This window comes from Candidatus Paracaedibacteraceae bacterium, assembly GCA_019636055.1.
Lineage (GTDB): Bacteria > Pseudomonadota > Alphaproteobacteria > Paracaedibacterales > Paracaedibacteraceae > Paracaedibacter.
In genome coordinates, this window is the sequence record JAHBYH010000005.1 from 1 (window position 1) to 41152 (window position 41152).

Here is a 41152-nt window from a genome sequence, read left to right on the forward strand (position 1 = left end):
GAGTTTCACAACCCCAGCTCATGAGTCCAAACCGACAACACACACGACTCCTGCGCACGATCAAGCAAGCTCGTCAAACGATAAAGGATTTGACACATACGAGGGCCCTGATGCTAGAGTATTTACGAGTGATTCAAAATTTAAGACTCGAAATTTTGAAAAAGGAGATGATATCTCCCTTGGTAGATTTAATAAAAAAGGAAAAAATGGAATCCTTGAAGACCCAAGTACAGGACAAAAATTACAGCCCGATAGAGCTCGCAATTCTGGGGCAGGCGGTCATGGTGGCAGTTACTGGAAACTTTTTGATAAAAAGGGAGCTCGCATTGGAACAATATCTAAGGATGGAAAATGGTTACGAGGTTAGACAATAAAAAAGAGAAATGTCGCACTGCATTAAGCTTGTTATTCTCAGACAGTTTGGCATCTGAAAATCAAGAGTTGGTTCTGTATCACCTATCTGCATACTCTAAATGGTTAAATGAAAATGAATCAGATTTGATTATAAGCCATAGTCAATTAGGGAAAAAAACAAAGAATACGGATCTGAAGAGTTATTATGCGTATGAGTCCAATTTCTTTGTATTTTTTCATTTAGTTTTTAATGAATACAAAGTATATGAATATGACTATGAAAAGGATACTATTACGCTTATAAAAACAACTGATCAACTGTATAATCTTGTTTTAAATTCCCTTAGAGAAAAAGACTTTAAAAATTTTTTCATCGATGAATTAGATATACTGATAATAGGAAATTATGATCTTACGTTCCCACTAATTAGTATGAATCAACAAATTGATAATAGAATGATCAAGCTGGTTAATTTTTCAGGTCTAAATCTTTTGATGCAAAAATGTTAGATCAGACGTTAGGTTTAGCTTAATTCATAACCCCAGCTCATGAGTCCAGACCGACAACCCACGCAACCCCTGCGCACGATCAAGCAAGTTCATCCAACGATAAAGGATTTGACACATACGATGGTCCGGATGCTAGAGTATTTACGAGTGATCGAAAAGATAACTGCAGCAAGGGTGAAAGTCCAATTTGGAAAGGCTTTAAACCATATAGGGGTGCCGTTAAAACTAACGGTCTTAGCGGGAAAAGTAAAGAGTACTACCAGTGGGATTTTACTCATAATGATATTGAGGTTTATGACTCTAACTTTAACCATCGAGGAAGCATGGATCCTGTGACGGGCAATATTTACAAACCTGCAAAACCAAGAAAGATAGATAAATAAAGATGAGTCAACGTATATTAGATCTACACGAGTTCTTTGACAAATATCCATTCAAAAATCAGAGAAACGATTTTTGTTGTCAGGATATTTATCAACAACTCCTAGAACAAGAAGTAGCTCTTTACTATAATGATACATTAAGATCGTTTGGAATAAAAATTTTAGATGGCGGGACATCATACCAACAAATAACATACTGCCCTTGGTGTGGTAACAAATTACCAAAAGACGTAAGGGATAAATTCTTTGACATCATTTACGATGAATTAAACCTCGATGGTCCTGATGACCCTAAACTCCCAGAAGAATTTAAAAGTCGTGAATGGTGGGTAAAACGAGGGTTGTAATTCTTACGTCGCTCCCAAACCTCGCAATAGTATTGTAGCCAACCCCCTTAAACCGATGAAGGCAGGATCCGCTCGGAAGAACTCGCCCGCATCTCAAGCATGGGACAAGGGGCCGCGATCCTCTTCGCTACCCTGTTCAAGAGCGACATCGGTCAAGCCCAAGGGGCAGCATCCAACGCAATTGAGAACAACTTTATCTTTGCCTTAATGCCGATTATCACAGGGGCGATGAAGCTCTATGATATTCTGACGACGATTGATGGCGCAATTGAGGCCTATGACGAAGGAGGTCCTGAAGCCCTCGTTAAATATGGGATGGAGGAAGCGAGCATAAACTTACTCATGTCATCAAGCATGAAGTTTGTAGGCAAGATGGTCAACAAAGCCCGCCTTGCTGTCAAAGATACGTTCAAAGCAAGCTCATCCGATGCATCATCGAGCGCGTCCTCAGCAACATATTCGGGAGCGAAGGCCGCTAAGGATGTGCCTACTCCACAGAGAAAGCCAGAAAATTTTAGTGCTAAAAACGCGAATTCTTCTGTTAATATGGGGAAGAAATTATCTGAATTGCAGAAAGCTCAGTCAACAGCTGAAAAGACTAAGAATTTACCTGATGGTAGAATAAGGCATTATACTAAGGAGTCACCGGCAAAGACGACTGGACCAACAAGAGGAAGATCACACGTGACAGAGTATAATCCAAAAACAGGTCAAGTGCGCTCTTGGGAGGAGACTTACACTCATACAGGGCAGGTAAATCGAGTTCATCCTAAAAATATCGATGGTCAAAAAGTTGAATCTACCCATTACCCACTTACAGGCAAAGAAAAGCAAAGGCTTAAGAAATGACTTTCACACGTAGACAATTAGCTTCTGAATTAATTTTACAACTAGATAAAGGCTTTGATACAGAACGAATTTCTAAATGGGCAGATCGTATGTATTATGAAAAAATAGGACAATATGAAGACTCTGTAATAGATAATATTTTGTTGGATCTAGCAGCAATGCAATTAGATCCACAATTTTTAATTGATGAGAATCAACTTAAAGAAATAATATTAAGTCTTTTAGAGTTCTAATAAAGTTCTCACACAAGGTTTTATAACCACAAGCCTCGATCATCTTTGCCACCCTATTCAAGAGCAGCATTGACCAAGCTCAAGGGGCAGCGCGCAATGCTATTGACAACAACGCCAGTCATGCCTTTGCTTGGGGGATGCCACCGGATGTGATGCGCTCCATCCAAACGGCCATGGCAGCAGGAGCAGCTGGTATTGTTGCAGCGGGTGAGGCTTTAGCGGCAGGCGTTGCTGCAGCTGGTGGCGCGGTTGTGGCTGTGTATGCTGGCGTTGCTGTTGTTCTGATCGGTGGTGTGTATTATTACGTGACCATGGATGCCGAACCACAGGCCAGTAAACCCAAGGTCGAATCCTTCCCAGAGGCCGAAGCCCGCCCGCAAAGCTTTACAACACCTGTCCACGAGTCCAAACCGACAACACACACGACTCCTGCGCACGATCAAGCAAGCTCATCCAACGATAAAGGATTTGACACATACGATGGTCCAGATGCTAGAGTATTTACGAGTGATCGAAAAGATAACTGTAGTAAGGGTGAAAGTCCAGTTTGGAAAGGCTTTAAACCATATAGGGGAATATATAAAACCGATGGTAAGAATATTTACAAATGGGATTTTACCCATAATGATATTGAAGCATTCAACAAAAAAGGTAAGCATCTTGGTTCAATTGATCCTAGAACAGGAAAAATGTATAAGCCTGCGGTTAATGGAAGAGATGAAAAATTTTAATGAAGGATAGTTAGTATGCAGCATTGTTGTGATGTAATGAGTTTTTTTATAGATTCAGATGACCTTTACATTGAGTATTGCCCAATAGATAGATCGTATGCCATCCCATACAAAAAAAGTCTTGGCAGCATTCAAAGATTAGAATACTGCCCGTGGTGTTCAAAAAAATTGCCTAAAGAATTGAGAGACGAGTTATTCGATATTCTTGAATCAGAATACGGCCTTGATATAACCTTTTTAGAATTGAAAGAAAAAGCCCCTAAAGAATTTCATTCAGACGAATGGTGGGTAAAACGAGGGTTGTAACCTCTACGATCTCATTGAGGTCGATGGTGGTCCCGTCGTCAAGCAATTCCTTAAGGAAATGCACAAGCATGAACGCAAGGTCATCCAAGGACCCGGCCAAGCCCTCATGGCCATTATTGCGGTTGCCATGACGATTTTGACTCAGGGTGCCGCGGCACCGCTTGCGGCAAAGATTGGGTTAGGTTCAGGTCTGGTGGCCAAGGCTGTCATGGGTGCAGTACTTTCTGCTGTTGCAACGCAGCTGACGGCGGCGACCATGCAGAACAAAGGAAACCCGTTCAAGGCCGCCAAAACATTGGCGACGAAGGAATTCCTTAAGAGCCTTGCTATAAAAATGGCCTCAGCCGGCCTCACCGCCGGTGTCATGGCGCAATATTTTTTGATATGTAAAAATGGACTGGAATAATTAGGATGATATCCTCCTAATTCAACAAGATTCAATGCTTTCAATAACAAACAAGGATCCTAATTTTAGCAATATATGCTGATCCCATAGTCTCTGGTCTTCTTTCTGGGCTTTTGCCTTTTCCTGCGAACATATTCTAACATGTACTGTTGTGCTAGATCGTTTAAAGTCTGAAAGGTCTTTTCCTTGGCTGATATCAAGAAATCCTACTTAACTCCATTCTAGGATAAAATATAGGTAGTAACAGAGATAAGCAAGATCAGATTTTTTTCAACGCCAATTAATCTTCAAACCAAGCAAAATCAACAAGAAAACATTATACATGAATCAAAAAAAACATTACTATCTAGTTAAATGAATGATTCGTAATCAGTAGGTCGCAAGTTCGACTCTTGTCTTCAGCACCATAAATCCCTCTATAAGTATCGACAATGACTTACCCTTTTCAAAAAATTATGATTTTTGGACGGCCCGGTAGCGGCAAATCAACCTTTGCGGTTCAGTTAGCTCAAGATTTAAGCATACCCGTCTATCATATTGATAAAATATTTTTTGAACAGGCATGGATTAAGCGTGAACGCAGTGAATTCCTTGTGCTAAAACAAAAATGGATTGATAATGAGTGCTGGATTATTGATGGCAATGCCATGTCTGTTCTTGAATCAAGATTTTCCCAAGCTGACGTTGCATTATACTTCAATTTCCCGTGGTATATTTGTTTATACAGGATCGTTAAACGGTTATGGTCCCGGGATAAGCGAATAGATGACCGTGCCCCCAATTCACCCGAGAGAATCACATGGGATTTAGTCAAATACATGCTGAACTTTAGAGCAAAATATAATACGAATATAGAAAATCTTGCCCAGAAATTCCCTAAAGTGATGTTCAGAGAGATACGAAACGCTCAAGACCTTATGGCTGTTCGACAGGAATTCAAATGATAGATACAGTAACCTTAGTTCAAAATCTAGCGGATACCTATGGCTTAGCAGTTAAAACGATTGAACGTCTTAATGTTGGTGCTGATCCTACTGCATTGGTCTATAAAGCCATAGCTCAAGACCAATCCGCCTATTTTATTAAAGTAAAAAAAGGAACACAGATAGGCCTCAGCACAATAATAAGTGATTTCCTCCATACAACAGGTGTTCAAAATATTATCCCATGCATAAGAACAACTCAGGGTGAGCCTTGCCAGATCCTTGATAATCTGACGATAACGGTATTCCCCTATATTGAGGGTCAAGATGGGTTTAATACTGATCTACAGAACCACCAGTGGCAAGATCTTGGTAAAACGATAAAACAAATACATACCCTAAAACTTCCTCCATCGATTCAAAATCAAATCCCACAAGAAACTTATTCACAAAAATGGCATCAGATTTTACAACCATTGGATGAATTAATTAATGGTCCAATTGCACTTGATTTGGTTGCCTTTGCCACAATGCAATTTCTTAAACACCACCAATCAACAGTTCAAACACTATTAGATCATGCTGAACGTTTATCGCAAAGAATAGAGAATCACAACCAAGATTTTGTCCTGTGTCACGCTGATCTGCATGCTGGCAATATTATGATTGATCAAAAGGGAAAGATATTTTTTATCGACTGGGACCAACCGATCTTAGCCCCCAAAGAGCGAGATCTCATGTTTATCGGTGGTGGGGTTGGCAACGTCTGGAATAAAGACCATGAGGAAAAGTCATTCTATGAAGGATATGGGGAAGTCAAAATTAATTTACCTCTTCTTGCTTATTATAGAATTGATAGAATTCTTGAAGACATTGCTATTTATTGCCAACTCTTACTTCAAAGCAGTAGTGGCGGTCTTGATCGCGAAAAATGGTATCAAGAATTAACAAGCCAATTCGATAACAACGGTGTCGTTGCGATCGCATTAGAAACAGCAGCTACAGTCGTTTAAAAATAAGGCTGGTGTTAATTCCACCAAAAGCATAGTTGTTGTTCATGACATAATCTGTATCAAGCGCCAAGCCTTCACCTTTGACGTAATGAAGAGGCGCACAACGCTCATCAATAGTTTCAAGATTAGCTGTTGGTGCAAACCACTGATCACGCATCATCTCGATACCTAACCAAGACTCCAGCGCACCACAAGCCCCCAATGTGTGACCAAAATAACTCTTCATGGAATGAATGGGTTGTCCGTCTCCAAAAACAGCATGGGTTGCTGTTGTTTCAACAATATCACCAAACTCAGTTGCTGTTCCATGTCCACTGACAAAGCCAATCGCAGACGAATCAAGGTTGGCATCAGCCAAGGCTTGGCGCATCATGACCTCAATCGTATCGGGGGATGGTTGTGTCACGTGATTTCCATCCATATTGGTTGCAATTCCAACAACCTCAGCATAAATCTTTGCCCCACGCGCCTTTGCCCGTTCATATTCTTCAAGAATTAACGTTGTGGCTCCTTCACCCAAGACAAGACCATCACGACTGGCATCATACGGGCGCGGCGCTCGTGATGGATCTTTAGCCCCTGTTGTTGCATATAATACATCAAACACAGCCGTCATTGACGGACAAATTTCCTCGGCACCGCCGGCAATCATAACGTCTTGTTGGCCGTACCGGATGGCCTCTGCGGCATAAACAAGAGCTAAGCTCCCTGATGTACAGGCTGTGGATGTTGGGATAATGCGTCCCTTAACATGGAAGAAAAGGCCTGCATTAACGGCTGTTGTATGGCCCATCATCTTAAGATAACTTGTTGATGTCAGTTTATGCAGATTCTTTTTAAACAAGAGCTCTGAAAATTCAGTCATCGGAGCTGTACTTCCAAAACTGGACCCATAGGCAACACCTGTACGCCCTGATGATAAAACCGGGTCATCCAACAACCCGGAATCAGCCAAAGCTTTTTCTGTGGCATAAACAGAATACAAGGAAACGGTTCCCATAGTTCTTGTTTTTTTGCGTGGCCATCGATTTGCCAAATCATGATTTAGAATAGGTGCCGCCAAACAAGCATTCATTCCTTGAAAATCAGACCACTCAGGCATAAGACGTATCGCGGTTTTACCCGTTTGCAGATTTTCTTTTATCTCTGACCAAGATTCACCAAGGGCTGTAATCCCCCCCATTCCTGTGACAACAACGCGACGCATTAGACAAGGCCTCCGCTGACGGAAATAACTTGACGAGTAATATAAGATGCCAAATCAGATAGTAAAAAGACGGCCGTCGCTGCAACTTCTTCCGGACGACCAACGCGTCCCATAGGAACCATCGGTAGAATATGATCCAGAGGCAAATCTTGCGTCATTTGTGTTTCAATAATACCAGGGGCGATACAGTTAACTGTAATTTGACGACTAGCAAGCTCCACAGCCAACGCCTTAGTGGCACCAATAATACCCGCTTTAGATGCACTATAGTTGACTTGTCCACGATTACCAACCATCCCTGAAACTGACGATAACGTGATAACACGGGCAGGCTTACGCGTGCGAATCATTGGCATAATTGCGGGTTTCAAAACATTGTAAAACCCGTCAAGGTTTGTATGAATCACCCGATCCCAATCATCAGATTCCAAGGCTGGAAAAGCATTATCACGAGCAATCCCTGCATTTAAAATGATTCCATAATAGGCCCCGCACTCATTAATATCAGATTCCAGAGCAGCCAAACATTGGTCACGATTTGTGATATCAAATTGAATCAAACGGGCATCAACGCCCTGAGCTTTGATTTGATCAACCGTGGCCTGAGCGCCCACTTGATCTTGATTGTAGTGCACAACAACATTATAACCGGCAGCGCCAACCGCAAGAGCGATTGATTGGCCAATACCTTTACTTGCGCCTGTTACCAGGACGGTTTTGCGAAGTTGAGTCATTTATAAAATCTCTTGGTTCTTAGGTTGAAAAACAGTTAGTGCTGCTGAGGCCACTTCGGTACCCTCTAGATGAATCGCACAATCAAATGAGGCTATTTCACCGTCTGTAAATTTACAACGTCCCATGACTTCCAAGTGGGAACCTTCTTTAAAATTTTCAATAAGTAATTTCATTTTCCGGGTTCCTAAGAGGTATCCTATCCCGCCGGGTAAATTATTCTGACGCGCAATCAACCCATTCCAAGCAGCAACGGCTTGTGCCATATACTCAATCCCCACATAGGATGGTACACCCCCATCTTGAAAAAAAAGAGATTGATCCGTAATGATAACACTTACCGTGATTGAATCAGGTGTAAATTCAATAACCCGATCAATTAATGCCATAGGGGGTTTATGGGGAATAACATCCAATATATTTAATGAAGAAAGATCAAGCACAACGCACATCCTTTGATACAATGATACTGACGTTACTACCACCAAAAGCAAAAGAATTACTCATAAGATTATAACAGCCAGACTGCGAAGAAAGGCAAGCTCCCTTCGATGAAAAATTCAATTTTGGCAAAGATTCATCAATTTTACCATTCCAAATATGGGGTGGGATCATAATTTCACCATCTTTTTCTGATGATAAACTTAACCATAAAAAGGCAGCTTCGATCGCAGCAGCAGCACCAAGGGTGTGTCCGGTTAAGGCTTTTGTTGAACTAACTAATGTCTTGTCCCCAAACAGTCGATTGATACAGTGGCTTTCTGCCTCATCATTCGCCAGGGTTCCCGTTCCATGCAAATTAATATAATGGATATGTTCAGGTAATAACCCAGCCTGATTCAGTGCATCTTGAATTGCTTGTTCTGCGCCTTCTCCCTTTGGAGACGGTGCGCTAATATGATAAGCGTCTGAACTTTCACCCCCACCAGCAAACCGGATAGCCGATAGTTCTTTTGACATCACAAAAACAGCGGCTCCCTCACCAATGGTGATTCCTTGACGATCGGCACTAAAAGGGCTGCAAAGAGATTCTGAAGTCAACTCAAGGCCATCAAAGCCATTCAAGGTTACTCCACAAAGCGAATCGACACCACCAACAAGAACCGCGTCACAAATTCCAGCATTTATAAGCCGAGCAGCAGAACATAAAGCTTTACCGCTAGAAGAACAAGCCGTCGATAATGTGTACGCAGGCCCATCAATCCCCAGATAGAAGGCCGCAAATTCAGCAGGACTATTGGTTTCTTGCTGTTTATAGGAGAAGCCAGATGGCCATGTTTGCGTTTGATGATACTGTGCAAAAGCTTGTTGTCCTTCGAGCATCCCTGAGGTGCTTGTCCCCAGAATAATACCGACACGCGAAGAGCCAAAACGGGTTATCATCGCCTCGATAGTGTCTCGGATTTCATCTAAACCTAACCGCAACAAGCGATTGTTACGACTATCAAACTCATGAAATTTTGTCTCAAACGGTGTGTCCAAACCCGCAGGAACTGTTTGAACAACAACTGTTTTACCCGACAATAATTGTTCGTGTGATCGACGCAATTCAGGTGCATAAAAATTTAATTCTGATGACAATAAGTTTTGCACGACAGTTTTTTTACCAACGCCTAAAGAGCAGGCAATGCCTAAATCATTTAAATAAAGCGTCATCAGGCAACAACCGTTTCTATATCAAGACGATATTTTAAAATAGGGTTCTCAAGTTGAACATTCTGCCAGATTCCATCTTTAAAATGACGACGCGTAATTTTACGTAAGACCGTGTGGTCTGAAGCATAAAGGATTCGAACATCACCATTATCGACAACGTATGCCCCTACCAAATTCTGATTGAGCGTATGATGATCGAGATGAACCAACAAAAAGTCCCCGATAATATTTTCGGGAATCATCGTCTCCGGAATATGTTCAGAAGCATCCCATATTGTCTTATCTTGCGCCCAAATCAGGGCATATAAACGCCCAATAACATCGTTAAAAGCAACAAAATTAAGATGATCTGGCGTTTGAGTAATATGAACTGTCAGAACATTTTCTTGCCCCCCAACTGTCGCTTTTACACGTTGAAGAAAAGAACCGGATATTGATGTCAAGGGCCAAATTTTATCAACATTCAAATAGCCCCCTTGTGACAGTTGAATTGTCTGTGTACTAACTTTGTTATGGGATAAGTCTGTCAAATCACCCGTTGGTCCTTGAGAACATCCAACCAAAGCCATCAAAGCAACACTTGCTATCATTTTAGTCATAGTAAGATCCCCCAAGACCTAAGAAAACAGTTGTCAAAGTAAAGCATAAGACAATACCAACAAAAACACTGAGCCCAAAACTGCACACAGCCACTGTTTGACTAAACGCCAACAACCCAAAAGACAAAATTGTTGTTAAAGCTGACATAGCATTACACATCAAAAGAATATCACCTTTTTTATTCGGTTCAGGATTATGCCAATACAAGAACAGTGCATAGTCAATACCAATACTCATGGATAAAAGCAATCCAACAGCATGGAAAAAATTTAACGGCACAATCAGGCCTAAAAGACCGATCGTCCCTAAAATGGCTAAGATCAATGGGGTTAGAATTCGTACCGTACCAATTTTACCAACTCGACAGAGTAAAACACTGGTCAAGGCTATCAGAATTCCAACCATTAACCCTAAAACAAATTGTCGATACAGAGTAAAAAGGGCGGAATAGTCGTGGGCAGGATCGCAGTAATGGACAATAGGATTATCATTCAACTGTTCAATAAATTGCTGCAACTTTGATTCGTCTTCAACATCGGTTATCAAGAGCCGACCAATATAATCACCCGAATCCGTTTGATAGATCAATTCTTTTAATCCGATTGGCAAATCATTTAGATTTAAATGCACAAAATTGCTATCTGGCATGAAATCAGAAATTGAATAGGCCTGAGAATACCCTAAGGTCTTAAATAAACGATCAATAAGAGACGGCTGGTAACTTTGCGCTATTAACTGGCGATTTTCTTGTTGACGTCGTTCTGATGGAACTAGCGAAGCAAGGGCTTTAACTGTCACCCCTAAGTTCGCTAACTCAGGCATCAACGATTCCTCGGCCTGTAAAACATCTTGAAGCGTTTTGCCTTTTACTGCTAGAAATCGGGTTGCTTTTTCAAAGGACAACAGATCATTGATTTTGTTTTCTTGTTGCTTTAGATCTACATTCAGATTCTGAAAACTTTTTAGGTTGTCATCAAATCGAAGATTGAGACTACCAATAATCCCAACCCCGATAGCAAGCATCGCAAGAACTCTACGGTTCTTTAAAATAGCCCCCCATTGAGCCAAGTTCTTTAGAAGCAACTGAAAGTTATCTGCTACTCGAGTAAGGGGTTTTGACTGGTTTACCATCAAATACGGTCCCCATAAGAATACAGTTATCAGTGCTGCTAATAATCCTGTAGCTGATAAAATGCCAATCTGCTGGATCCCCGGAAAAGGAACAAAAACTAACAATGTAAAGCCGAACGCTGAGGTCAATGCACTCAACGGTAAAGCAGGCACTAATTTTCTGAAAACATCATAGGGGCTGACACCAGCTTGGTAACTTGCACCTATATAATGCAAAGCGTAATCAACCGTAATCCCAATCAACGAACAACCGATGACCAATGAAATAATGTGAATATGACCAAAAATCAGCAAACACGTTGCCAATCCAGTTATAATTGAAGTGCTAATGACAGTTATGGCAAACCAGAGTGACCGTAGATTGCAAAAAATCAACACCATTAAGAACAGCACACCAATCAAAGAAATAGAGCTAATCAAAGAAATCTCATACTGGGCTTGTTGCGCACCTGCTGCTGCATAAAACAATGCTCCTGTTTTCAGCGTTTCAACATTGAATTTCTTTTTGATACCATCAAGGATAGGTATTAGGTGATTATTGATCTTCTCTTGAACATCCATTGAAAAAGCAGAGTCATTCAATGACGCCAAATAAATATACCAAGTCTGCCCATCATCCCCATGGGTCAATAAATTGTTTTGCCCATCCACCTGAAAGGGACTCGACGGTGAATTATTTTTAACATACCGTGTAAAAAAACCATAGGGATCATGAGCTAAATTGACATGACCAAAGGGACTAACAATATCAACCATTGCTTTTTGAACCAGATAATCTGCATTCTTCTGCTTTAGAAAAAGATAGTCAGGATCCGTCAATAAATAAGATCGATGAGCAAACAACACGGTAAATAATTTTTTATACTCATCCGCTATTGCCGGAATATTGTCCTCAGTCAAAGACAGGCTCGCCTGACGCACATCCCGACGAAATAAATACAAAGCTTCTCGCGCTTGGTCTGGGTCTTGGTGGCCGAACAAAATCACAACACGCTGTGTCAATTTTGTGTCATCCATCATGCGGCGTACTGCACTAATCGATTGGGATTGACTGTTGGGCAACATATCCAAAATATCAACTTTGATTTGCCCCTGAACCATCAGAATATACCAACAAAACACAGCCATGGCCGAGACTACGCTCAGCCATATCCAGCTTGTAATTTTGTGAAGGTTAACCACGGTCTTAACCCCTAAGCAGAGAACTGATACTATTCGGAAGCTTTGGATCCAACTGATGATTCCTTAAAACAATCTGGTCTTTGTCCCCATTGACCCGAAAGACAGTGATCTGACGGACATAGGAATCGCCTTGAATATCGATTGTTTTAATGATCTTAGCAATTCCGCCTAAAGCAATTAGATTAAGACTCCATTTTTCAGAAGTTGATCCCTCTTTAACAGCAACGTTAAATTCCGTAATCCGGTTAAATTGCCCCTGCAACAGTTTTGATAAGATTGCCATAACCCCCTTGTCCTGATGCTGACCTTTTACCAGATTTTTTCGCTTCCCATTCTCAACTTGAAATATACCACTCTTAGAAAGGAGGAGCGTTGCCGGAAACGGTGTTTTTGTCTGCCAGACGATACCATGGCTTGAATCAACGGTCAGAGTACCTGTAGAGGTCAAAGGCATGGGAATTCCCTTGATTGTCTTAGTCTGGGTAAAATCAGAACTCAAGACCCCTTGTTGGGTCATGGCTGTACAAATGGAATCTAAAGAGACATTAGCGCTAACCACCGTTATCAAACAGTAAAAAGCTAAGATTGATTTTAACATGATTGGCTCTCCAGATACTGGCGCATACGACTGACAAAATCTTCAGGACATTCCATATCCATCGATGTATTACCAACTTTTACAGCAACCTGAGTTGTTGTGGCTTTCGTCAAAGTTTGCCCTGTTTTCTCATCCATAAAAACGTAGTCAACAACTAAACGATGCTCAAATTCTCTGACTGTTGCCTCAATAACCACAGCTTGCTGCAACAAAAGAGGGCGAATATATTTGATCCGCAAATCCACTATCGGCCACATATAACCAGAAGAATCCATTTCTGCATAGCCATAGCCAATCTGTGCAATCAAAGCAGTCCTTGCGGCTTCCATAAACCGTACATAATTACCATGCCATACCACATTCATGGGATCCACATCATAAAAATGGATCTGAATCGGATAGCGAATACTTAAACTATCAGGCATTATTTTCCCTCCGTCCCATACAAAATAAACTGTCGGGATTGAATAAGACTCAATAGAGTACGTAAACATCCATCCAACGGTTTATCTTCTTCAATAAAGCCCACATGATGGGCAACTTGATCAAGATAAGCTTGCACATCGTGGGAATAGTTATCCGATGATAATTCATTTTGACGTTCACGCAAACGTAAAGCTTGCAATGTTGCAATAATTTGCGCCGAGGCAACTTGTTCAGACAACTGTAAAACACGTAAAGCATCCCGTGCTGCAATGGTTCCCATACTAACCTTGTCTTGGTTATGGCTTTCTGTTGAGCGTGAGAACACACTCGCTGGCATTGTTTGCTTCAAAGCCTCGGCTGTCCAAGCAGATGCACCAATTTGCAGGGCTTTCAATCCATGATTAATTGATGCACGAACACCTTGAACACCAGAAAGATTTGCCGGCAGACCATTGTTGAACTTTGGATCAACCAGAACGGCCATCTGTCGATCTAATAAATCAGCTAAGTTGGCTACAAGGTTCTTGAGACTATCCATAGCAAAGGCAATGTGCCCGCCATAAAAATGCCCCCCGTGCATAATGTGTCGATCATGAATCAATGGGTTATCATTGGCTGAATTCATTTCAATTTCAATCATCTGACGAATAACAGGCAACATATCCTCTAATACACCAATAATATGCGGCGCACAGCGTGTGGAATAACGGTCTTGCAATCGCCCTTCGGGAAATGTAGCAGGCACATTCATCAAATCAGAACGAATTAAGGCTGCTGCTTTGACTTGTCCTGGATGCGGTTTTGCTGCAAACAAAACATCACTAAAGTGATGAGGGTTGCCCTTTAATGCCAAAGACGTGAGCGATGTTAGGCGTGTTGTCAATAAACTGAGATAGCTAGCACGCTTAAAAGCCTCGACAGCAAGGGCTGTCATAACAGAGGTACCATTCATAATCGCTAAAGCTTCTTTGGGGCGCATTTTATAAGCCGAGACACCTAATTCAGCATAAACATCAGCTGTAGGTCTTTTTTCGCCCTTGTACCAAACATCACGTTCCCCAATCAAAACAGCGGCAACATAGGATAAGGGTGTTAAATCGCCACTCGCTCCAACAGATCCCTCACTCGGAATAATAGGCAGAATATCGTTCTGCAAAAGAAATTCTAGATGTTTTAGTAGATCTAAACTGACTCCGGAGTAACCACGACACAATGTTGACAAGCGAACAGCTAAAACCATACGACTTTGCGGAATACTAAGCATTTCTCCCAAACCACAACCATGAAATCGAGACAAATGCAACGGCAATTCTTCGACGAGATTAACAGGGACAGCACGTTCACAGTTATCACCATATCCGGTTGTTACACCGTAAACAGCGCCTTCTTTATCAAACTGTTCACTTAAAAAATCAGCACCATCTTGAAGCAACCGACAAAAATCCGGATCGGATGAAATGCTTAATGATGCTTTTCGATGGGCAATTGCATCCACTTCATCAATACTTAATGTTCTTACTGAATCTAAGATAATATGAGCCATCGCTTATTCCCGTTTAAGATTTTATAGTTTTTATATAAGGATTATTTCCAAAAATTAAAGAAATTAAACCATTGATAAGGATAAGTTATTGCAAACCTTTCCAAGTTTTTTGCAAACAATTGAGCAAACTGATAAATCGAACCCTCTTTATTCGACCGGTCAAGGACAATACGATCAGCCATTTTTTCAATATGTACAGCAATATTATGTCCATCTCGTACAGCTGTACTCATATACACAGGACAATCGAGCAATGATCCCATAATATAGGGTCCTTGTGAAAACTTCGCTGGCTCGCCCATAAATGGAACCGTGACAACGCGACCTGTTTCTTTAACCGGGACACGGTCACCAGCCATGACAACCCAGTCCCCGTGATTAACCCGATCTTTCAAAAATAAAATTGTTCCTGGATCAACCTCGGTGACTTCAATAACATTAAGGTCAGATTGGGGGTTAAAGGCACGCAGCATTTGGCGATATCGTTGAGAATTTTTCCCATGCAACAAAATATGCAACCGTCGTTTATGGTCACCGTTTGCTGCGGCTCGGCAGAATTCCATATTACCAATATGTGAGACAAGTAACATGCCTCCCTTTTCTGCTGACATCAACGCATCAAAGGTTAAATCGGATTGATAAGCAATCTGGTCAAATTTCATCATTCCTGTCCAAGCAGCAAGTTTATCTAATGCCATTTCAAAGAACGAGAAAAAGTGACGCAATGAGTTTGGTCGATCGTGTCGTTTCCCAAGAGCAAACGCACGTCTCAGAAAATCTTGAGAGGCCTGACGTTGAGATCTATTCCGCCAATAGTAATACAGAATAACGGGGGCTCCGATCACCATACATAGTTTTTTACCCAATAATCGGCAGCAATACCCTAAGAAAAAGATACCCAAAATTGGCGCTCGTTCTGACAGAGATGCCCAGTGAGTGGCCTCCTGTGGTAAATCAAGCACCGAATAATTAGGACGATTGCTGAGAATTCTTGGTAAATTAAAGAGCATCGAAAAAAACAGCTTGGTGTGCATCTTGGTAATGCGCCAGTTATCTCTCAAGACATCAAAATTGGAGGTATTACCCTCGGGATAAATAACACGAATAGGGCTCATGATCACTGGCACACCCTGCCAGAACAAATGAACCATCAACTGCGTATCAAAATCCATACGAGTCCCAATAGACTTGGTTTGCATAATAGATAAACTGGATACGACAGGATAGATCCTGAATCCACACATACTATCTGTTATTCTAAAGGATAAGGTTTCAATCCAAACCCAAACATGGGTAAACCACCGTCCAATGCGCCGTGATCTCGGCATGGATCCATCATAAATTGGCTGACCACTGATCAAGGCTGTTGGATTTTTTTGGCATAAATCTAAAAATGCAGGTATCACATCTAAATCATGTTGACCGTCTGCATCAATTTGAAACGCATGACTATAGCCGTGTTCTTTTGCCCATTTAAACCCTTGATGAACAGCAGCCCCTTTACCTTGGTTAACATCAAGAGTAATAAGATTAACCGGATATTTTTTCTGGATATCAGCCAAAACAGCTTTTGTTTCAACTTGACTACCATCATCAACAACCAGAATATCGAGTCCCATGGTCAAAATACGGTTCACAATACGCTCTAGGACTCGATAGTGATTATGGGTTGGAATCAAGGCAAGAATTTTAATCATCATTCTGGTATACCTCGGCGCCTAATAATTAAAACAACCAGTAGCGTAATTTTTATCCCCATTGTCATAGCTATAGGAAATTAGGTGCTTATCAGTATCGTGATTCAAAGTCAGATACACAGCATCATTTGGTTGCATTAAATTACTAAACTTTACCTTCGATACATCTTTGACCCCCATAGGGAGATCAAAATACTGACGTGCAAAAACAATAGCCCAATGCAATTGAACCACACCGGCAACGATCGGAACGCCTGGAAAATGTCCATCAAGATAATATAAATCCCTCGGGATTTCTAAAAACAAAGAAACCTTATGGTCACTAACATCTTGCTTCTTGAGGATTGGGAAAACGACAGATTCACTCACGAACGACACCTTCAAATAAAGATTTTAATAAATAAGTCGGTCGCTTTCCTTGAGAATCCCGTGGGAATTCATCTACAAACCTCCAACGTCTTGGCAACAGGACACGCTCAAAATGAATCGATAAATCATTCCTCAGCAACCGACTGAATTTTTCCGTTCCCAACTCATTCAACTGATGACGCCCTAAGTCAGAAAGGATTGCAACCACACCAATTTCAGACCGTCCCTCATCGAAAACAACTGTTAGCGCTTGATCAATTGGTATCAAATCAGATAGCCGTTTTTCAAGATCCAATAAATCCACTCGCTTCCCTTCGATCTTGACAACCTTATCGGATCGCCCTAATAAAGTAAACTGCCCCGGCGCATGCAGATTAATCCGATCAGCAGATTCATAAGCATCTTCAGTCGGCAAATAGGGGGACCTAAGGACAAGATTACCTGTTACATTAACGGAAGCATCAACGCCTGAAAAAACTTGCCAATATTGGTTTGGTTGGGCTTGCTGACGATAGGCAATCCCACCAGTCTCAGTGCTTCCCAAAATTTCATAGGGTAAATGCCCAAAAACCTTGGCTGAAGTCTCAGCAGCCTCAAAACCCAGGGGAGATCCTGATGAAAAAACACGAGCACACAATAGGGATTCGACAGCCCCTAGACGACTCAAATGAGCAGGACTTGAGACAATATAGTCCGTGACACTGACACGATCTTCAATCTCTTCCCAAAAATTAACTGTCTGACTTTCTATTTGATATCCTGCACAAACAGGCCATAACAAAGAAAAAAGTAAACCATAGATATGATGGTGGGACACAGTTGCCCAAATTTTAGGACTTAAATTCTGGCCCCACAAGTTATGCAACACAGAAATCTCAGCTTGTAACTGGTGAATTGATTTTTGTATTTCTTTGGGTTGGCCAGTTGATCCTGATGTATACAAGGTAAGAGTTGCATTTATGATCGGGTGAAAGAAACAAGCTTCTTGATCTAAAGATAGGTCGATGTCATCATCCAAAACTAAGTCATCAGCACTACAAATATCAGCCAAAACACCAGGTGTTTTAAAATGAGGGAGAACAACCTGAACCCCAAGTTGAAAAGCAACCAATGTGCAGGCTAAAAACACAGCTCGATCAGATACAAGAACAATCACCCGCTTTGGATTGCGAACCTTTATATAATTTTGTAGGGATGTGCAATAGCGCAAAAAATCATGATCATTCCCAAAAATAAAGGCCCAGTCTGCTGGGGTTCGCTCAGCTAACACACGGCTCAAAGGAATAAATTTGGTCGTTTGCATCACTCTATCCGCAAAAGCTAAAGACGGTTCTGACGACGCAAATAACATCGCACACCATATTCACCAGCAAAAAGGATCCCCATTAAACAATAGGAGATAACCCCATTATAAATCGCCCATACTTGAATATTACCCGACACAGCCGTCAACAACGATGTCAACATATTCAGAACACAAAAGACAAACCATATTTTCGTCACTTGGCGTGTATAGGCTACCCCTCGCGCATCCAGATTTGGCTCACGAAGCCGCGCGATCCGTTCAATCAACGTTGGTGGATAAACCAAGCTTATGCCAAAGATAACGGCCATCATAAAATTCATACAAACAGGATAAAACAGAGGCCACGTTAGATCGAATTGGTTATCTCGACTATAGGTATAGATCATGAAGGGATAAGCCACAGATCCAAGGCTCAACAGTCCTCGCAGTTTACTTATTTTATTGAGGGTGGACAAGGCTATAAACCTTTTCAACAACATCACCAACGGTGCGAACTTGTTTAAATTCAGTTGGCGCAATCTTTTGGCCGGTTAATTCTTGCAACTTCACAATCAAATCAACAGCATCAATGCTATCCAAATCCAATTCTTCAAAAAGCTTAGCATCATTATGAATCTTTTCGAGTGGAATCTCGAAATATTCTTCTAAGTAAGTTGCGATCTTATTAAAAATTTCGTCCTTAGTCATTTTCATCTCTCATTGTTGATTTTGAACAAACTCAGCCAAAGTTCTGACTGAATAAAAGTGTTTTTTAATTTCATCATCTTGGACTTTGATTTTGATATCAAACTCTTTCTGCAAGGCAATTCCTAATTCCAAAGCATCAATGGAATCAAGGCCTAAGCCATCGACAAAAAGAGCTTCGTTGCTGTCGATATCATCAACAGTAACGTCTTCTAAGTTTAACGCATCAATAATTAGATGCTTAATTTTGGTTTCTAATTCATTCATATCCCAATATCCTGTTATAATAGCTTTGAATATCACGCATCAGTGCACGCACGCGAATCGACCGAGGTAATTCAGGATCATACGTCTCTAATGAGAAATATTCGCCAATCTTAAGCTCAATCGTCGTGGTTGTTGCCGGCGGTCTATACCATTTTTGTCCTTTAGTTAGAAAAACAGTATCACACAATAACGTTAATGCCTGAATATTTGCATTAGATGCTAAAGCTAAGTTCCCTAATCCTCGGACTAATTTAAGGGGTGTATGCGGTACAGACCGAGTCCCTTCCGGAAAAATAATAATATTTTCTCCACGGTGCAGCTGATTCTTAGATTCATCAAGAAAGACCTCAGGATCTGTATCATTCCGAAAATACCCAGCTGCTCGCACAACACTCCCCAGAAAAGGATTCGACCATAACTCCTTTTTAACCACACACTGCACATTCTTTAAATAGGCCATCAAAATCACAACATCAATTAATGTCGGATGATTACAAATGATAAATGTTCCTTTTAAATTATCTAATTTTGTCATCTCGGGAATAACGAGCTTGATCACCCCAAGACCTCTCAATACTCCTAAAAACCCACGAAACGTCCAACGAATTAGCGAACGCACCGCATAGCGGCGTCGGTCTTGATCGCGGATAAACACCATCAACGCCGGGAATATCACTAACCCAAGCGTCAAGGCCCCTGTCCCAAAAACAGCAAATCCCAAACCAACGGCTGCAATTCTGCGTAAATACATCAGCTCACCCATAACGATGCTCCATTGTAAACGTCCCACCCGGCACTCGAAGTTGTATCTCTTGCTTGTCATTCTCCATAAAGTCAACAAACTCAAGAAAGCCTGATTGGGCAGCATCAGACAAAGGTTTATAGGATATATCTATTGATTCTTGAGAATTGGCCTCACCCGATAACAGCATCGCAATACAGACCTTTGGGACATCACACGCCAAAGCATATTGGGATGGCAATGGTTGATCATAATAAATATAACCCACGAGGTCGTTCGTCTCCTTCTGCAGAGCATAAGCCTCGAGCAATCCCAACTCAAAACTTTGCTCCCCCCCGGATAGGGCTGTTTGCATTTTCTTATTCCCGGTTGCAATAGCAAATTGAGCTGCAATCGCATTATGAACAGACAAACTAAAATCCGTTGGTGATAACGTCTCTCCAACTGCCAATTCAGTTAACAGTCTGTTCATACGCGTTGTATCGCCATGGCGACATGCGACAACCCAAGGCATATGTTGACCATCAACTTGTGCATTGAGCGCATAGAATCCGTTAAATGCCATTTTGCCTAAATCCGTAAGACGACGACGTAGCAAGGATGGAATTACGTGCTCCCCTACAGGTTCAGGCCAAGCCTTGACTGCATCCTCAATTTGCCAATAGCAACTCAGAATCTTCATACACACCTATTTTCTTACATTTTTAAGGTTTTGCTTAATAAACAAATCCATAATTGTCTTCTCAAGTTTTTTAACCCACACATTATGCCTATGAACAATCTTTTTGTGCAGATCTTCTGTATTTTCAGAAATTTGCGTTACAGAAAAATCTGTCTTTGTATAATCGACCCGAACTTTCAAATGGATATTACGACGATCTTGGGTACAAACTAAACTATTGGTTTTTAAATGCCCACAAACCCACCGACGCTGTGCCGCTGCCTGCACGATCATTTTTTCAACATCAGCATCACTCAAAGCTGTCGTTTGTGGAGGAAGCTCTCTTTTGGAGACATTGACGATGTCTTCTTTGCCAGAGCACCCAATTAAGGTTAACGCAACTGCGCCTAATGTCAAAATTGTCTTCATTGTCATTTCAAATCCCTTCTTTTAAACCAGAACAAGTTCTCGATTTTATATCTGGTCAATTAAATCGTCAAGATCATAGCCCACTTAATGTAAATAAAATTGTTTAAATTTATTTAGGCATTCGATACACTAGAGTCAAGATATTTTATAAAATACAATATGTTATCATGCTAAAAATACTAAACGTCCGATCCGATGACATAGTCAATCTAATTAAGAAACAAGGGGAAAACCTGACATCAGAGCAGCTCTCTCAGCCTCGTCCCTCTTTTGAGGTACGGCGCAAACTCAGCGGTATTTTGGTTAAATCATTGCTACCGGAGGTGCCCGATGTCTCTATTCGACGACACGAATCAGGACGTCCTTATTTAACCTCAACAACGACTGAGTTCCTGCCACACATCAGCATCAGCCATTCAGGATCCTGGATCGGCATCGTTTTATCCGCCCCTGATCAGTATACGACCCTTGACTTAGAAGACATGACCTTACCTCGATCGCATCAGAAAATTGCCAACAATTTCTTTACAGAGCATGAACAATTGTTTTTTAAAGAAGAGGGGCTTATTGGATTCTATAAAATCTGGACAGCCAAAGAAGCTCTAGCCAAGAATCTGGATCAAACAATATCAAGCTTACTCAGTGTCGATATTGGGCAACTCCTTATCAATCGCCCTTTAGATACCCCCTTTAATATCGATTACCTTGACCATCGTTTTACTCTAAACCAAAACATTCCTGAAAACACACAATCTCTTATGGTAACATTATGTGAACGGCATTGATGCCCCCCTTGACTTAGAAGTCCAAAAAACTACCTATTCAGCAGAAGGGAGGTTTGATGATGAAACATATTCTTTTTGCTCTTATTCTAGCATCAGTCACCATAGGACATGCAACTGATGTCCTTCCTCAAAACAAACACTGGACGCCGAAGTTTGATCGCTCTCCCAAGGAGTATATTCCCAAACCTCAGCTACCAGAAGATGCCCCTAAAATTTCTATACTTGCAACCAAAATAATCTTTAATCGATTAAATCTTGGGATTTATAACAGCATTGGCTTAACTCAAGAAACACTACCGATTGCCATCATTTTTGTGGAAAATTCAGATAAAATCGGAACCGCTTTAATTGCCATTGGAACGTCAATTGGAAATCCGACATTAATAACTGTAGGCACAGCTGCCTTGACTGTTTCCGGAAAAAAACAACCTATTCTTAAAGTTCTTGATTCACTAAAGAAGCGAATCAAGCTATAGTCTGGCTATAAATACACAGACCTGAAGCAGAATCATGAAAACGCTAGCAGATATATTTCTCCAAGCAGCCCAGTTTCATACAATCGTTATTATTTTATTGATTGGCATCTATTTTGTTGATCGCAAAAACTTCTTAAAAGTTCTTGCTTACATGCTTGGAAGTTCATTCATTAATGTTATTCTTAAAAGCCTATTTAAAATCCCCCTTAAATCACACATTGGCAAAGATTGGTATGCTTTTCCTAGTGGACATGCCCAATCATCAGCCACCTTTTATGGGACAATCATGACAACCATGAAAAACACACTGATATCTTTAATATGCTGTGTCGTGATTGCAGGTATTTGTTGGGCTCTTGTGGATCATAACTACCATGATTGGATTGATGTCATTGCTGCTGTTGGGGCTGCCATGGCCGTTATTATCCTATTTAACTGGGTTGACCGCGTTATCTTTAAAGATAATTTCATGCTCTTTGTCATCAGCCTGACTATTTTAAATATAACAATAAGTCACCTATACCCAATAATTGGCGCGCATACATGGTTATCTCAAGGTGCCTTGTTTGGGTTATCTGCCACAGCAATACTCGAGCGGTTCATTGGCTTTAAAAGCATTAATCCGATCATTGATTTCATCATCGCCTTAGCCGGAATTTTTGCAATCATTGGACTATTTGCAAAAATTGGATCACCAACCTATTTTGTGGTAGTATCCAAGTATGCTTTGGTCGCCTTTTGGGGAACCTATAGCCCTAGTTTATTTGCAAGCCTAAGAAGATAAAATGGTTCATATTCCTGAAATTAAACGCCATCAGACCCATGCCGTCATGGTTGGAAACATCCAAGTTGGCGGTGGAGCCCCCGTTGTTGTGCAATCCATGACCAACACAGACACAGCTGACATTAACTCAAGTGTTAAACAAGTTAAACAATTAGCTGATGCCGGCTCTGAGATTGTTCGCCTCACAGTCAATACAGAAGAAGCCGCAAAAGCGATTCCTGCAATTAAAAATCAGTTATTAAAAGATGGCTATACAACTCCGCTGGCAGGCTGTTTTCACTATAATGGGCACAAGCTTTTGATAGATGTCGCGGATTGCGCAGCTGCTCTCGATAAATATCGCATTAACCCTGGAAATGTGGGATTTGGCACCAAACGATCTCAACAATTCGAGATGATGATCGAACAAGCTATTCAGCACAATAAAGCTGTCCGCATCGGTGTTAACTGGGGTAGCCTTGATCAAGATCTCTCTGCGCGACTGATGGATGAAAATGCTAAACTGTCAAATCCACGACCAACTGATGATGTGCTACGCGAGGCTCTGATTACATCTGCTTTAGAAAATGCAAAATTAGCAGAGTCTATCGGACTTTCGGCAGATAAGATTATCCTATCCTGCAAAGTCAGTCGTCCCCAAGATCTCATTGCTGTCTATACAGAACTAGCACGTCGCAGTGCTTATGCCCTCCATTTGGGGCTAACAGAAGCAGGCATCGGATCAAAAGGAATTGTTGCCACAACGTCTGCCTTGGCTGTGTTGTTACAAAACGGTATTGGTGATACCATTCGAGCATCCCTGACACCACGTCCGGGAGAACCGCGAACCATGGAAGTTCAGGTTTGTTGTGAAATTTTGCAATCGCTAGACTTAAGGTCATTTGCCCCTCAAGTAACTGCTTGCCCAGGGTGCGGTCGAACCACCAGCACTTATTTCCAAGCCTTGGCTGATAAAATTCAAACCTACCTACAACAACAAATGCCTATCTGGAAAACATCCTATCCTGGCGTTGAATCCATGAAAGTGGCAGTCATGGGCTGCATCGTCAATGGCCCCGGTGAAAGTAAGCATGCCGACATCGGCATTAGCCTGCCTGGTACTGGCGAATCCCCTGTAGCCCCTGTCTTTATTGACGGAGAGAAAGCCCATACCTTGCGCGGGGATTACATTGCCGAAGAATTCATGGAATTGCTAAATACTTATGTCCATACAAGATACGGTAATGCTGCATGACCCAAATAACTTATGATGAGTTCGAAAAAGTTGATCTACGCTCTGGCACAATTATTAAAGCCGAGATCAACCAAAAAGCAAAAAAACCCGCTTACAAAATCTGGGTTGATTTTGGAGAAACCATTGGCATTAAACAAACATCAGCTCAGGTCACCCACCACTACACCCTTGAAAATCTGGTCGGAAAATCAGTGTTAGGCTGCGTTAATTTAGGGACTCGAAATATTGCTGGTTTTGTGTCAGAATTCCTATTGGTAGGGTTTAGTGATCCCGATGGTCATATCATCCTTGCCACCACAGATAGCACGATTCCCAACGGACAAAAACTTCACTAGAGGATAAAATGATTTTTGATTGGTCAGCGTTTTTTAATGGCTTTGGCACCGGCGCGGGTTTAATCATTGCTATTGGTGCTCAGAATGCTTTTATTTTAAAACAAGCCATTTTGCGCAATCATGTTTTGACAATTGCCATCGTTTGTTCGATTGTCGACACAGTTTTGATTTTATGTGGTGTTTTTGGTTTTGCAACACTCCTAGAATCGAGCCCTATTTTAATTCAAATCGCAAAGTGGGGTGGTTTTATTTTCTTAGGAATTTATGGATTACGGTCCTTTCTGGCCATGCGAAAAAGTCATGCTATAGAACTCGACAAATCAAAGAAGAAACCATCTTGGCGGAAAATTATTGCGTTAACACTCGCTTTTAGCTTACTTAATCCCCATGTGTATTTGGATGCGGTTGTTTTACTCGGCAGCATTAGCTCACAATTCCCAGATGCAGAACAACCGTCATTCGCTGTTGGGGCTTGCCTTGCCTCCATTACATGGTTTTTCTCATTATGCTATGGGGCGCAATATCTTGCCCCATTTTTCACCAACCCGAAGTCATGGAAAATCCTAGATTTTCTGGTTGGGGTTATCATGTGGGCTATTGCTGCAGCAATTTTGATGTAAAATATATAAGAAAACCTGTTATTAACCGTTATCACGAATAAAATCAGCTACCTTTACTCCCTTATTTCTTTCCCAATCACGCAGAAAATTCTCAAAAAGGGTAAAGTTTTGATGAGCAATAGTATCCGCACCAGCCCTTTCAAATAGAAGAGGCATACGCTGCATTGCATGATACACAGCCGCAACTTCTTCTATATGGAAATTTGCTACTAGGTCGTCATGATTAAGTGGCTGTGTCTCATAATAAGATATATTGAACCCAGATAAATGTCCCAATAAATCATTATATTCTTGTAAATCAAAATTGACCCTTGCTTCTACATCACCATGATTTCTACTATTAGAAGAACTCGCTGCATGGTCATCTTGAGAAAAAGATGCCCCGCATAAACAACTATATAAGAGTACTGTATTTAAAAACTTCATATCAACCTCTATTAAATAAAACCAATCGCCTCTTGTACACATAAAATTTTGAAAAAATAGGATAGATCAATCGTTAAAATACTAAGCGATAATATCGTATAATACATTAATTAATAATTAACTTACAATAACATCAGTTCGACATAAGAAGGTCTATCCAGCAATAGAATCCGTCATCCTCGACTAGAAATTATAAGTTTTCGTTAGAAAACGCTAAGGATTTCTTGATCGGGGATGACGAACCTGTCTGATCTTTCTTATATCGAACTCACGTTAGATTAAGCAGCCTCGATAACTTCTTTTACTTTCACTGCTAAATCCTTTAAGGTATAGGGTTTTGGTAAGAAATGAATATCGGCATCATCATCCAAATTTTTTCGGAATGTATCTTCGGTGTAACCTGAGATAAAAATTGTTTTGGCTGTCGGATAAATATCACGAATTCTCTTATTCAACGTCGGACCATCCATTTTAGGCATAACAACGTCGGTAATTAAAACGTCAAATTTCTCGCCATTCTCAACCATCGTCAATGCTGAGTCACCATTATTAGCCTCAATCACAGTATAGCCTTTTTCACGCAAAGCTCGCGCACTAAACATACGGACAGCATCTTCATCTTCAACTAATAAAACACGCCCACCACCTGTTAAATCCTGTGCACTGACCTCCGTTTTAAAGGATTCGACTTCAACAACACCATTATGTCGTGGTAATAAAATTTTAAATATTGTTCCGTGATCTATTTTACTCTCTACTTGAACAAAACCGCCTGTTTGCTTAACAATCCCGTAAACAGTTGAAAGGCCCAACCCTGTTCCCTCTCCAACTTCTTTTGTTGAGAAAAAGGGCTCAAAAATTAACTCTAAATGCTCAGGATCAATACCCGTCCCCGTATCAATTACCTCAATTGCAACATAATCCCCTTTAGGAATGACATCATGGCCATAGCGTTGTTGTTTTGCAAAATGAACATTCGATGTTCTGAGCGTTAAGACACCGCCGGATTTCATCGCATCACGGGCATTAACAACAAGGTTAATAATCACCTGTTCCAACTGCCCAATATCAGCTTTGACAAACCACAAATCCCGAGCATGAACCATTTTCAACTCAATACCAGCCCCAATTAAGCGACGAAGCAAGGTTGATAACTCAACCAAATTGTCGGTAATATTGGTCACCTTAGGTTGCAACGTTTGCTGACGAGAGAACGCTAATAATTGGCGAACCAGGTTTGCGGCTCGGTTGGCATTTTGTTTAATTTGCACAATATCGTTATATGAGGGGTCATTGGGCAAGTAACGCTGCAACAACAAATCACAATAGCCAATCATAGCCGTCAATAGATTATTAAAATCATGGGCGACCCCACCAGCCAATTGACCAACAGCTTGCATTTTTTGAGATTGAATAAATTGCCCCTGCAACCGCTTTTGTTCAGAAATATCGATAAATTGCAGCATAATCTCAGCAATACCATTTCTGGAAATCGAACGCGATGGATAAGCTGTTGTCTGAATCCGATCACCTTCAAACCGAACCTCAAAAGGTGATATCATGGTTTTCTGTTCAAAGGCTTTGGTCAATCGCTCAATAATATCATTCCGTTGAGCAGGAACGACAAGATCACAAAATTTACCGCGTGGGTTAAGTTCACCCAACATCGTTGTAAACGCAGGGTTTGACGAAGCAATATCACCATATTGATTAATCATAACTGCCGGTATGGCTGCGTCTAAATAGCTGGAATCTTGGATTAACTCACCTGCAGTTAATCCAACCGCATTATCTAGCCGACAAAGAATAGATGGGCTTACCTTATTTTGCCCCCCTTCTTCCGGTTTAAATAAAAGTGCCTTAAAACCTGGACCGCCTTTATTAAAGACTCGGACCATCCCGCGGTACGAATCTGCATCCTTGATTAAGTCGCTGACAGGCCTGCCAATTATTTCATCACGTGACAGATCAAGCCATTTGCTAAGTGTTGAGTTCACCCCAAGAATTTTACCTTGCTTACTTGAATAAAAAATCCCAAAAGGAGCCTGATCAACGAAGAGTTGTAATTGATCAAACTGCTGACGTAATTGGTTATAAGAATCAAAATGGACTGTTAAGTCTCGCAGAACAGTAACAAAGCTGTTTTTTTCAAACGGGGATAAACTGAAAAGAATCCAACGTTGATCTGCCCCTAACCCATTACCGCCCGTATTAAATAAAACCTCACCACGTTGACGATTCTCAATCATTGATTTTATTTTTTCTGCCAGCCCGGGATCTGCAATTTTCATCATCAGTTTTCGAATATATTCGGTCAAAGATGGATAAGCATTTAAGTGTGTTGACCAAATAACTTTATTCTGCCCATCAAAAGCAACTGATTCAATATGGGGTGCCAAAGCACTAACAGCACCCTGTAAATGATTCATGGTTAGTGAAAGACCTCGGCTAATATATACCGCACGAATCCAATAGATCAAAGCAACAAACGTAATGCCACCTATAGTTAAAAGACTAGCGGCCTCGTACCAATCCTGAACATAATAAGCCAAATAACCAAATGCCATAGCCCAGCATGTTACAGCAATCACGGCAACTAATGAGATCAATAATCGTCCCATGTTTTCCTCTAACCAATAAATTCCCTCTCTATTTAATGGTACCTGACCCCCTTGTTTTTGCAATACAAAAAAGGCCCTGACATGTCAGAGCCTTTTAAAAAAACAGCTTATTATACAATTAAGCGGTATGTTTTTTCGCACCTAAGTTGAACAAGACATAAGCAAAACCGGCAAATGCAATGGTTCCTAAGATTGTAGCTGTCTGTACAAAGTCTTCACCAACAAGCGCAAAAACACTTGTGCTTTGGTACGCTGCAAATGGAATAGCCAAAACAATTCCAATCAAAGCATCACCAGCGATCATACCAGCACTGAATAGCAATCCCTTACGTTCTGATGCTAAATATGCTTTCTCTTGAGTCTCAGGTGTTTCGGACGCAACTTTTTTCTTAAGGCTACGTCGTGCCATAAAGCTGACAACACCACCGATAATCAACGGCAAAGTTACGTCCATGGGCAAATAAATACCCAATGCAATCGCGAGAACAGATAGGCGATATTCCGCATTACGAGGGGCAAGAATCAGACGGTCAACTAACATAACCGCAACACCAATTCCAACACCAATCATAACCAGTGCCCAATCTAATTTCTGCTCAAAAATACCCTGAGCAACGCTCGCCATAAGAGTTGCTTGTGGTGCAGCTAAAGCCTTTGATGGATCCATCCCTTCACGAGGGAACACACCAGCCATCCCATAAGCATCAAATAAGAGTTGTAGGATCGGAGCAACAACAGCCGCCCCAGCAACAACACCAACAATCAGAGTTAACTGTTGTTTCCATGGCGTTGCACCAACCAATTGACCAGACTTCAGATCTTGCAAGTTATCGCAACTTAGAGATGCAGCAGCAGCGACAACACCACCAATAAAGATAACAACGGCAGCCAACGAGAGAACTTCTTTAGAAGCAACACCGAATGTGACTTCATTCCCAAGAATAGCAATCAACGCAAAACTAACGAGTAAAATAGCACCAATCGTGATCCCGGATAGCGGATTTGCTGAAGATCCGACAATACCGGCCATGTAGCCACCAATGGAAGCACAAATAAAACCAATAACCAAAGATGCAACCGTCAAAAAACCTAATGTTGCTGCATAAGCAATGCTTGAGATCGGCAAATTTGCACCGGCCATAACATGATTAAATAGCATAGCAATTGGAATTGACAAAAGCAAAGTTCCGCCAATAACCCAAGTCATGGGAATATCATATTCAGTTCTAACCGGTTTTTGAGAAACGCCTTGACGAGCCATCTTCATAGCTGCAAACGAAGAACTAACTGCTTCTTTAATTGGTTTTATCAAATTAGCAATGGCATATAAACCACCAAAAACCATGGTTCCAACACCAATATAACGAATTTTTGCCCCTTTAATTGCCATCGCAAAATCGATAGCAGAAGCATCAGCGGTTAACCCAAAAGCTTCAGGCCCACCAAAAAACGCATAAAGAGGAACAATAACCAACCAAGCCAAAGCTGTACCGACCAACAAGTTAATCGCGACCTTAAGTCCAACAATAAAACCAGCACCGATCATTGCAAGCGATAAACCACTGCTGAAACCAACAACGGTTCCGCCAATCTTAACCCAACCGGCAACAGATTCAGACATCACTTGGAACCCGCTTTGCAGAAATTTCATGATACTCGCGCCAACCGCACCACCAACAAGTAACCCGGCACCAGAACCAGATTCGTCTGAATCATTGGATGCACCAGCTTTTAAAACTTCAGCCGTTGCAACACCTTCAGGAAACTTAAGCCCCCCTTCAACGATCAATGCACGACGCAGCGGTACCGAGAATAAAACACCCAAAACGCCACCAATAACAGCAATCAATGTAATTTGTGTATAGTCTAGTGTTTGCCAGTACTGCAAAACAAGCAATGCCGGAATAGTAAAGATTGTACTCGCGGCAATAACTTCACCAGCAGAAGCAATTGTTTGGACGATATTGTTTTCAAGGATAGTCGAGTTTCTAAAAAGGCGCAAAACAGCCATTGAAATAACAGCCGCCGGAATAGATGCAGAGATCGTCTGCCCCATCTTCAAGCCCAAGTACGCATTCGAGCCGGCTAAGACAATAGCTAATATAATACCAAGAATAATCGCCTTGATTGTTGTTTCTGGAATGTTGTCTGAGGCTTTTATAAACGGGATCACCGATCCCGATTGTTGTTGTGATTCCATGGTCTCACTCTTTCTTGCAAGATTGGTTTTTGACATGAATTAACCCTTTCTTTACGCATCGTTAATTCTAAATTAACCGATTAAACTCAACCAGCCTAACAAATATTTTAACTTTAACCAAGATTAATTGTCATATATTTTCAATACTTAGCCATTTTCTTTTTAAATCGACCCCCCAAGCAAACCCACCTATTGCTTGATTTTTAGCTAAAATTCTATGACATGGTATTAAAATACCAACAGGGTTGGCGCCCACTGCTTGCCCCACGGCTCGGTACGCTTTTGGCCGCCCAATAGCTGTGGCAACATCGCTATAACTGCAAGTCTCTCCTTGTTTTACTGATAGCAAATATTGCCAAACCTCTGCCTGAAAATCCGTACCTGACGCTACTATTTTTTGAAAAATCGGCATTGGCGGACAGTCTTGATCGGCAGCAGGAGCAAGACGATGAAGAACATCATCCGTATAGTGGATTTCGACTACACCATATAATCCAAAGGAAAACAGGCCCTTTTTTTGTTCCGCATAGGTTACATCAAATTTTTTTTTAGGAATTACGTTCAAAATCATAAGAATAAATTTTACCAAAATTGTTTTTTTTGCTAAGGTGAGCTCAAGTTGAGAAAACTTAACAACGGTTCTGTATGAGTCATAACACAAATCGCCCAAAACAACCAGTGGCTTCTCTCGCCCTGAGAGCGGGAACTGAATTTATTTCCGGCCTTATTGTCGGTGTTATCTTTGGTCTTGGCATTGATCACTTTTTTAATACAAAGCCGTTTGGGCTTATTGTTATGATTTTGTTAGGTGCAGCCGCAGGCTTTCGAAACATATTTAGACTTGTTAGCTATAGCTCATCCGATGTAAAATCAGATGAGCAGAATAAATCGGATACTTGAATTTCGGAGATACAATAATGATCGATCCACTGCACCAATTTATGATCACCCCTTTGATTCAGTTATCACTGGTTGGGTATGACGTTTCTTTCACAAATTCATCCTTATTTATGGTCTTAGCAACACTCAGTTCGATCTTATTAATGGCAGTCGCCACCCGTTCTCCTCAATTAATTCCTGGTCGTATACAATTTATTGGTGAGTCCCTGCATCGTTTTGTCGGGCAAATGATTAAAGACAACATTGGGGAAGAAGGTATGCCGTACCTTCCCTATGTAATGAGCTTATTCCTATTTATTCTTATGGGGAATGCGTTGGGCATGATCCCTTATGGCTTTACGTTCACCAGCCACATTATCGTCACATTTGCACTAGCGATGATTGTCTTTGTGAGCGTAACAATCCTAGGCTTCATTAAACACGGCACACACTTCTTACGCCTATTCTGTCCCGAGGGAACACCTTTTTATATTGTCCCTCTGTTGGTTCCCGTAGAAATCATGTCTTACTTCACACGTCCGGTCAGCCTGAGCGTCCGTCTGTTTGCCAATATGATGGCAGGTCATGCGATGCTCAAGATCTTTGCCGGATTTGTGATCATTTTGGCGGGAACAAGTTTGTTCCCTGTCGCAGCCCTACCCTTTGTCGTGAACCTAGCGGTGGTGGGCTTTGAGTTCCTGGTGGCATTCCTCCAGGCCTATGTGTTCACGGTATTAACCTGTATATATCTAAACGATGCAATTCATTTGCATTAATTCAAAAAGGAGAGAGGATCCATGGATTTAGCAGCAGCAAAAATGATCGGTGCCGGTATGGCTGTTATCGCCCTACTCGGTGTTGGAATTGGTTTGGGAAATATTTTTTCTAACTTGATCACATCTATCGCGCGCAACCCATCAGCAAAAAGCGACGTTATGCCTGTTGGTTTATTAGGATTCGCATTGACAGAATCTATCGCATTGATGGCATTCGTCACAGCAATGATGATCTTATTTAGCTAAACTAATACATCACTATCTAGGATGGTTGTTTGCCTTACAGGCAACACAACTGCCAAGATGCAATCAGATGTTAAGTCGGCTATAAATAACGTGAAGCAAAGCACATAAATAACGCGCGAGCAGCATTGTTTTTTATAGTCGACTTATAAAGAATCGGCTATAACAGAAATCGATAACGACTAAAACATCGCATCGTTTAAGATTAAGTCAAGATTAGATGCATGATACACAATTAGAGTGCGTGAATCTAAAAGCGTGAGGATAAAATGCCCCAACTCGATATGTCAACCTTTCCATCTCAGATTTTCTGGCTTGTGATTTGCTTTGGAATTTTATGTTTTGCTATGGTAGCGATTCTGATCCCTCGGATGAGTAAAATCATGGAATCACGAGCGCACGAACTTGAGCTACTAAAAACAAAAGCGAATAAATTAGCTGCCGAAGCTGATGCTTTATCCGCTAAAAACACACACGATTTTGACAAGGCAAAACATCAGGTTCATGCTCAAATATCACACATGATGAGTGACCTTAATAAAATGCGGGACGAGAAAATCCATGCCTTTGAAGAGCACGTCCATCAACAAACCCACATCTTAAGTGAGCAACTAACAAAAGATCGTCACGAAATCGAAGAAAAATCAAAGGATATACTTAAGCATTTGGTTCAGGACATTATCTCTAAACTAACAGAATCATCCCAAGCATCAACTTCTATAAAAGGATAAAGACCATGCACGAAACATCTTTTTTTGACGCTAGTTTTGTTGTTCTCATTGGATTCCTTGTTTTTATGGGAACGGTTTTAAAGTTTGGTTATCGCAAAGCGATTCAAGGAATTGATGCCCAGATCAAAGAGGTATCGCTTACGTTAGAAGAAGCCCAGACCCTTTTACAGATTGCTCAAGATCGCAAACAAACAGAGCTGCAATTAGAAAAACAATTGTCAAAAGAAATTGATGCAATGAAAAAGGCAGCAGACAAACAAATTGAAGAACTACAGCGAACGATGCATGCTAATATCGAAGCAATCCTCGAACGTAAACAGCTTGCGGCAGATTCAACCCTTGACCTCATGCGCAACAGTACAGTTCGACAACTGCAAGAAACATTAACACACGAAGCGGTTACTATTGTACAGCAGTCCATTAAGGCTTTTGATTCAGAGCAAGCACAAAAACTAAATGATTTAGCTATACAAGAACTTAAAGTGTTGCTAACGAATACAGGGGCAAATAATAACGGTGGATCTAAAAAAAAAGCAATTGCATAGAACACCATAAATGGAACAGTCTTTCCTAAAAAACAACTGAGCCTACCTCTATGCTTGAGTTGATTTATGAAGAATCGGTTACATATTAATGCTTAAAACCCGGTGATTATTAGTTGGTTAGCGACCCGCGCTACTCCGTCATTCCTAAGCAAGATTAACAAACGAATTATTGATCGTCATTTTTTGCCCCTCCCCCGCTCTTCGAGCGACCTCTCCCCAAGGTAGAGGAGACGTTAGGGCCTTATAACGACACGGATTAATTATAATTTGATAGGAAGTTTTTTACTTTCTTACATCGAATTCACGTTAACTAAATGCTCTCTGAGCCTCAGCCTTTATATCTGCCTTCTCAAACTTCAAAATCAAGAGGGTTAAAGCAAAAGCAACGATCATAATACCTAGAATAATTAACGCAACATTATACGCTGTACCATTATAAAAGTATCCCATTAAGGCAATGCTTAAAGAAATCAGCAATGAGCGAAAACTCATAATAAGGGAGGATGCTGCGCCTCGAATATTAGGGAATATTTCTAATGATGACGCAAAAATTAGAGGATAAACAATCGCAGCGCCAGAAGCGAACAAGACCATAGATAAGGTTGTCGCAAATGCCTCACATTCCCCTAGAAGACTTAAGGTCAGCATAAGCAATGCCCCGCCAATGCCCATTGCTCCGCCAATCATTAAACTCCTGTGACGCCCCATACGAGAGGAGAAATTGGATGAAAAAGAACTAACCAGTGAAAAGGCACCAACAATGATACCTTGATGCAAAGAATATTCGACAATATTAACCTGATAGGTTTGTTGGTATAAAAATGCAGCACACGCAATAAACGCGAAATAAGCAGCACCGCACGTACTTGGGACAATTGCATAAACCATAAATCGACCACTGGACAACAGTTGCTTAAAATCAGCAGTAATTTTACGGACTGAAATGATGTCTCGTTCTTGACGCGTCTCAGGTAAATACAAAACCAAGAGCACCCAAGAAACCACCGTCACTAAGGCTACAACGCCATAATTCCCACGCCAACCAATAGCTTCATTAATGAAACCACCCAAGACAGGAGCCAAGGCCATCGCTGTTGTTAAAAAGGAATTCATAACCCCAATAAGACGAGCTGATTTTTCACCTTGATAAGCATCGGCAATCATTGCAAAGACGATAACAGCAGAGGCAGAAGCCCCTACCCCCTGAAAAAATCGCGCCAGCAACAAAAGAGGCAAGTCAGGTGCGAGAACACACCCAACAGCCCCCAATACCATAATCAAGTTCCCAATAACCATCAAGGGACGACGACCATAAGCTTCGGACAAAGGCCCATAAACAAGGGCCGCCAAACAAAATCCGGCAAAATTTACAGCAACCGTGAGTTGAATCTCACCTTCACCAACAGCAAAATACCGTGCCATATCAGGAAATCCGGGCACAGAAATATCAACCTCAATACAACAAGCAACGAGGGATAAAACAAGTAATGGAAAAAACAGACGCGACATGATCGTACTCCTGATCAGGTTTAAACATCAATTATAATGGAAATAGGGATAAAAAGCTAAAAAGTCTATATAATTAGATCCGATAATTTTCCAACAAGATACAAAGAGCAAAACGTACAATTAAGTTCATAAGCAACGATATAATACTGCCGGAGAATCAAATGGAATGACTATACGTATTGGATACATAGACAACTCTTTTGTATACCAATATCACAGTCCCCGTCAAGACAAACAAACCACTAGCCATCCCCTAGCACCTATGCCATAATTCAATGAATCATATTGTGGAGGATTTTTCATGACAACAACAGATAAAGGAAAAGCGTTAGACGCCGCTCTATCCCAGATTGAACGCGCTTTTGGCAAAGGATCCGTCATGCGTCTTGGTCAACGCGAAACCGTTGAAATTGATGCGGTCTCTTCAGGCTCATTGGGGCTTGATATTGCTTTGGGTATCGGCGGGTTCCCGCGTGGTCGTATCATCGAAATTTATGGCCCTGAATCATCCGGTAAGACAACATTGGCTCTACATGCTGTTGCCGAAGCACAAAAAACTGGAGGCACTTGTGCATTCGTTGACGCAGAACATGCCCTTGATCCATCCTATGCCAGGAAATTAGGTGTCAATATTGATAATCTAATTATTTCCCAGCCGGATACAGGGGAACAAGCTTTAGAAATTGCAGACACTCTTGTCCGCAGTGGCGCCATCGATGTTTTGATCGTTGACTCGGTTGCAGCATTGGTTCCAAAAGCTGAACTCGAAGGTGACATGGGTGATTCTCATATGGGGCTACAAGCTCGTTTGATGAGCCAAGCCTTGCGTAAGTTAACAGGATCTATTCACAAAACCAACTGTATGGTTATTTTCATCAACCAGATTCGCCAAAAAATTGGTGTGATGTTTGGTAACCCCGAAACCACAACTGGTGGTAATGCGTTGAAATTTTATGCCTCTGTTCGCCTCGACATTCGTCGTATTGGATCCATTAAAGACAAAGATCAGGTTGTTGGTAACCAAACCCGTGTCAAAGTTGTTAAAAACAAAATGGCCCCTCCTTTTAAAGTGGTTGATTTTGACATCATGTACGGCGAAGGAGTTTCCAAAACCGGTGAGCTCATTGACCTCGGCGTTTCTGCTGGCGTTGTTGACAAGGCCGGATCTTGGTATTCCATGGGATCCCAACGTATTGGTCAAGGCAAAGAGTCTGCGCGTCAATTCTTAAAGGATAACCCGGACATTGCCACCCAAATCGAAACAGCGATCCGTGGTAATGCCGGTCTTTTAGCCGATGGCATGATGCGTGGTCCTGATGGGGAAACTGCGGGTGAAGCCGAGGCAGATGCTGCGTAAATATTGAGAATCCTACCCCTCTCTAAAGAGAGGGGTAGGAAAACTCTCTACCAGATTCAACAAGCTGCATATTATCTCACCAAATACCCTAAGAAAACCAATAGACCAACCCACTGGTTGACAACAAAGAAATCTCGACATTGGTCAACATTTTTCAAATCCAAAACCTGTAATTTTTTCAAAATATAGGCAATAGCCCCGGCAAAAAATACATATGGTAAAAAGCTAGAATGTGCTAAATAGCAAGATAGACTTAATAACATACCCATCCCTAAATAGAGAATTGTAATAATAGTTTTGGGGGCTTTTTCAAAAACCAAAGCAGTTGATCCGATATCTAAATGGCGATCATCCTCAATATCCTGAAAAGCATAAACCGTATCATAAGCAACCGTCCATAAAATCCCCGCAACATAACCAAAAACAACGCCCATATGGAAAATATTTGGCGTAAAAATTGCAACAGCCATGGGAAAACCGATATTAAAGGCCAAACCCAACACAACTTGCGGATAATTCGTAAATCTTTTGGCTAAGGGATAGACCATGAATAATATTGTGGCAACAACGCCAATCACCCAACATCGAACAGGAAACTGAATCAGAACCAATAAACCAATGGCGCACAGTGTCAAGAAGAAGCAAAAAGCAGCCTTAAGACTCACTTCACCAGAGACCAAGGGTCTCAGTTTTGTGCGCGCGACGCGTTGATCCACGTCACGATCAAAATAATCATTAACAATACAGCCTGCTGCACGCATAGCAGTTGCTCCTAGAGCAAACAGAGCCATCAATTTTAAATCGATAGCAAATCCTTGAATATAGGCAAGCCCCCACCAACAGGGAAATAAAATTAAAGCAATCCCGATGGGTTTATCAAATCGCCCTAAACGCAACAATGAATTTAACATGAGAATTGATCGACCCGTGTTTGATGACGACCACCGTCAAAGGAAAAGGATACAAACGCATCAACAATGTGTTTCGCCAGTTCATCCCCCAAGACTCGCCCCCCCAAACAGAGAACATTAGCATTGTTATGCTGACGCGCTAGTTGGGCATCCAGCCCTGTCGAACATCGAGCAGCTCTGATATGTTGGTGACGATTCACAGCCATACACATCCCAAGTCCCGTTCCACAAATCAAAATCCCCAACGCGTCAGGATCTGTTTTAAGAGCATCTGCTAATTTCTGGGCATAATCCGGATAGTTGACAGACTCCAATGACTTTGTTCCCAAGTCAATAACGGTATGACTTGTTAAATAACCTTTTAAGATTGCTTTAAGAGCAAATCCCCCATGATCAGCTGCAATATAAATTTTTGACATACTCTATTCTTTCTTTTATATAGTCGTTTCAGTTGATTCTCCGACGAAGGAAAAGAAACGACGTGTCCAATGAAAAGCACGAACGAAGATATAATACCAAGTCTCAGATTAAATTATACGAATGGATTTCAGAGTGAGGCTGCGCAAGTGTACAAAAGCACATGCGCAAAGCCGAATCTCGCAAAATTCGTTTGGAGAATTTAGAAATGAGATTTGGTATAACAACCTTCCAGTCACAAATCAAATAACTATAGACCAATTATTTTTAATAATATCACTGAATTAATAAGATCGACAAGTTCTCATCATGACTTTATCTCTATTGAATGTTCTTGAGTCTCAAGATCGTTCTCTCAGTCAATTTCATTAAATCACACCTTGGCACTGGAAACATATTTGATACGGCCTCCTTAAAAATTCTTAGGTTTTCGATCGTAAATTCGCCGGGCTGTAATAACTTTCGATGCAATGCCGTTGCCTCAAGATTGGGTTCTTCATGATCTTTATAAAACCATATCCAATAATCCAAATCACGCTGATCAATATTTGCCCGTTGAATCAAGTGATAATCCAGCGTTGGGACAACCACAGGGACTAAAGAATGCACAGGCAGTCTTGGACGTTCAGATACCTCTTGCGGCACAAACTGTACTTTATAAAAGAAGTCAAACTTGATATGATTTAACGTATCGGATTCATCATAAGCATTCAAAAAACTAAAGAGCAACATTAAAACATGAAGCATTTACACCTCCTGATGTATCTATATTTATGATATGATGTTAAAGTTACTAATTCGTGAAACCGGATGTGTAAAACTCGACAGTGTCCTCAATTTTCGGTAAAGTTAGTGCAATGTTGTTGGTTGCTAAGGAAATAAAATGGGCGGTCTACCCTATGTTGGTCAGGGGCTTTTACTGGTCACAGCCCTCTTAATGAGCCTATCAACTCGATTTTCAAAACTAAGCTTAGTCAGTCTTATCATGTTGCTCAGCTGTTTCGGCTTGCTTATCTATGCCCATGTTACATCGGATTTTTCCTTTGTTCACGTTGTTCAATATTCCCATACAACCAAACCACTCCTCTATAAAATTTCTGGTGTCTGGGGAAATCACGAGGGATCAATGTTATTATGGCTTGTGCTTTTTTATAGCATGGGCATCTTGGCTACTCGTTCTTATCCTAAGGCATTAGCTTGGCTAAATTATATTGCACTTTCGATCGTTCTATTCCTCATTATGGCATGCGATCCTTTCAAGAGCATGGCAATGTCTGTGGATAACGGACAGGACTTGAATCCGTTACTTCAAGATCCGCTTTTGGCAATCCACCCACCGATTCTATATCTGGGTATTGTCACCAGTTTTATTCCTGTTTTGCTGGCGATCAGTGGCGGGATATCTCAGTTATCTCGATTTTGGATAACTGTTTCATGGACTTTTATGGCTATTGGCATTTCACTCGGTAGTTTTTGGGCTTATTATGAATTGGGTTGGGGTGGCTGGTGGTTTTGGGATCCTGTTGAAAACGCAGCCCTTGTTCCATGGCTCCTCCAAACAGCCGCTTTGCACAGCTCAATCAAGACCCAATCACGCTCAGCCCTGTCTTTTTGTTTCATGAGTATGGCCAGCAGTTTAATCGGCACCTTTATTATCCGATCAGGCCTTGTCACTTCAGTCCATAGTTTTGCTATTGATCCTGAACGCGGTCTTTTCTTGGCACTTGTTTGCTGTGTTATTCTGATCCCCCTTGCTTGGCAAGTCTGGAAAACCACGCCTCAACTCAACAAAATGAATACCGTGGTAACCCCTCTTAGTATCGGGATTTTTCTTATGGGCTTTGCTGCCCTTGTTGTTACATTTGGCACCGTGTATCCCATTATCCTCAGTTGGTTCGGCCACCTAATTACGGTGGGTGCTCCTTACTTCAATAAAACAATCATTCCTGTTTTCCTTAGTATCATCGTTTTAATGGCTGTTGATCCTTGGGAAAAATCCTATAATGCAGGCAGCCCATCTCTTTTAATTGCAGCCATTAGTGCCTTGATTTTATGGGACTATGGCCATCAGAAAAGCATCCCCGTCTTATTTGGCTTTGCCCTGGGGATGGGACTTTGTAGTAGTATGGTTCTTGGAATCATTTATCGGCACTGGGCAAAAACAAAAATCCCTATGGTTCTTGCTCATTTTGCTGTGGGGTTATCTGCTATCGGAATTGCCCTTAGTTCCGGATACGAAGAAGATAAGTTGGTCGCCCTCAAGGTTCATGAGACCACAACCATTCACAATATTCCGATCACATTTTCCGAATTAAAGGGTGAACGGGGTGATAATTTCATGGCTCAAACAGCTGTCCTGACCACAGACAAAGGCCACCTTAAACCTGAAAAGAGATTCTTTATCACACAAAAAATTATCCACCCCGAATCAGCTATTCAATCACGAGGTCTCGATCATCTTTATGTAACATTAGGCGATCGTTATGATGATGACAGTTGGGGATTTCGTCTAAGCTACAAGCCTTGGATTAATTTAATGTGGCTTGGTTTTGCTCTCCTGGGTCTTGCGGGGTTCTTATCCATCACTAAACGCTGGTGGTTGTATCTCCTATTCCCCCTATTTCTTATCGATGGCCAAGCTATTGAGGTTCACGAACAACTTCCGGACCCAAGCCAAGAGCGACGTGCCGTTTATCTGGGATCACAACTTTTATGTCCAACCTGTAATGGGCAACATCTCAATGAATCCGCCGTTGATGAAGCAGAACTTCTTCGCAAAATTATCCGACGACAAATTGAAACAGGCTATACCGACCAACAAATCATTGACTGGTTCGTGGACCGATACGGAGACCGCGTTCTGATCTCCCCTCCCCTTGGGTGGGCAACCTTATTATTATGGATCTTACCTTGGGTCATTTTAGGCATCGGAATGTGGACAAGATTTCGCCATAAATCCCCCTAAAAAACTAAAGTTTTACAAATATTTATCACAACGGACGTAATGACTTTTAGGGG

General features: G+C 41.3%; 50 protein-coding genes. 24 read left to right on the forward strand and 26 right to left on the reverse strand.

Annotated elements, in window-relative coordinates:
• From KF820_08005 to KF820_08055, 11 genes are all read left to right on the forward strand, one after another.
• Positions 1 to 367, forward strand: a 367-nt coding sequence (locus tag KF820_08005; GenBank protein MBX3458277.1) for a hypothetical protein, incomplete at its 5' end; no start/stop codon positions are given.
• Positions 352 to 864, forward strand: coding sequence for a hypothetical protein (locus KF820_08010; GenBank protein ID MBX3458278.1), 513 nt, complete (start codon positions 352 to 354; stop codon positions 862 to 864). The genes KF820_08005 and KF820_08010, both read left to right, overlap by 16 nt.
• Positions 865 to 890: 26 nt before the next feature.
• The gene (locus KF820_08015; protein ID MBX3458279.1) at positions 891 to 1247 is read left to right on the forward strand and encodes a hypothetical protein; all 357 of its coding nucleotides are present in this window, start codon (positions 891 to 893) and stop codon (positions 1245 to 1247) included.
• Positions 1248 to 1249: 2 nt separating this feature from the next.
• The gene (locus KF820_08020) at positions 1250 to 1594 is read left to right on the forward strand and encodes a hypothetical protein (protein MBX3458280.1); all 345 of its coding nucleotides are present in this window, start codon (positions 1250 to 1252) and stop codon (positions 1592 to 1594) included.
• A gap of 99 nt (positions 1595 to 1693) precedes the next feature.
• Positions 1694 to 2443 (forward strand): hypothetical protein, encoded by a 750-nt coding sequence (locus KF820_08025; GenBank protein MBX3458281.1) that lies wholly within the window; start codon positions 1694 to 1696, stop codon positions 2441 to 2443.
• The gene (locus tag KF820_08030) at positions 2440 to 2676 is read left to right on the forward strand and encodes a hypothetical protein (protein MBX3458282.1); all 237 of its coding nucleotides are present in this window, start codon (positions 2440 to 2442) and stop codon (positions 2674 to 2676) included. The genes KF820_08025 and KF820_08030 overlap by 4 nt, the downstream gene beginning before the upstream one ends.
• Positions 2677 to 2825: 149 nt before the next feature.
• Complete coding sequence (locus KF820_08035; GenBank protein MBX3458283.1) at positions 2826 to 3407, forward strand: hypothetical protein; 582 nt, start codon at positions 2826 to 2828, stop codon at positions 3405 to 3407.
• Between the two features lie 15 nt (positions 3408 to 3422).
• Complete coding sequence (locus KF820_08040; GenBank protein MBX3458284.1) at positions 3423 to 3713, forward strand: hypothetical protein; 291 nt, start codon at positions 3423 to 3425, stop codon at positions 3711 to 3713.
• A 58-nt stretch (positions 3714 to 3771) separates the two neighbouring features.
• A complete protein-coding gene (locus KF820_08045; GenBank protein MBX3458285.1) occupies positions 3772 to 4119 on the forward strand; it encodes a DUF637 domain-containing protein in 348 nt (115 codons plus the stop codon).
• Positions 4120 to 4550: 431 nt separating this feature from the next.
• Complete coding sequence (locus KF820_08050) at positions 4551 to 5063, forward strand: hypothetical protein (protein MBX3458286.1); 513 nt, start codon at positions 4551 to 4553, stop codon at positions 5061 to 5063.
• Positions 5060 to 6055 (forward strand): aminoglycoside phosphotransferase family protein, encoded by a 996-nt coding sequence (locus tag KF820_08055; GenBank protein ID MBX3458287.1) that lies wholly within the window; start codon positions 5060 to 5062, stop codon positions 6053 to 6055. Before KF820_08050 ends, KF820_08055 begins: the two co-directional genes overlap by 4 nt.
• Here KF820_08055 and KF820_08060 read toward each other — a convergent pair.
• Genes KF820_08060 through KF820_08145 form a run of 18 tightly spaced genes read right to left on the reverse strand, consistent with a single transcriptional unit; the run spans position 6042 to position 21291 of the window.
• Positions 6042 to 7262, reverse strand: coding sequence for a beta-ketoacyl-ACP synthase (locus KF820_08060; GenBank protein ID MBX3458288.1), 1221 nt, complete (start codon positions 7260 to 7262; stop codon positions 6042 to 6044). The genes KF820_08055 and KF820_08060 overlap by 14 nt on opposite strands.
• The gene (locus KF820_08065) at positions 7262 to 7996 is read right to left on the reverse strand and encodes a 3-ketoacyl-ACP reductase FabG2 (protein MBX3458289.1); all 735 of its coding nucleotides are present in this window, start codon (positions 7994 to 7996) and stop codon (positions 7262 to 7264) included. The genes KF820_08060 and KF820_08065 overlap by 1 nt, the downstream gene beginning before the upstream one ends.
• On the reverse strand, positions 7997 to 8437 hold the full coding sequence (locus KF820_08070) for a hypothetical protein (protein ID MBX3458290.1): 441 nt from the start codon (positions 8435 to 8437) through the stop codon (positions 7997 to 7999).
• Positions 8430 to 9650, reverse strand: coding sequence for a beta-ketoacyl-ACP synthase (locus KF820_08075; protein ID MBX3458291.1), 1221 nt, complete (start codon positions 9648 to 9650; stop codon positions 8430 to 8432). Before KF820_08075 ends, KF820_08070 begins: the two co-directional genes overlap by 8 nt.
• The gene (locus KF820_08080; GenBank protein ID MBX3458292.1) at positions 9650 to 10249 is read right to left on the reverse strand and encodes a DUF3261 domain-containing protein; all 600 of its coding nucleotides are present in this window, start codon (positions 10247 to 10249) and stop codon (positions 9650 to 9652) included. The genes KF820_08075 and KF820_08080 overlap by 1 nt, the downstream gene beginning before the upstream one ends.
• Entirely contained in the window at positions 10242 to 12563 is a 2322-nt protein-coding gene (locus KF820_08085) for an MMPL family transporter (protein MBX3458293.1), read from the reverse strand. Before KF820_08085 ends, KF820_08080 begins: the two co-directional genes overlap by 8 nt.
• A gap of 4 nt (positions 12564 to 12567) precedes the next feature.
• Positions 12568 to 13161 (reverse strand): outer membrane lipoprotein carrier protein LolA, encoded by a 594-nt coding sequence (locus tag KF820_08090; protein MBX3458294.1) that lies wholly within the window; start codon positions 13159 to 13161, stop codon positions 12568 to 12570.
• Positions 13155 to 13586: an acyl-CoA thioesterase gene (locus KF820_08095; GenBank protein ID MBX3458295.1), complete on the reverse strand. Its 432-nt coding sequence runs from the start codon at positions 13584 to 13586 to the stop codon at positions 13155 to 13157. The genes KF820_08090 and KF820_08095 overlap by 7 nt, the downstream gene beginning before the upstream one ends.
• Positions 13586 to 15130: an aromatic amino acid lyase gene (locus tag KF820_08100; GenBank protein MBX3458296.1), complete on the reverse strand. Its 1545-nt coding sequence runs from the start codon at positions 15128 to 15130 to the stop codon at positions 13586 to 13588. Before KF820_08100 ends, KF820_08095 begins: the two co-directional genes overlap by 1 nt.
• A gap of 41 nt (positions 15131 to 15171) precedes the next feature.
• Positions 15172 to 16830: a glycosyltransferase family 2 protein gene (locus KF820_08105; protein ID MBX3458297.1), complete on the reverse strand. Its 1659-nt coding sequence runs from the start codon at positions 16828 to 16830 to the stop codon at positions 15172 to 15174.
• A gap of 18 nt (positions 16831 to 16848) precedes the next feature.
• Positions 16849 to 17196, reverse strand: a complete 348-nt coding sequence (locus tag KF820_08110) for a hypothetical protein (GenBank protein ID MBX3458298.1) — start codon at positions 17194 to 17196, stop codon at positions 16849 to 16851.
• On the reverse strand, positions 17189 to 18499 hold the full coding sequence (locus KF820_08115) for an acyl-CoA synthetase (GenBank protein ID MBX3458299.1): 1311 nt from the start codon (positions 18497 to 18499) through the stop codon (positions 17189 to 17191). Before KF820_08115 ends, KF820_08110 begins: the two co-directional genes overlap by 8 nt.
• A gap of 17 nt (positions 18500 to 18516) precedes the next feature.
• The gene (locus tag KF820_08120) at positions 18517 to 18888 is read right to left on the reverse strand and encodes a hypothetical protein (protein MBX3458300.1); all 372 of its coding nucleotides are present in this window, start codon (positions 18886 to 18888) and stop codon (positions 18517 to 18519) included.
• Between the two features lie 52 nt (positions 18889 to 18940).
• Positions 18941 to 19189, reverse strand: coding sequence for an acyl carrier protein (locus KF820_08125; protein MBX3458301.1), 249 nt, complete (start codon positions 19187 to 19189; stop codon positions 18941 to 18943).
• Positions 19190 to 19198: 9 nt separating this feature from the next.
• Positions 19199 to 19453 (reverse strand): acyl carrier protein, encoded by a 255-nt coding sequence (locus KF820_08130; GenBank protein ID MBX3458302.1) that lies wholly within the window; start codon positions 19451 to 19453, stop codon positions 19199 to 19201.
• Positions 19446 to 20204, reverse strand: coding sequence for a 1-acyl-sn-glycerol-3-phosphate acyltransferase (locus KF820_08135; GenBank protein MBX3458303.1), 759 nt, complete (start codon positions 20202 to 20204; stop codon positions 19446 to 19448). Before KF820_08135 ends, KF820_08130 begins: the two co-directional genes overlap by 8 nt.
• A 4-nt stretch (positions 20205 to 20208) precedes the next feature.
• Entirely contained in the window at positions 20209 to 20877 is a 669-nt protein-coding gene (locus KF820_08140; GenBank protein MBX3458304.1) for a beta-ketoacyl synthase chain length factor, read from the reverse strand.
• Between the two features lie 6 nt (positions 20878 to 20883).
• Positions 20884 to 21291: a hypothetical protein gene (locus KF820_08145; GenBank protein MBX3458305.1), complete on the reverse strand. Its 408-nt coding sequence runs from the start codon at positions 21289 to 21291 to the stop codon at positions 20884 to 20886.
• Positions 21292 to 21452: 161 nt separating this feature from the next.
• Here KF820_08145 and KF820_08150 point away from each other — a divergent pair, with 161 nt between their 5' ends.
• The 6 genes from KF820_08150 to KF820_08175 are packed head-to-tail and all read left to right on the forward strand — an operon-like array spanning position 21453 to position 25519.
• Complete coding sequence (locus tag KF820_08150) at positions 21453 to 22070, forward strand: 4'-phosphopantetheinyl transferase superfamily protein (protein MBX3458306.1); 618 nt, start codon at positions 21453 to 21455, stop codon at positions 22068 to 22070.
• A gap of 59 nt (positions 22071 to 22129) precedes the next feature.
• The gene (locus KF820_08155; protein MBX3458307.1) at positions 22130 to 22546 is read left to right on the forward strand and encodes a hypothetical protein; all 417 of its coding nucleotides are present in this window, start codon (positions 22130 to 22132) and stop codon (positions 22544 to 22546) included.
• 34 nt (positions 22547 to 22580) lie between these two features.
• Positions 22581 to 23330 (forward strand): phosphatase PAP2 family protein, encoded by a 750-nt coding sequence (locus tag KF820_08160; GenBank protein MBX3458308.1) that lies wholly within the window; start codon positions 22581 to 22583, stop codon positions 23328 to 23330.
• A gap of 1 nt (position 23331) precedes the next feature.
• On the forward strand, positions 23332 to 24564 hold the full coding sequence (gene ispG / locus KF820_08165) for a flavodoxin-dependent (E)-4-hydroxy-3-methylbut-2-enyl-diphosphate synthase (GenBank protein MBX3458309.1): 1233 nt from the start codon (positions 23332 to 23334) through the stop codon (positions 24562 to 24564).
• Positions 24561 to 24899, forward strand: a complete 339-nt coding sequence (locus tag KF820_08170) for a tRNA-binding protein (GenBank protein ID MBX3458310.1) — start codon at positions 24561 to 24563, stop codon at positions 24897 to 24899. The genes ispG and KF820_08170 overlap by 4 nt, the downstream gene beginning before the upstream one ends.
• Positions 24900 to 24907: 8 nt before the next feature.
• Entirely contained in the window at positions 24908 to 25519 is a 612-nt protein-coding gene (locus KF820_08175) for an amino acid transporter (protein MBX3458311.1), read from the forward strand.
• A gap of 21 nt (positions 25520 to 25540) precedes the next feature.
• Here the strand turns inward: KF820_08175 and KF820_08180 are convergent, their stop codons facing one another.
• From KF820_08180 to KF820_08195, 4 genes are all read right to left on the reverse strand, one after another.
• On the reverse strand, positions 25541 to 25945 hold the full coding sequence (locus tag KF820_08180; GenBank protein MBX3458312.1) for a hypothetical protein: 405 nt from the start codon (positions 25943 to 25945) through the stop codon (positions 25541 to 25543).
• Between the two features lie 278 nt (positions 25946 to 26223).
• A complete protein-coding gene (locus KF820_08185) occupies positions 26224 to 28566 on the reverse strand; it encodes a response regulator (protein MBX3458313.1) in 2343 nt (780 codons plus the stop codon).
• A 118-nt stretch (positions 28567 to 28684) separates the two neighbouring features.
• Positions 28685 to 30766 (reverse strand): oligopeptide transporter, OPT family, encoded by a 2082-nt coding sequence (locus KF820_08190; protein ID MBX3458314.1) that lies wholly within the window; start codon positions 30764 to 30766, stop codon positions 28685 to 28687.
• 130 nt (positions 30767 to 30896) lie between these two features.
• A complete protein-coding gene (locus KF820_08195) occupies positions 30897 to 31337 on the reverse strand; it encodes an MGMT family protein (protein ID MBX3458315.1) in 441 nt (146 codons plus the stop codon).
• A gap of 74 nt (positions 31338 to 31411) precedes the next feature.
• On the opposite strand from KF820_08195, the gene KF820_08200 reads away from it, so the two are divergent.
• The 5 genes from KF820_08200 (at position 31412) to KF820_08220 (ending at position 33940) form a co-directional block, all read left to right on the forward strand.
• Positions 31412 to 31666 (forward strand): AtpZ/AtpI family protein, encoded by a 255-nt coding sequence (locus KF820_08200; GenBank protein ID MBX3458316.1) that lies wholly within the window; start codon positions 31412 to 31414, stop codon positions 31664 to 31666.
• A gap of 14 nt (positions 31667 to 31680) precedes the next feature.
• Positions 31681 to 32421, forward strand: coding sequence for a F0F1 ATP synthase subunit A (locus tag KF820_08205; GenBank protein ID MBX3458317.1), 741 nt, complete (start codon positions 31681 to 31683; stop codon positions 32419 to 32421).
• Between the two features lie 21 nt (positions 32422 to 32442).
• Positions 32443 to 32667, forward strand: a complete 225-nt coding sequence (locus KF820_08210; GenBank protein ID MBX3458318.1) for a F0F1 ATP synthase subunit C — start codon at positions 32443 to 32445, stop codon at positions 32665 to 32667.
• 266 nt (positions 32668 to 32933) lie between these two features.
• Positions 32934 to 33395: a hypothetical protein gene (locus tag KF820_08215; GenBank protein ID MBX3458319.1), complete on the forward strand. Its 462-nt coding sequence runs from the start codon at positions 32934 to 32936 to the stop codon at positions 33393 to 33395.
• Positions 33396 to 33400: 5 nt separating this feature from the next.
• Positions 33401 to 33940, forward strand: coding sequence for a hypothetical protein (locus KF820_08220; GenBank protein MBX3458320.1), 540 nt, complete (start codon positions 33401 to 33403; stop codon positions 33938 to 33940).
• A gap of 306 nt (positions 33941 to 34246) precedes the next feature.
• Here KF820_08220 and KF820_08225 read toward each other — a convergent pair whose 3' ends face one another.
• A complete protein-coding gene (locus KF820_08225) occupies positions 34247 to 35449 on the reverse strand; it encodes a Bcr/CflA family efflux MFS transporter (GenBank protein MBX3458321.1) in 1203 nt (400 codons plus the stop codon).
• A 301-nt stretch (positions 35450 to 35750) separates the two neighbouring features.
• Here KF820_08225 and recA point away from each other — a divergent pair, with 301 nt between their 5' ends.
• Positions 35751 to 36806: a recombinase RecA gene (gene recA, locus KF820_08230; protein ID MBX3458322.1), complete on the forward strand. Its 1056-nt coding sequence runs from the start codon at positions 35751 to 35753 to the stop codon at positions 36804 to 36806.
• A 71-nt stretch (positions 36807 to 36877) separates the two neighbouring features.
• Here the strand turns inward: recA and KF820_08235 are convergent, their stop codons facing one another.
• From KF820_08235 to KF820_08245, 3 genes are all read right to left on the reverse strand, one after another.
• Complete coding sequence (locus KF820_08235; GenBank protein MBX3458323.1) at positions 36878 to 37717, reverse strand: 4-hydroxybenzoate octaprenyltransferase; 840 nt, start codon at positions 37715 to 37717, stop codon at positions 36878 to 36880.
• Positions 37711 to 38136 carry a ribose 5-phosphate isomerase B gene (gene rpiB, locus KF820_08240; GenBank protein MBX3458324.1) on the reverse strand — a complete coding sequence of 142 codons (426 nt, stop codon included), beginning with the start codon at positions 38134 to 38136 and terminating at the stop codon, positions 37711 to 37713. Before rpiB ends, KF820_08235 begins: the two co-directional genes overlap by 7 nt.
• Before the next feature lie 319 nt (positions 38137 to 38455).
• Positions 38456 to 38881: a hypothetical protein gene (locus KF820_08245; GenBank protein ID MBX3458325.1), complete on the reverse strand. Its 426-nt coding sequence runs from the start codon at positions 38879 to 38881 to the stop codon at positions 38456 to 38458.
• A gap of 136 nt (positions 38882 to 39017) precedes the next feature.
• Between KF820_08245 and ccsA the strand changes: the two genes are divergently transcribed.
• Positions 39018 to 41099, forward strand: a complete 2082-nt coding sequence (gene ccsA / locus KF820_08250; GenBank protein MBX3458326.1) for a cytochrome c biogenesis protein CcsA — start codon at positions 39018 to 39020, stop codon at positions 41097 to 41099.
• The last annotated feature ends 53 nt before the right edge of the window (positions 41100 to 41152 follow it).

What these genes read in the sequence shown, in the direction of transcription:
- KF820_08010 (MBX3458278.1), top strand. Translation starts at nt 352, where the DNA reads ATGGTTACGAGGTTAGACAATAAAAAAGAGAAATGTCGCACTGCATTA.
- KF820_08020 (MBX3458280.1), top strand. Translation starts at nt 1,250, where the DNA reads ATGAGTCAACGTATATTAGATCTACACGAGTTCTTTGACAAATATCCA.
- KF820_08025 (MBX3458281.1), top strand. Translation starts at nt 1,694, where the DNA reads ATGGGACAAGGGGCCGCGATCCTCTTCGCTACCCTGTTCAAGAGCGAC.
- KF820_08030 (MBX3458282.1), top strand. Translation starts at nt 2,440, where the DNA reads ATGACTTTCACACGTAGACAATTAGCTTCTGAATTAATTTTACAACTA.
- KF820_08040 (MBX3458284.1), top strand. Translation starts at nt 3,423, where the DNA reads ATGCAGCATTGTTGTGATGTAATGAGTTTTTTTATAGATTCAGATGAC.
- KF820_08045 (MBX3458285.1), top strand. Translation starts at nt 3,772, where the DNA reads ATGCACAAGCATGAACGCAAGGTCATCCAAGGACCCGGCCAAGCCCTC.
- KF820_08050 (MBX3458286.1), top strand. Translation starts at nt 4,551, where the DNA reads ATGACTTACCCTTTTCAAAAAATTATGATTTTTGGACGGCCCGGTAGC.
- KF820_08055 (MBX3458287.1), top strand. Translation starts at nt 5,060, where the DNA reads ATGATAGATACAGTAACCTTAGTTCAAAATCTAGCGGATACCTATGGC.
- KF820_08060 (MBX3458288.1), bottom strand. Translation starts at nt 7,262, where the DNA reads ATGCGTCGCGTTGTTGTCACAGGAATGGGGGGGATTACAGCCCTTGGT.
- KF820_08065 (MBX3458289.1), bottom strand. Translation starts at nt 7,996, where the DNA reads ATGACTCAACTTCGCAAAACCGTCCTGGTAACAGGCGCAAGTAAAGGT.
- KF820_08075 (MBX3458291.1), bottom strand. Translation starts at nt 9,650, where the DNA reads ATGACGCTTTATTTAAATGATTTAGGCATTGCCTGCTCTTTAGGCGTT.
- KF820_08080 (MBX3458292.1), bottom strand. Translation starts at nt 10,249, where the DNA reads ATGACTAAAATGATAGCAAGTGTTGCTTTGATGGCTTTGGTTGGATGT.
- KF820_08090 (MBX3458294.1), bottom strand. Translation starts at nt 13,161, where the DNA reads ATGTTAAAATCAATCTTAGCTTTTTACTGTTTGATAACGGTGGTTAGC.
- KF820_08095 (MBX3458295.1), bottom strand. Translation starts at nt 13,586, where the DNA reads ATGCCTGATAGTTTAAGTATTCGCTATCCGATTCAGATCCATTTTTAT.
- KF820_08100 (MBX3458296.1), bottom strand. Translation starts at nt 15,130, where the DNA reads ATGGCTCATATTATCTTAGATTCAGTAAGAACATTAAGTATTGATGAA.
- KF820_08105 (MBX3458297.1), bottom strand. Translation starts at nt 16,830, where the DNA reads ATGATGATTAAAATTCTTGCCTTGATTCCAACCCATAATCACTATCGA.
- KF820_08115 (MBX3458299.1), bottom strand. Translation starts at nt 18,499, where the DNA reads ATGCAAACGACCAAATTTATTCCTTTGAGCCGTGTGTTAGCTGAGCGA.
- KF820_08120 (MBX3458300.1), bottom strand. Translation starts at nt 18,888, where the DNA reads ATGATCTATACCTATAGTCGAGATAACCAATTCGATCTAACGTGGCCT.
- KF820_08125 (MBX3458301.1), bottom strand. Translation starts at nt 19,189, where the DNA reads ATGACTAAGGACGAAATTTTTAATAAGATCGCAACTTACTTAGAAGAA.
- KF820_08130 (MBX3458302.1), bottom strand. Translation starts at nt 19,453, where the DNA reads ATGAATGAATTAGAAACCAAAATTAAGCATCTAATTATTGATGCGTTA.
- KF820_08135 (MBX3458303.1), bottom strand. Translation starts at nt 20,204, where the DNA reads ATGTATTTACGCAGAATTGCAGCCGTTGGTTTGGGATTTGCTGTTTTT.
- KF820_08140 (MBX3458304.1), bottom strand. Translation starts at nt 20,877, where the DNA reads ATGAAGATTCTGAGTTGCTATTGGCAAATTGAGGATGCAGTCAAGGCT.
- KF820_08145 (MBX3458305.1), bottom strand. Translation starts at nt 21,291, where the DNA reads ATGACAATGAAGACAATTTTGACATTAGGCGCAGTTGCGTTAACCTTA.
- KF820_08150 (MBX3458306.1), top strand. Translation starts at nt 21,453, where the DNA reads ATGCTAAAAATACTAAACGTCCGATCCGATGACATAGTCAATCTAATT.
- KF820_08155 (MBX3458307.1), top strand. Translation starts at nt 22,130, where the DNA reads ATGAAACATATTCTTTTTGCTCTTATTCTAGCATCAGTCACCATAGGA.
- KF820_08160 (MBX3458308.1), top strand. Translation starts at nt 22,581, where the DNA reads ATGAAAACGCTAGCAGATATATTTCTCCAAGCAGCCCAGTTTCATACA.
- ispG (MBX3458309.1), top strand. Translation starts at nt 23,332, where the DNA reads ATGGTTCATATTCCTGAAATTAAACGCCATCAGACCCATGCCGTCATG.
- KF820_08170 (MBX3458310.1), top strand. Translation starts at nt 24,561, where the DNA reads ATGACCCAAATAACTTATGATGAGTTCGAAAAAGTTGATCTACGCTCT.
- KF820_08175 (MBX3458311.1), top strand. Translation starts at nt 24,908, where the DNA reads ATGATTTTTGATTGGTCAGCGTTTTTTAATGGCTTTGGCACCGGCGCG.
- KF820_08180 (MBX3458312.1), bottom strand. Translation starts at nt 25,945, where the DNA reads ATGAAGTTTTTAAATACAGTACTCTTATATAGTTGTTTATGCGGGGCA.
- KF820_08185 (MBX3458313.1), bottom strand. Translation starts at nt 28,566, where the DNA reads ATGGGACGATTATTGATCTCATTAGTTGCCGTGATTGCTGTAACATGC.
- KF820_08190 (MBX3458314.1), bottom strand. Translation starts at nt 30,766, where the DNA reads ATGGAATCACAACAACAATCGGGATCGGTGATCCCGTTTATAAAAGCC.
- KF820_08195 (MBX3458315.1), bottom strand. Translation starts at nt 31,337, where the DNA reads ATGATTTTGAACGTAATTCCTAAAAAAAAATTTGATGTAACCTATGCG.
- KF820_08200 (MBX3458316.1), top strand. Translation starts at nt 31,412, where the DNA reads ATGAGTCATAACACAAATCGCCCAAAACAACCAGTGGCTTCTCTCGCC.
- KF820_08210 (MBX3458318.1), top strand. Translation starts at nt 32,443, where the DNA reads ATGGATTTAGCAGCAGCAAAAATGATCGGTGCCGGTATGGCTGTTATC.
- KF820_08215 (MBX3458319.1), top strand. Translation starts at nt 32,934, where the DNA reads ATGCCCCAACTCGATATGTCAACCTTTCCATCTCAGATTTTCTGGCTT.
- KF820_08220 (MBX3458320.1), top strand. Translation starts at nt 33,401, where the DNA reads ATGCACGAAACATCTTTTTTTGACGCTAGTTTTGTTGTTCTCATTGGA.
- KF820_08225 (MBX3458321.1), bottom strand. Translation starts at nt 35,449, where the DNA reads ATGTCGCGTCTGTTTTTTCCATTACTTGTTTTATCCCTCGTTGCTTGT.
- recA (MBX3458322.1), top strand. Translation starts at nt 35,751, where the DNA reads ATGACAACAACAGATAAAGGAAAAGCGTTAGACGCCGCTCTATCCCAG.
- KF820_08235 (MBX3458323.1), bottom strand. Translation starts at nt 37,717, where the DNA reads ATGTTAAATTCATTGTTGCGTTTAGGGCGATTTGATAAACCCATCGGG.
- rpiB (MBX3458324.1), bottom strand. Translation starts at nt 38,136, where the DNA reads ATGTCAAAAATTTATATTGCAGCTGATCATGGGGGATTTGCTCTTAAA.
- KF820_08245 (MBX3458325.1), bottom strand. Translation starts at nt 38,881, where the DNA reads ATGCTTCATGTTTTAATGTTGCTCTTTAGTTTTTTGAATGCTTATGAT.
- ccsA (MBX3458326.1), top strand. Translation starts at nt 39,018, where the DNA reads ATGGGCGGTCTACCCTATGTTGGTCAGGGGCTTTTACTGGTCACAGCC.